The sequence below is a fragment of the Olsenella kribbiana genome (assembly GCF_036408795.1).
GTDB classification, from domain to species: domain Bacteria; phylum Actinomycetota; class Coriobacteriia; order Coriobacteriales; family Atopobiaceae; genus Olsenella_L; species Olsenella_L kribbiana.
Genome location: NZ_JAZGJP010000002.1, coordinates 1 through 56,511 on the forward strand (window position 1 = coordinate 1; position 56,511 = coordinate 56,511).

Annotated in this window: 51 protein-coding genes, 7 tRNA genes and 1 pseudogene (1 of these 59 only partly in view); 16 read left to right on the top strand and 43 right to left on the bottom strand. The window is 60.3% G+C overall.

Going from position 1 to position 56,511, the window contains the following annotated elements:
• Nucleotides 1–631: 631 nt before the first annotated feature.
• The 4 genes from tnpA to VXJ24_RS01575 form a co-directional block, all read right to left on the bottom strand.
• Complete coding sequence (gene tnpA / locus VXJ24_RS01560; RefSeq protein ID WP_330971165.1) at nt 632–1,090, bottom strand: IS200/IS605 family transposase; 459 nt, start codon at nt 1,088–1,090, stop codon at nt 632–634.
• A gap of 191 nt (nt 1,091–1,281) precedes the next feature.
• Nucleotides 1,282–1,356 (bottom strand) — tRNA-Val (locus VXJ24_RS01565).
• A 205-nt stretch (nt 1,357–1,561) separates the two neighbouring features.
• Entirely contained in the window at nt 1,562–1,840 is a 279-nt protein-coding gene (locus tag VXJ24_RS01570) for a hypothetical protein (protein ID WP_330971166.1), read from the bottom strand.
• A gap of 127 nt (nt 1,841–1,967) precedes the next feature.
• The gene (locus tag VXJ24_RS01575) at nt 1,968–3,212 is read right to left on the bottom strand and encodes an MFS transporter (RefSeq protein WP_330971167.1); all 1,245 of its coding nucleotides are present in this window, start codon (nt 3,210–3,212) and stop codon (nt 1,968–1,970) included.
• Between the two features lie 330 nt (nt 3,213–3,542).
• Between VXJ24_RS01575 and VXJ24_RS01580 the strand changes: the two are divergent.
• The 4 genes and pseudogenes from VXJ24_RS01580 (at nt 3,543) to VXJ24_RS01595 (ending at nt 8,208) form a co-directional block, all read left to right on the top strand.
• Nucleotides 3,543–4,088: pseudogene (locus VXJ24_RS01580) on the top strand (GRP family sugar transporter).
• Nucleotides 4,089–4,241: 153 nt separating this feature from the next.
• Nucleotides 4,242–4,616, top strand: coding sequence for a GRP family sugar transporter (locus tag VXJ24_RS01585; protein WP_330971414.1), 375 nt, complete (start codon nt 4,242–4,244; stop codon nt 4,614–4,616).
• Nucleotides 4,576–7,125: a ribonucleoside-diphosphate reductase subunit alpha gene (locus VXJ24_RS01590; RefSeq protein ID WP_330971168.1), complete on the top strand. Its 2,550-nt coding sequence runs from the start codon at nt 4,576–4,578 to the stop codon at nt 7,123–7,125. Before VXJ24_RS01585 ends, VXJ24_RS01590 begins: the two co-directional genes overlap by 41 nt.
• A 30-nt stretch (nt 7,126–7,155) precedes the next feature.
• Nucleotides 7,156–8,208 carry a ribonucleotide-diphosphate reductase subunit beta gene (locus VXJ24_RS01595; protein ID WP_330971169.1) on the top strand — a complete coding sequence of 351 codons (1,053 nt, stop codon included), beginning with the start codon at nt 7,156–7,158 and terminating at the stop codon, nt 8,206–8,208.
• 77 nt (nt 8,209–8,285) lie between these two features.
• Here VXJ24_RS01595 and VXJ24_RS01600 read toward each other — a convergent pair whose 3' ends face one another.
• From VXJ24_RS01600 to VXJ24_RS01610, 3 genes are all read right to left on the bottom strand, one after another.
• Nucleotides 8,286–8,564: a TIGR04076 family protein gene (locus VXJ24_RS01600; protein WP_330971170.1), complete on the bottom strand. Its 279-nt coding sequence runs from the start codon at nt 8,562–8,564 to the stop codon at nt 8,286–8,288.
• Nucleotides 8,565–8,677: 113 nt separating this feature from the next.
• Nucleotides 8,678–9,241 (bottom strand): TetR/AcrR family transcriptional regulator, encoded by a 564-nt coding sequence (locus VXJ24_RS01605; protein WP_330971171.1) that lies wholly within the window; start codon nt 9,239–9,241, stop codon nt 8,678–8,680.
• Between the two features lie 8 nt (nt 9,242–9,249).
• Nucleotides 9,250–9,954 (bottom strand): hypothetical protein, encoded by a 705-nt coding sequence (locus VXJ24_RS01610; RefSeq protein WP_330971172.1) that lies wholly within the window; start codon nt 9,952–9,954, stop codon nt 9,250–9,252.
• Between the two features lie 424 nt (nt 9,955–10,378).
• Here VXJ24_RS01610 and VXJ24_RS01615 point away from each other — a divergent pair, with 424 nt between their 5' ends.
• The 6 genes from VXJ24_RS01615 (at nt 10,379) to VXJ24_RS01640 (ending at nt 14,153) form a co-directional block, all read left to right on the top strand.
• Entirely contained in the window at nt 10,379–11,386 is a 1,008-nt protein-coding gene (locus tag VXJ24_RS01615) for a hypothetical protein (protein WP_330971173.1), read from the top strand.
• A 123-nt stretch (nt 11,387–11,509) separates the two neighbouring features.
• Nucleotides 11,510–11,701: a hypothetical protein gene (locus VXJ24_RS01620; RefSeq protein WP_330971174.1), complete on the top strand. Its 192-nt coding sequence runs from the start codon at nt 11,510–11,512 to the stop codon at nt 11,699–11,701.
• A gap of 247 nt (nt 11,702–11,948) precedes the next feature.
• The gene (locus tag VXJ24_RS01625; RefSeq protein WP_330971175.1) at nt 11,949–12,383 is read left to right on the top strand and encodes a DUF5684 domain-containing protein; all 435 of its coding nucleotides are present in this window, start codon (nt 11,949–11,951) and stop codon (nt 12,381–12,383) included.
• A gap of 14 nt (nt 12,384–12,397) precedes the next feature.
• The gene (locus tag VXJ24_RS01630; protein ID WP_330971176.1) at nt 12,398–12,604 is read left to right on the top strand and encodes a hypothetical protein; all 207 of its coding nucleotides are present in this window, start codon (nt 12,398–12,400) and stop codon (nt 12,602–12,604) included.
• 79 nt (nt 12,605–12,683) lie between these two features.
• Nucleotides 12,684–13,058 (top strand): 3-hydroxyisobutyrate dehydrogenase, encoded by a 375-nt coding sequence (locus tag VXJ24_RS01635; protein WP_330971177.1) that lies wholly within the window; start codon nt 12,684–12,686, stop codon nt 13,056–13,058.
• Nucleotides 13,059–13,571: 513 nt separating this feature from the next.
• Nucleotides 13,572–14,153, top strand: coding sequence for a DUF5714 domain-containing protein (locus tag VXJ24_RS01640; RefSeq protein WP_330971178.1), 582 nt, complete (start codon nt 13,572–13,574; stop codon nt 14,151–14,153).
• Nucleotides 14,154–14,675: 522 nt separating this feature from the next.
• Here VXJ24_RS01640 and VXJ24_RS01645 read toward each other — a convergent pair.
• The 3 genes from VXJ24_RS01645 to VXJ24_RS01655 form a co-directional block, all read right to left on the bottom strand.
• A tRNA-Val gene (locus VXJ24_RS01645) sits at nt 14,676–14,750 on the bottom strand.
• 99 nt (nt 14,751–14,849) lie between these two features.
• A complete protein-coding gene (gene mnmA, locus VXJ24_RS01650; protein ID WP_330971179.1) occupies nt 14,850–15,950 on the bottom strand; it encodes a tRNA 2-thiouridine(34) synthase MnmA in 1,101 nt (366 codons plus the stop codon).
• The gene (locus VXJ24_RS01655) at nt 15,950–17,137 is read right to left on the bottom strand and encodes a cysteine desulfurase family protein (RefSeq protein WP_330971180.1); all 1,188 of its coding nucleotides are present in this window, start codon (nt 17,135–17,137) and stop codon (nt 15,950–15,952) included. Before VXJ24_RS01655 ends, mnmA begins: the two co-directional genes overlap by 1 nt.
• Before the next feature lie 139 nt (nt 17,138–17,276).
• On the opposite strand from VXJ24_RS01655, the gene VXJ24_RS01660 reads away from it, so the two are divergent.
• The 4 genes from VXJ24_RS01660 (at nt 17,277) to VXJ24_RS01675 (ending at nt 19,676) form a co-directional block, all read left to right on the top strand.
• Nucleotides 17,277–18,800, top strand: a complete 1,524-nt coding sequence (locus VXJ24_RS01660; protein WP_330971181.1) for an FAD-binding protein — start codon at nt 17,277–17,279, stop codon at nt 18,798–18,800.
• A gap of 102 nt (nt 18,801–18,902) precedes the next feature.
• Nucleotides 18,903–18,978: transfer RNA gene (locus tag VXJ24_RS01665), tRNA-Gly, on the top strand.
• Nucleotides 18,979–19,029: 51 nt separating this feature from the next.
• Nucleotides 19,030–19,103: transfer RNA gene (locus VXJ24_RS01670), tRNA-Cys, on the top strand.
• 165 nt (nt 19,104–19,268) lie between these two features.
• Complete coding sequence (locus VXJ24_RS01675; protein ID WP_330971182.1) at nt 19,269–19,676, top strand: hypothetical protein; 408 nt, start codon at nt 19,269–19,271, stop codon at nt 19,674–19,676.
• A 52-nt stretch (nt 19,677–19,728) separates the two neighbouring features.
• Here VXJ24_RS01675 and VXJ24_RS01680 read toward each other — a convergent pair whose 3' ends face one another.
• The gene (locus VXJ24_RS01680; RefSeq protein WP_330971183.1) at nt 19,729–19,947 is read right to left on the bottom strand and encodes a hypothetical protein; all 219 of its coding nucleotides are present in this window, start codon (nt 19,945–19,947) and stop codon (nt 19,729–19,731) included.
• A 175-nt stretch (nt 19,948–20,122) separates the two neighbouring features.
• Between VXJ24_RS01680 and VXJ24_RS01685 the strand changes: the two genes are divergently transcribed.
• Together VXJ24_RS01685 and VXJ24_RS01690 are read left to right on the top strand one after the other, a co-directional pair.
• A tRNA-Gly gene (locus VXJ24_RS01685) sits at nt 20,123–20,198 on the top strand.
• 51 nt (nt 20,199–20,249) lie between these two features.
• Nucleotides 20,250–20,323, top strand: a tRNA-Cys gene (locus VXJ24_RS01690).
• A gap of 77 nt (nt 20,324–20,400) precedes the next feature.
• Here VXJ24_RS01690 and VXJ24_RS01695 read toward each other — a convergent pair.
• From VXJ24_RS01695 to hisC, 32 genes are all read right to left on the bottom strand, one after another.
• The gene (locus tag VXJ24_RS01695) at nt 20,401–21,159 is read right to left on the bottom strand and encodes an ATP-binding protein (protein WP_330971184.1); all 759 of its coding nucleotides are present in this window, start codon (nt 21,157–21,159) and stop codon (nt 20,401–20,403) included.
• A 57-nt stretch (nt 21,160–21,216) separates the two neighbouring features.
• Nucleotides 21,217–23,481, bottom strand: coding sequence for a SpoIIE family protein phosphatase (locus VXJ24_RS01700; protein ID WP_330971185.1), 2,265 nt, complete (start codon nt 23,479–23,481; stop codon nt 21,217–21,219).
• Nucleotides 23,482–23,596: 115 nt separating this feature from the next.
• Nucleotides 23,597–23,687: transfer RNA gene (locus VXJ24_RS01705), tRNA-Leu, on the bottom strand.
• 88 nt (nt 23,688–23,775) lie between these two features.
• The gene (locus VXJ24_RS01710) at nt 23,776–25,560 is read right to left on the bottom strand and encodes an ABC transporter family substrate-binding protein (protein ID WP_330971186.1); all 1,785 of its coding nucleotides are present in this window, start codon (nt 25,558–25,560) and stop codon (nt 23,776–23,778) included.
• Nucleotides 25,561–25,736: 176 nt separating this feature from the next.
• Entirely contained in the window at nt 25,737–27,518 is a 1,782-nt protein-coding gene (locus VXJ24_RS01715) for an ABC transporter family substrate-binding protein (protein ID WP_330971187.1), read from the bottom strand.
• Between the two features lie 372 nt (nt 27,519–27,890).
• Entirely contained in the window at nt 27,891–29,909 is a 2,019-nt protein-coding gene (locus tag VXJ24_RS01720; protein WP_330971188.1) for an ABC transporter ATP-binding protein, read from the bottom strand.
• A 15-nt stretch (nt 29,910–29,924) separates the two neighbouring features.
• Nucleotides 29,925–30,953 (bottom strand): ABC transporter permease, encoded by a 1,029-nt coding sequence (locus VXJ24_RS01725; protein ID WP_330971189.1) that lies wholly within the window; start codon nt 30,951–30,953, stop codon nt 29,925–29,927.
• Between the two features lie 10 nt (nt 30,954–30,963).
• Nucleotides 30,964–31,956: an ABC transporter permease gene (locus VXJ24_RS01730; RefSeq protein WP_330971190.1), complete on the bottom strand. Its 993-nt coding sequence runs from the start codon at nt 31,954–31,956 to the stop codon at nt 30,964–30,966.
• 265 nt (nt 31,957–32,221) lie between these two features.
• A complete protein-coding gene (secG, locus tag VXJ24_RS01735) occupies nt 32,222–32,470 on the bottom strand; it encodes a preprotein translocase subunit SecG (protein ID WP_330971191.1) in 249 nt (82 codons plus the stop codon).
• 127 nt (nt 32,471–32,597) lie between these two features.
• The gene (gene tpiA / locus VXJ24_RS01740; RefSeq protein WP_330971192.1) at nt 32,598–33,362 is read right to left on the bottom strand and encodes a triose-phosphate isomerase; all 765 of its coding nucleotides are present in this window, start codon (nt 33,360–33,362) and stop codon (nt 32,598–32,600) included.
• Nucleotides 33,355–34,554 (bottom strand): phosphoglycerate kinase, encoded by a 1,200-nt coding sequence (locus VXJ24_RS01745; RefSeq protein ID WP_330971193.1) that lies wholly within the window; start codon nt 34,552–34,554, stop codon nt 33,355–33,357. Before VXJ24_RS01745 ends, tpiA begins: the two co-directional genes overlap by 8 nt.
• A 97-nt stretch (nt 34,555–34,651) precedes the next feature.
• Complete coding sequence (gap, locus tag VXJ24_RS01750; RefSeq protein ID WP_330971194.1) at nt 34,652–35,677, bottom strand: type I glyceraldehyde-3-phosphate dehydrogenase; 1,026 nt, start codon at nt 35,675–35,677, stop codon at nt 34,652–34,654.
• A 287-nt stretch (nt 35,678–35,964) separates the two neighbouring features.
• Nucleotides 35,965–36,933 (bottom strand): DNA-binding protein WhiA, encoded by a 969-nt coding sequence (whiA, locus tag VXJ24_RS01755; protein ID WP_330971195.1) that lies wholly within the window; start codon nt 36,931–36,933, stop codon nt 35,965–35,967.
• A gap of 2 nt (nt 36,934–36,935) precedes the next feature.
• Complete coding sequence (gene rapZ, locus VXJ24_RS01760) at nt 36,936–37,871, bottom strand: RNase adapter RapZ (protein ID WP_330971196.1); 936 nt, start codon at nt 37,869–37,871, stop codon at nt 36,936–36,938.
• 20 nt (nt 37,872–37,891) lie between these two features.
• Entirely contained in the window at nt 37,892–38,974 is a 1,083-nt protein-coding gene (locus VXJ24_RS01765; protein ID WP_330971197.1) for a Gfo/Idh/MocA family protein, read from the bottom strand.
• A 123-nt stretch (nt 38,975–39,097) separates the two neighbouring features.
• Nucleotides 39,098–39,787: an N-acetylmannosamine-6-phosphate 2-epimerase gene (locus tag VXJ24_RS01770; protein WP_330971198.1), complete on the bottom strand. Its 690-nt coding sequence runs from the start codon at nt 39,785–39,787 to the stop codon at nt 39,098–39,100.
• A gap of 11 nt (nt 39,788–39,798) precedes the next feature.
• Complete coding sequence (locus VXJ24_RS01775) at nt 39,799–40,764, bottom strand: ROK family protein (protein WP_330971199.1); 966 nt, start codon at nt 40,762–40,764, stop codon at nt 39,799–39,801.
• Nucleotides 40,765–40,789: 25 nt separating this feature from the next.
• Nucleotides 40,790–41,713, bottom strand: a complete 924-nt coding sequence (locus VXJ24_RS01780; protein WP_330971200.1) for a dihydrodipicolinate synthase family protein — start codon at nt 41,711–41,713, stop codon at nt 40,790–40,792.
• A gap of 38 nt (nt 41,714–41,751) precedes the next feature.
• On the bottom strand, nt 41,752–42,627 hold the full coding sequence (locus VXJ24_RS01785) for an acetylxylan esterase (RefSeq protein WP_330971201.1): 876 nt from the start codon (nt 42,625–42,627) through the stop codon (nt 41,752–41,754).
• Nucleotides 42,627–43,583, bottom strand: a complete 957-nt coding sequence (locus VXJ24_RS01790) for an acetylxylan esterase (protein ID WP_330971202.1) — start codon at nt 43,581–43,583, stop codon at nt 42,627–42,629. Before VXJ24_RS01790 ends, VXJ24_RS01785 begins: the two co-directional genes overlap by 1 nt.
• A gap of 5 nt (nt 43,584–43,588) precedes the next feature.
• Entirely contained in the window at nt 43,589–44,428 is an 840-nt protein-coding gene (locus tag VXJ24_RS01795; RefSeq protein WP_330971203.1) for an ABC transporter ATP-binding protein, read from the bottom strand.
• 2 nt (nt 44,429–44,430) lie between these two features.
• On the bottom strand, nt 44,431–46,482 hold the full coding sequence (locus VXJ24_RS01800) for a dipeptide/oligopeptide/nickel ABC transporter permease/ATP-binding protein (RefSeq protein WP_330971204.1): 2,052 nt from the start codon (nt 46,480–46,482) through the stop codon (nt 44,431–44,433).
• A 1-nt stretch (nt 46,483) separates the two neighbouring features.
• The gene (locus VXJ24_RS01805; RefSeq protein ID WP_330971205.1) at nt 46,484–47,440 is read right to left on the bottom strand and encodes an ABC transporter permease; all 957 of its coding nucleotides are present in this window, start codon (nt 47,438–47,440) and stop codon (nt 46,484–46,486) included.
• Between the two features lie 119 nt (nt 47,441–47,559).
• Entirely contained in the window at nt 47,560–49,179 is a 1,620-nt protein-coding gene (locus VXJ24_RS01810; RefSeq protein ID WP_330971206.1) for an ABC transporter substrate-binding protein, read from the bottom strand.
• 316 nt (nt 49,180–49,495) lie between these two features.
• The gene (gene uvrC / locus VXJ24_RS01815; RefSeq protein ID WP_330971207.1) at nt 49,496–51,487 is read right to left on the bottom strand and encodes an excinuclease ABC subunit UvrC; all 1,992 of its coding nucleotides are present in this window, start codon (nt 51,485–51,487) and stop codon (nt 49,496–49,498) included.
• Nucleotides 51,488–51,489: 2 nt separating this feature from the next.
• A complete protein-coding gene (locus tag VXJ24_RS01820; protein ID WP_330971208.1) occupies nt 51,490–52,629 on the bottom strand; it encodes a peptidoglycan bridge formation glycyltransferase FemA/FemB family protein in 1,140 nt (379 codons plus the stop codon).
• 103 nt (nt 52,630–52,732) lie between these two features.
• A complete protein-coding gene (hisI, locus tag VXJ24_RS01825; protein ID WP_330971209.1) occupies nt 52,733–53,119 on the bottom strand; it encodes a phosphoribosyl-AMP cyclohydrolase in 387 nt (128 codons plus the stop codon).
• A gap of 9 nt (nt 53,120–53,128) precedes the next feature.
• Complete coding sequence (hisF, locus tag VXJ24_RS01830; RefSeq protein ID WP_330971210.1) at nt 53,129–53,896, bottom strand: imidazole glycerol phosphate synthase subunit HisF; 768 nt, start codon at nt 53,894–53,896, stop codon at nt 53,129–53,131.
• 2 nt (nt 53,897–53,898) lie between these two features.
• Nucleotides 53,899–54,642, bottom strand: coding sequence for a 1-(5-phosphoribosyl)-5-[(5-phosphoribosylamino)methylideneamino]imidazole-4-carboxamide isomerase (locus tag VXJ24_RS01835; protein ID WP_330971211.1), 744 nt, complete (start codon nt 54,640–54,642; stop codon nt 53,899–53,901).
• Entirely contained in the window at nt 54,639–55,307 is a 669-nt protein-coding gene (hisH, locus tag VXJ24_RS01840; protein ID WP_330971212.1) for an imidazole glycerol phosphate synthase subunit HisH, read from the bottom strand. The genes VXJ24_RS01835 and hisH overlap by 4 nt, the downstream gene beginning before the upstream one ends.
• 12 nt (nt 55,308–55,319) lie before the next feature.
• On the bottom strand, nt 55,320–55,907 hold the full coding sequence (gene hisB, locus VXJ24_RS01845; protein ID WP_330971213.1) for an imidazoleglycerol-phosphate dehydratase HisB: 588 nt from the start codon (nt 55,905–55,907) through the stop codon (nt 55,320–55,322).
• A protein-coding gene (gene hisC / locus VXJ24_RS01850; RefSeq protein WP_330971214.1) for a histidinol-phosphate transaminase crosses the window boundary here: on the bottom strand, nt 55,908–56,511 show its 3' portion. Its footprint extends 491 nt past the window's final position; the window shows 604 of its 1,095 coding nt (coding positions 492–1,095); its start codon lies beyond the right edge, outside the window — the gene reads right to left on this strand; the stop codon is at nt 55,908–55,910.

The window sequence follows — 56,511 nt, forward strand, 5'->3', positions numbered from 1 at the left end:
TCAGCTTCTTCCTGCACGTCGTCTGGCCGGCCTCTCCGGCCACCACCGCACAGGTTCCGCCATCCATCCGCACATGTACAGCTGACTTCCGGAACCGTTCGTATGAAGTCTGTAATTGAGCTTCCGCAGAGGCGTCCATGGAATTCCTCGTCGAGCTGGTTGACCGCTGGTTCTGAGTGGGTATAGTGAATACAGATCGCAAAACCCGAGAGGGTTTTATGTGGCGGGGACGCGTGAGCGCCTCCGCCTAATTTTTTGGCTCTTCGCTGTTTCTAGTGGGTAGCAGATGAGACGGCAAGCTGGGCCAAGAAGTCCAGGCGGCCGAGCCCCATCGACCTCCCGAAGAGCTGCGCCAGCATCCCGGTCTGTGCGTCCATGCACGGCTCCGATCGTCGCATCCGCCAGTCGACGGAATCATACCGCCTGCGGGGTCGGCGGTCGGGAGGAGCAACCTGTGCTACCCACCAGATGTTTCAGAGAGCCAATCATGACCACCCGCGTAGCGGGTGGTTTGCTCTAAGGGTATAACCCTATAAATGCCGGCCAGGGACTCAAGTCCCTGGCCTTCGCTTCGTTCAGGCCGCATGGCCGCTTGACTCGTGGCTAGCCCGTCAAACGGGCATTTGCCGGCCTATTTCCTGCTGAACGGGTCCTCGTACTCCTTGACGCTGAGCTTGTCGAGGGCGATGTCCGCGGCTTCCTGCTCCCTGATGTACTTCGCGATCGTGGCCTCGTTCATGCCGACGGTCGAGACATAGTAGCCCTCTGCCCAGAACTTCCTGTTCCCGAACTTGTACTTGAGGTTCGCATGCTTGTCGAACATGAGGAGCGCGCTCTTGCCCTTCAGGTACCCCATGAAGCTCGATACGCTGATCTTGGGCGGGATGCTCACCAGCATGTGCACGTGGTCCGGCATCAGATGCCCCTCTATTATCTCCACCCCCTTCCACTGGCAGAGGTTCCTGAGGATCTCCCCCAGGTCCTTTCGGTATTGGTTGTAGATGGCCTTTCTCCTATACTTTGGGCAAAACACGATGTGGTACTTGCACATCCATTTCGTGTGCGCAAGGCTGTTTGCCTTCTGTGCCATGGTGTTCTCCTTCCTCTCGCGGCCGGCGACCTGAACAATCACCATCCTAGGGAGGGAGGAGTTTCGTTGCATAGCATAGTTGCCTTCCACCCGCACAGCGGGTGGATTTTCATGCCGCGCGTTCCGCGCGGCACAGGCTAAAGCCTCTATGAAAACAGGCCAGAGGGCATAGCCTCTGGCCTGCGAGTTTATGGTGGGCGTTAGAAGATTTGAACTTCTGACCTCTTCCGTGTCAGGGAAGCGCTCTCCCCCTGAGCTAAACGCCCGAATATATAGCTGCTCGGAATGCCGTGCAGCGCATCACTGAACTATACCGGACCTGTTCCGCAATTGCAAGGACTCTTTCCTGAAGCCCACAAGAACCGGGAGGGGGAGCTCCCCGACCGTTCAGCAGCACTCTGCCCGAAGATAGCATCTCCCCCATCAGGCCGCACATGCCGAAGCCATGCGCTACGTATCCTGCCACACGCTCTACAGGCTGTGCTTCTTGAGCTTCTGATCGAAGATTGCGTTCACGATAGCGCTGAGCTGCGAGCGCGCTTCGTCAGGAAGCGGACCCTCCTTGGCAGCCACGGCATAGAGCTCGGGGTGCTCGTGCTCGATCTTCTCGAAGGTCTTGCTCAATGCATGCCTGCGGACGAAGAACGGTATGCGCTTCACCTTGGCTTCATCCACCAGCTCCAGGATCTTCCTGTTGGCAGCCTCGCTGCTCGAAGAGCCGACCGGCCCTGTCTCCTTCTCGGCCACCATATGCCTTCCTCTCAACGCTAAATATATTGTACGCAATATATTTTATGCATGCTGAATGCCGCCTGCCAGAGCTGCACGCGATATGCACAGCTTGTCCATGAAAGCGGCATGCTTGGCAGACAAGCTCTCAGAGCCGTGCCCTGAGACGCCTTTCGAGCACGAGCATCACAAGGCAAAGGAGCAGTATCGCCACGCCGCTCACGCCGAACCAGGCATTCACGCCGAGCGCTTCCGCGACAGGAGATGCTATGGCAAGCCCTGCCGGCATGGCGGCCAGCGACACGATCTGGAAGGCCGAGAAGGCACGCCCCTGCCTCGCCTGGGGGACCGTCTTCTGCAGATAGGCGACGATCGGCACATCGTAGCAGGTCGATGCCGCACCCATGCCAGCGCAGAACACGGAGAAAGCGATCCATCCGCCATAGCTTGCCGGCACGAGGCCGCATCCGATGCAGGTGGCTCCGATCAGGGCGCCTGCCACATATGAGGCGCGGATCTCGTCGTTCAGCTTCGCCTTTGCGATCGCGACGCCGGCAAGAAGCATGCCCAGAGACCAGACCATCTCGACGACGCTTCCCTCGAAGGCACCGAGGCCAAAGTAGCTGCTGGTCATAAGCGGATAGAAGGATGAGAGCGGCATGAAGAAGACCATGAGGACCAGAAAGGAGACGATGACCTGCCTGAGCAGCCTGTCTTCCCAGAATACCGCGAGGCCTTCCTCGAGCTCGCGCAGAGGATGGAGCGCAGGACGCGGGCCTGGCGCCAGATGATCGGGCACGAAGACCGCTGCCAGTGTGCCTACGGCAGCGAGGGCACCAAGAAGGTCGGTGAGGAGCACGAAAGGAAGCGGAAGCGCGGCATAGAGCGCACCGCCGATCACAGGCCCCAGGATCAGGGAGGCACTCGTCAATGCCTGCGCCATCCCTCCCGCCTCGATCAGCGCATCCTGCGGCACGATATCGGGCACCATGGCCTGCATGGCGGGAGCCTGGAACGCCGTAGCGCAGGCACGGGCAGCCAGAAGCACGATCAGGGCAGACGCGGAGACACCGACATGCCCCAGGGCGAGGGCAAAAAGGGCTGCCATGATGCCGGCGGCAAGATCTGCCGCCATGCATACCCGCTTCCTGCTGTGGCGGTCGGCCACGATGCCCGCCACGGGAGAGAGCAGGGCGCCCGGAAGATATGCCGCCAGCCCTGCCAGCCCCATGGCGGAGGGAGATCCTGTCTGCTGCGCCAGATGCCATATCAGGGCAAACTGGACCGCAGAGCTTCCCACCTGCGAGACTGCCTGTCCTGCAAGGATCGTATAGTAGCGACGCTTCCAGGAGCTTCTGCCTGTCAGTGTCTCTTGCGGCTCCCGCTCTTCCACGTGCCCGCCCTTCCTGCCCGGCTCCAATCGGACGCGAATATAGCATCTGCCACAGACCCTGTCCATGCATGCTGCCAGAACAGGCTGCATGCCATGAGCGAAGCCCTTGAGGGGTCGGCTGTGCCCCTGGCATGCCGCAAGATTGACGCGTTTCTCTGGATTCTTGGCTGATTGACGCAAAATGCCGGACTGCCCTGCTGCATATACTGATGCCAATCCCGGGATATCAGAACAGCATCTGTCTTAGCCGCATTCCATCAAGGAGGCGTTATGGGTTCCATCCTCATCGAACTCATTCCTGCGCTTGGCTGGGGCTTCCAGGGCATTGTCATGCAGAAGATCGGAGGCACCGGTGCCAGCAAGCAGATGGGCATGGTGCTCACCGCCCTTGCCATGGCCATCGTCGTTGCCCTGATAGACCCCATCGTCTGGACGCCCGCCCTGCTCTGAGCCGCGGCAGCGAACGGGATTTCCTGGGCCCTTGCCCAGATACTGCAGATCAAGAGCTTCGACTATCTGGGCGTCTCGCGCGCCATGCCGCTCACTGCCGGCATGCAGCTCCTGCTCACCTCGATGATCGGCGCATTCTGCTTCGGCGAGTGGCCCTATGCCTGGCAGATGGGCCTGGGGTTTGCCGGCATCGCCCTCATCATCGCAGGAACGGTGCTCACCACCCATACCGAGGCAGGCCAGCAGAGCACTTCTGCCTCAGATATCCGCAAGGGTCTCATCATCACGGCCATCTCCTCTGCCCTGTATATGGCCTATGCGACAGCGGCACGGTTCTTCAGCGTGGACAGCTCCAGATCCTGCTTCCGCAGGCACTGTTCATGCTTTCGCCCTGCTGGTCATCTCCGCAATCGTGAGCAGGTGTGAGTCGTCTGACGGCATCTTCGGCCGCAGCGAGGGCATCTTCGGCATCAAGTCCTGGCAGAACATGCTCACCGGCATCCTGTGGTCGGTCGCGAACATCGCTGGCTCTTCTCCAACCCGGTCAACGGCGTCGCCGTCGGCTGGACGCTCGCAGACATGAACCTGATCATCGCGACGCTCGGAGGCCTGTTCATCCTCCATGAGAAGAAGACGCCCAAAGAGCTCGGGTTCATTGTCGCGGGCATGGCGCTGATTGCCGCAGGCAGCCGGCATGACAAAGCTCGGATAGAGAAACGCTCCCCTCCAAGGGGAGCCCAGCAGCCTCTTCGGCGGCAGAAGGGACGCATCATGTCCATTGCCTACAGCATATCGATACCATTTCCTGTCTTTAATTGTCATTGTTCTGATAGCATTTATAACGGTCCGGGACATGCCCGAGACCTCGAACAGCTATGGACCGCAGCCAAGCGCTGCAGGATGGAGATAGGCCATGCAGGTCACGAAACGCGATGGGAGCACGGAAGCCTATGAGGGGCTCAAAATCGCCCGAGCGATGCAGAAGGCACTCAGGGAGGTAGGCGATCCTGCTGCTGAAAGCGCCGATGCTCTCGACAGGCTCCTTGCACGCGCAGAGGCAGCCATCGGCGCCTGTGGCAGCACTGACGTGGAGAGCATCCAGGACATCGTCGAGCGCACCCTCATGGAATCGGGCCATTTCGATGCCGCAAAGGCCTATATCCTCTACCGCCACAGGAGATCGGAGCTTCGGCATGCCCGCCTGGGCATCGTGGCACTTGCGCTCGGAAGCGATGCTGATTCCAGGATGCAGGCACGCCTCGCAGACGTGCTTGCAAAGATTTCGCGCGACTTCGAAACCGCCCTCTATCCCCTCGATGCCCTCTTCGCCAAGTTCCAGAGCTTTGCCAAGCCCGGCATGGATAGGTATATGCGCCTCGATGCACTCGTGAGAGCAGCTGTCGAGCTTACCTCCCAGGAAGCCCCCTCCTGGGAGCTCATCGCAGGAAGGCTCCTTGCCTTTGCAGCAGACACGCGACTCAAGGAAGAGGAGCACAGGCGCGGCATCGAAGGCTTCTATGGGAAGCTCCGTCATCTCACAGATCAGGGGCTCTATGGCACCTACATCCTCGAGGGCTATACGAAAGCAGAGATTGAGGAAGCAGCTTCCTTCATCGCGGACGAGCGAACCGATCTGCTCGACTATCCGGGACTCGACCTCCTGCTCAAGCGCTATGTCGTGTGCAGCCATGACCATATCGCCCTCGAATCGCCGCAGGAGATGTTTCTGGGCATCGCCCTGCACCTTGCCCTCAAGGAGCAAAAGGCGGAGCGCATGCGCTGGGTCCGGCGCTTCTACGACATGCTCTCGAAGCTCGAAGTGACCATGGCAACACCGACGCTCTCCAATGCCAGAAAGCCGCACCACCAGCTCTCGAGCTGCTTCATCGATACCGTGCCAGACAGCCTCGAGGGGATCTACCGGAGCATCGACAACTTCGCGATGGTCTCGAAGTACGGCGGCGGCATGGGCATGTATCTCGGCAAGGTCCGTGCCAAGGGCGGCTCCATCCGGGGCTTCGAGGGAGCAGCCGGAGGCGTCGTCCGCTGGATCCGTGTCATCAACGATACGGCCGTCGCGGTCGATCAGCTCGGCGTGCGCGCAGGAGCCGTTGCCGTCTATCTCGATGCCTGGCACAGAGACTTGCCAGAGTTCCTGCAGCTCCGCACGAACAATGGAGACGACCGCATGAAGGCGCATGACGTCTTCCCCGCTGTCTGCTACCCCGACCTCTTCTGGAAGATGGCGGATGAGGACCTCGACCAGCCCTGGCACCTCATGTGCCCCCACGATATCTCGACCGTCAAGGGCTATGCTCTCGAGGACTACTTCGGGGAGGAATGGGAGAGGCGCTACCGCGACTGCGTGGCAGACCCGAGGATCCCTAAGCGCACCGTCACGATCAAGGACATCGTGCGCCTGGTGCTCAGGAGCGCTGTCGAGACCGGAACGCCCTTTGCCTTCATGCGCGATACCGTGAACAAGGCCAATCCCAACTCGCATGCTGGCATCATCTACTGCTCGAACCTCTGCACGGAGATTGCCCAGAACACAAGCGAGATCGAATCCGTCTCAGAGGAGATCGTGACAAAGGACGGCGATACCGTCGTCGTGACGACGACAAGGCCAGGAGACTTCGTCGTCTGCAACCTTGCAAGCCTCTCGCTGGGCAGGATCCCGCTCGAGGACGACAGCTACCTTGCCCATACCATCGAGAGCGCTGTCCGTGCCCTCGACAATGTGATCGACCTCAACTTCTATGCCCTCCCCTATGCAAAGATCACGAACAGGCGCTACCGTTCGGTGGGACTCGGCGTCTCGGGCTACCACCATATGCTCGCAAAGCGCCACATCCGCTGGGAGAGTGAGGAGCACCTCGCCTTTGCAGACGAGCTCTTCGAGCGCATCAACAGGCATGCTATCGAAGCATCTTCTGCGCTTGCGGAGGAGCGCGGCGCCTACGAGCTCTTCGAAGGCTCCGACTGGGCAACCGGCGCCTACTTCGAGAAGCGTGGCTACGTCTCTCCTGCCTGGACAGAGCTCAGGGAGCAGGTCACAAAGCACGGCATGAGAAACGCCTATCTCCTCGCTGTCGCACCGACGAGCTCCACCTCCATCATTGCAGGCACCTCTGCCGGCACAGACCCCATCATGCGCCGCTTCTTCCTCGAGGAGAAGAAGGGTGCCATGCTTCCCCGCGTTGCTCCGGAACTCTCCTCCCAGACCTGGTGGTACTACAAGCCGGCACATCTGATCGACCAGACCTGGAGCATGAAGGCAGCAGGAGTGCGCCAGCGCCACATCGACCAGGCGCAGTCCGTGAACCTCTACATCACGAACGAATATACGATGCGCCAGGTGCTTGCCCTCTACCTCGAAGCCTGGAGAGACGGCGTCAAGACCATCTACTATGTCCGCAGCAAGTCGCTCGAAGTCGAAGAGTGCGAGAGCTGCGCAAGCTAGAAGACAACCATCCCCTTGAAAGGACATGCCATGCAGGACACGACAAAGCTGAGCCCCAAGGCGCTCTTCAATCCCGACGGCGATACCGATGTGCGCGCACGCCGCCTCATCGGCGGGAACACGACGAACCTCAATGACTTCAACAACCTCAAGTATGCCTGGACCTCCGACTGGTACCGCCAGGCCATGAACAACTTCTGGATACCGGAGGAGATCAATCTCTCCCAGGACGTGAAGGACTACCCCAAGCTCTCTCAGACCGAGCGCACGGCCTACGACAAGATCCTTTCCTTCCTGGTCTTTCTGGACTCGCTCCAGACGGCGAACCTGCCGAACATAGGCGAGTTCATCACAGCAAACGAGGTGAACCTCTGCCTTCACATCCAGACCTTCCAGGAGTGCGTCCACTCCCAGAGCTATTCCTACATGCTCGACACGATCTGCAGCCCCGAGAAGAGAAACGAGATCCTCTACCAGTGGAAGGATGATGCGCATCTGCTTGCCAGGAATACCTTCATCGGAAACCTCTACAACGAGTTCCAGGAAAAGAAGGATGCCCAGGCACTGCTACGGGTGATGATGGCAAACTTCATCTTGGAAGGGGTCTACTTCTACTCGGGCTTCATGTTCTTCTACAACCTTGCCCGCATGGGCAAGATGCCGGGAAGCGCCCAGGAGATCCGCTACATCAACAGGGACGAGAACACGCACCTGTGGCTCTTCAGGAACATGATCCTGGAGCTCCAGCGCGAAGAGCCTGAACTCTTCGGAGAGAAGGATACAGAAGACCTCAAGGCCATGCTCCAGGAAGGCGTCGAGCAGGAGATTGCCTGGGGCACCTATGTCTTGGGAGATGATATCCCCGGCCTCACCTCGAAGCAGGTCGAAGGCTACATCCGCTATCTCGGGAATCTGCGCTGGAGCTCTCTGGGCATGGGCGAGCTCTATCCAGGATACGCAGAAGAGCCAGCTGACATGGCATGGGTGAGCCAGTACAGCAACGCGAACATGGTGAAGACCGACTTCTTCGAGGCGCGCTCCACAGCCTATGCGAAGTCCACGGCACTGGTGGACGACCTGTAGAAGAGGCCTTCTTCCCCGAGGATGCAGCACGGAGCGGGCTGGCGGCGTTGCAGCTTCGCCAGCCCTGCGCCTCAGCCCTATTCGTCTTCTTCCGGCACAATCTCTGCCCTGAACACCATGATCGTATCGGCGTCCGAGCAGCAGAACTCCGCTGTGCCTTCAGGCTGTCCCGGAATGCGCCCTCCATAGCGGAGGATATCGATATAGGGGAAAGCGCAGTGCATTGCCATCGGGCAGATCTTTCCGCGGTCTTCGTCGAAATCGAAGACCTCCCCCACCTTGTGGCCTCTATGGCAGCCGTACTTGCCTCTACGGTCTATGACCTGGATCTTGATCTTCGGACGCCTTCTTGCCATGTCCCCTCCTTGCCAGCTCTTCCTGTCCAGTGTGATGCATGGGAAGAGCTTGTGGAAGAGGTGCAGGAACATGTTTTCTGGCAGAGCAGATGCCCGTCACCGAGAGCTCCATCTCAGTAGAGCACCCGCTCGATCACGGCGACAAGGACCGAGCAGTCCCTGCTGCCAAGCATCAGAAGAAGCAGAAGATGGTCCAGGACAAAGGCAACGAAGCCCTGCTCGTCCATCCCGTTGCCAAAAGCATCGGAGCGCACATGTGCATCTTTCTGCAGGGCCTGCCAAAGATGTCTTTCGACCCTTCCCAAGAAGGCATGCATGCGCGCAGCCCCCTCCTTGGCAGGACCTCCGCCAGAGGAGAGGGCGAAACCATGCAGCGCGAGGAAGCCGGGGTATGCCTGCATTCTCCGGGAGGCATGGCAGAAGAGCTCCTCTGTGGCAGCAGCGAAGCCATCGCCTTCCCGCCTCAGGCTGTCAAGATCGAAGATGTCTGACCAGATGTCTGCAGTCACAGCAAGAAGCAGGGCATCCTTGTCCGGAAAATAGTGGTAGAGCGTCCCTGCCGCAACTCCGGCTTCTGCCGCCACCGAGCGCATGCCGACACCGGCAAGGCCCTTCTGCTGCACAATCTTTCTGGCAGCGGCAAGGATCTCTTCCCTCGATGTTGCAGCTGGCTTCATGGAGACTCCTAGAGCCGGGGCAGAAGAGCGAGCCCCATGCAGATGATCCAGATATACATGACCGTCTTCGGGAGCATCAGGGCACCCACTGCAGGCTTCCTCTTCGCCAGGAACGTGACAGGCAGATAGAAGCCGAAGGACAGAGCAATAGCGATGCACATCCTCCAGAGCCCATAGCCCCCCTCATTGCCGGAGATTGCAAAGAGGACGATTACGAGAAGGCCGGTGACGGCAAAGGGGATGTTGCGGGCAAGCGACCAGCGCAGGTTCTCCTTGCCGGATGTCCATTCATTCTGCGGAAAGAGGCAGAGCACGATCCTGAGCACTGCTGTCGCGAAGATGAGAGCTGGGATGGCAGGCGAGATCTCAATATCCGGAAAGATCTCTCTCCAGATGAAGTACAGCACGACATAGAACACGGTCATCGTCACGGAGGTGATGGCAGTACCAAGGCCAAGCTTTTTCGTCGTGTCTTCCCTGACGCCGAAAAGATGCATCTGGACACGCGGAATCAGGTGGAAGGCGTCTCCTCCTCCGAGCAGCACGGTCATGAGGCCAAACAGCAGAAAGACCGTCCGCCCCTGTGCCTGCGTGAAGAAGATAATGGCAGCCACAAGATCGAACGCAAGGTAGCAGATATCGAAGATGCTCTCTGCGATGCGCATGCCTTTGGGCATGCCTTCCTGCTTTGCGTCCTTAGGACTCTGTTTCATAGCAGCCTCTTTCTTTCAGAACAGCAGGAAGCATCCCGCTTTGCATGTCAATATGAACGCTGTTCATATTGACGCCTGCAAGACACAGCGTCAACTGAAAGGAAAAGCGGCACATCTCTGACATCAGCTCCTCCACCAGCAAAGGCACCTGCCACTCACCGAACCGCCTGCCGATCAACTGTGCAGTGCAGGGCTATCCGGCTCATCGCAATCGTGCGTGGCAAGGAAAGCAGAATGGCCATTTTCGCAGGCAGAGGCCCTGCAGATCCACATCGCACAGTCTTCGGCCTGCATTTGGATATGCCTGCGAGATGCCTGACAGATAACTGTCAGAACATTTGTTCTCATTGTTTGCTACGCTCCTCCCTGCCCGAAGACATGTCCATCACTGAACGGACAAACCACGAGAAAGCAGTGACTGCCCATGGACAGCAGCAATATCTATGACTCGGTCTTCAAGACCATGGTGCACAAGACACCCAAGCTTCTGATCCCCCTCATCAATGAGGTGTTTGGACGCCGCTATGAGATAGATGTCCCTATCGTGCAGTTCAACGAGGAGCACGAAGGACCTCTGGGCACCCACATCTCCGATTCCGTCTTCCGCATCGAAGATATGGTCTACCACCTGGAATGCCAGAGCACTCACGACGCCAGCATGGTCGTAAGAATGATCGAATACGATTTCAGCATCGCCCTGCAGGAGGCTTTGGAGCAGGGTGCACCTTACCGGATGAAATTCCCGTCCTCGTGCGTGCTGCTCCTCCGACATACCTCCAAGACGCCCGACTATCTGGAAATGGAAGTGGAGATGCCCGACAGCGAATCTTTCCGCTACCATACGAAAATCTACAAGACGCAGCTTGTCAGCGAAGAGGAGATCTTTCGCAGACGCCTCCTCATCCTCCTTCCCTTCTACCTCATGCGCTATGAGAAGGAGCTCTCGAGCCTGGATGCAGAATCGGATGCTGCAGCAGCACTCATCAGAGAATGCCGCGAGATACGCATGCGCCTTGCCGACCTCACGCTCCTGCAGGGCGACGAGCTTCTCTATCGGCAGATAACAGAGCTTATAATCAGGGTGTCAGACCATCTGCTTGCAGCAAATGAGCCACTGAACAGGAAAGTGAGGCCAGCCATGGGCGGAGAGGTCCTCGAGCTTATGGACGACAAGATCGAGCGCAGCCGCAAAGAGGGCATCCAGGAGGGAATCGCGCTCGGCCGGCAGGAAGGAGTCGAGCTCGGTCGGCAGGAAGGGGTCGCGCTCGGCCGGCAGGAAGGGGTCGAGCTCGGCCGTCAGGAAGGGTTCGAGCGGGCCGAGAGCATCCTCGCCGAGCAGATGGCCGCCCTCGGCATCGACCGGGCAGTCATCGACCGGATGATGGCAGATGCCGCTGCCAAGATTTCATCTCAACAGAGGCCGGGCGACTAGCCTCAGCGCTCCAGAGCATTCCCTTCCCAGAATGCGCGTGCACGTGCATTGTCATACAGAGACGGTTCTTTGCCGTCTGGCAGGAAAGGGAGGCCAGCCATGGGCGGAGAGGTCCTCGAGCTAATGGACGACAAGATCGAGCGCAGCCGCAAAGAGGGCATCCAGGAAGGAATCGCACTCGGCCGGCAGGAAGGGTTCGAGCGGGCCGAGAGCATCCTCGCCGAGCAGATGGCCGCCCTCGGCATCGACCGGGCGCTCATCGACCGGATGATGGCAGATGCCGCCGCCTCTCTGAAGAGCATGCCACATCAGTAGCAGGAAGAAAGCTTTCCCCATGCCGGATGGCAGAACAGACTTCGTGCTACAACAGGCTCCTTCTAGATTATGTTCGCTCTGCCTGCCTGCAGGCATGCATATCCATTCTGCCTGTCGCGCGTTCCTCCGCATGCTCTGATGTCTGTCTTCCGAATGGCAGCTCAGAAGCTATCCCACGCCCCCTGCCCTGATTCTGCAAATCTCCGTAGCGTCTGGAAAAACGCAAGCTCCTCCAGAAAGGACAATCATGTCCACTTCAGCAATCGCTGCCGCACTCGGTGCCTATACCCTCTTCATCATTTTCCTGCTCATCCTGCTCGTCATTGCCTACTGGAAGATGTTCACGAAGGCAGGCATCGCTGGGTGGAAGTCCCTCATCCCCCTCTACAACGTCTATATCGCCTTCAAGATTGCCTGGAAGGACCAGACCGCATTCTGGGTCTGGCTTGCCGCAAACGTTGTCTACGGCCTGTTCAGGGACCATGAAGATGGAGTCTCCGGTGTCATCACGATCGCTGCGGGCACCCTTGCCCTTGTCTGGTGGATGCGCTTCTGCATGAAGCAGGCAAGGTCCTACGGCAGGGCCACCGGCGCAGGCATTGCCGCCTTCTTCCTGCCGAACATCATGACGCTCTACTACGGCTTCGCTTCCTCCTGCACCTATGCAGGTCCCCAGGACTAGTCGGGAGCACTGCTATGGAAGATGCGCAGGACATGGCAGAGAAGCTCGAACGCTATGAGCGCTTCGCGCAGGACCTCAGAGACGAGCTTGCCGAGACAGACCAGCAGCTCAAAGACATGAAGGCCCAAGGCAGGACAAAGACTGCCACCTACCGGCAGCTCTTTGCAAACCGCTTCATGCTCGAAGAGATGGTCTCGCGCCTCGACGAGGCAGACCTCTGAGCCTGTCTCTCCTCTCGCCATATGAGATGATGGGTATAAAGAGAGCGTCAGACAAAACGCGAGACAAGGGAGATGCCTTATGGAGAAAGAGCTGCTTGACTACACTGCGCAGAAGGTCGACGAGATGCTCGCTGCGCCTTCCGCCTCTGCCGATACGAAGAAGTCTGCCCAGGCCTGGAAGGACGCTATCGCAGCCGGCAAGGATGCCGATGCCGCAACGAACACCCTGCTCGATGCTATCAGCGCCCACCAGACCACAATCGACTCCCTCATCGGCTTCATGAGTTCCGACAAGGCGAAGGAGCTCTTCGGCGCAGACGTTGCCGCAAGAAACGTTGCCCACGCAGAGGAGCGCAAGGCCAAGGGCGCCAAGTGGTGCGATTGCGCAGCCTGCAGGCCCTGCCATGAGCTGCTGCACAGGTTTGGCCGTGAAGAGGCAGACGTCTATCTGTGACACGGGAATCAAGATGTACAGGGCAAGCAGGCCAGAGGCTGGAGTCTCTGGCCTGCTTTGCTGTATCCGTCTTTGCAGAACTTCGAAAGCCCGCCACTTCAGAAGAAGAGATCCGTCAGCAGACAATCCCGGCTACGCCGCGCAATGCTCGGCATCAGTGCACGCGCGATTTGCAATCATAGCGATGAACAGATCGAAAGCACGGCAACTCGGCGAGAGCAACACAGAAGCCAATCCCATCTATGGTGCGAGATACGTTCCCCACTATTGAGCGGCAGAAAAGCTTGCTCCATCGAAGCGCATCCAGACATGGAGCTGGTCTACCCTTTTCATATTCCCGCATGCCGCAGAAAATGCGATGTCTGGGACCAGAGCATGAAGACAAGCAAGATGCCTCCCAGAAGAGCTGCCGGGCCGAAGCCTTGCCCTGAGCTGCGGCTCTTGCTCCGCTTATGAAGGACACTCCTGGCAGATGGCGTATCATGGAAAAGAGGCGCGATATCCGGAGGCAACATGGGCGAGCTCACTCTTGAGGAACGTGGAAGGCTGATCGTGGATGCATGTCTGAAGCAGACAAGCACCAGCCCCTATCAGGTGTTCATGAACGTGGCACGGCAGGACTTTGTACGCATGCACGGGCCGGAACACCATGTGCTGGATGGGGCGGCACTGCTGAGTGCATACCGCAACGCAGGAGGAGACGTCGACCTTGCTGCTGCCCTGGCAGAGCTCATGTCGCGCGGTCTCAAGATGCCTGGCGCCATGTGCGGACGCTGGGGCGTATGCGGAGCGACAGCATCCATAGGAGCCGCGCTCAGCATTCTGGAACAGACAGGCCCGCTTTCAGACGACGACTCATGGGGCAGCCATATGCGCTACACGTCGCGTGCGCTGGACGGCCTGTCGCGCATAGGCGGGCCGCGCTGCTGCAAGCGCGATGCGTATGTATCGCTGCAGACAGCGGTTGACTATGTGCATGAGCGCTTCGGCGTCAGCCTTAAGAAGGACAGCATCGTCTGCGAGTTCCATCCGTACAATGCCCAGTGCCTGGGCAAGAAGTGTCCGTTCTTCCCAAAAACGGAGGCGGATGCCTGACTCATCCGCGCAGCTGCCTGCATCCATGATCTCCAGCAGAAGGCACTCTGCCGCAGATGGCTTCATATACCCATCTCCCAAGACTTCAGCCCCCTGCACCAGAGCCGCCTCTGCAGCACACAGTGCGGCTGACTGTATACCCTTCTTCTCCAAAGGCTCAGACGTATCAGATGGAGCCCATGCATCGGTCCACGCCCGGGGGCAGATCAAGCCACCACGCCCAATCTGCCCCGAAAGGCTTTGCAGGTACTCCTGGGGATTTCTGGATGTGTCCACCCGGCGTGTGCATCTCTTGGGCCGGCAGCCGGATGCATCGCTGGATACGTGCCAGGCACGATGCTGCCGCCGAGGACGTCCGGAGAGACCTTCATATTGCCACGGCAGAAGCTTCAGCCATGCAGAGGATTTCTGGAACAGCAGGTCGCGGGGATGCCTATTCAAGACGTTCAGAAACCTTGGTTCATGTATGCAGGACACAGATAGAAAAGCAGCCCAGAGGCAATCCTCTGGGCTGCGAATGTTTGGTGGGCGTTAGAAGATTTGAACTTCTGACCTCTTCCGTGTCAGGGAAGCGCTCTCCCCCTGAGCTAAACGCCCGATTATCTCTGCTGGGTTGGGGTGCCCTGCAGCAGAAAGATACTTTACGCGAATCGTGGCTCCTGTGCAAGAAAAACTTTCCCAAATCTGCGATTGCCCTTAAATTCGCGGTTTCATCACAGGATCGGGAGCGATGATGCCACCGCCCACGCACTCGAGACCACGATAGATGACCGCACTCTGCCCCGGCGCCACGGTGCGCACCGGCTCTGTGAACGAGACCGTAGCGCTCTTTCCGTCCTCGGAGACAGAGAGCCGAGCTTCGCGAAGAGGACCTGTGTGCCTCGTGCGGACGAGACACTCCCCTGCTTCAGGCGCCGTGCCAGCAATCCAGTGGCAATCTTCGAGCGTGTGCTCTTTCGTCCAAAGTCCCGGGCACATCTTGTCTGCCGTCACATAAACGACATTTTCCTTCGTATCGGTTGCCACCACATAGCGGGCAGGGCCGCCTCCGAGATCGAGTCCTTTCCTCTGTCCTACTGTGAAGAGGAATGCCCCCTCATGGTGTCCAAGCACCTTGCCAGTCTCCCACTCGACGATGTCGCCTGCCCTCTTCTCGAGCGTATCGAGCAGGAAGGTACGGATGCCGACAGGACCGATAAAGCAGATGCCATCGGAGTCCGGCTTGGTCTCGATGCCGAGATGGCGCTCTGCGCAGGCAGCACGAACGTCTGTCTTCGAGGAGTAGCCGCCGACCGGGAAGAGAACGCGATTGAACGTCGTGCCGGGCACGCGCCAGAGGAAGTAGGTCTGATCCTTGTGCTCATCAGCAGAGCGAAGGAGCCTGGCAGGTCCTCCATCCGTGAGTGCCGGAGCCGTCCTTGCGTAGTGCCCTGTTGCGATGAGATCGGCGCCTTCCTTGAAGGCACGCTCGGCAAACGTGCCGAACTTCACCGTCTGGTTGCACATCACATCAGGATTCGGCGTATAGCCATGGGCATAGGCATCGACAAGATAGTCTGCGACCGTCTCCTTGTACTCCTTCTCGCAGTCCCAGACTTCAAGATCCACGCCGAGTTTCACCGCTACGCGCTCCGCATCGGCCAGGTCCTCTGCCCAGGGGCACTTGAAGCCAGGAAGGTCCTTCGACCAGTTCCTCATATAGACAGCCGTGACATCGAAGCCCTGCTCTACGAGGAGCGCGCAGGACAAGGCCGAGTCCACGCCTCCGCTCATGCCGAGGAATACCTTCTTGCCCATCATGCCACCTTTCCCGTACGCGGATCGAGGCCACGCCTTCTTGCCTCTTCCTCGACGGCGTTTCCGATCCTGGCTGCCGCCTCTTCAATGTCCTCTTCTGTCACAGGAGCCCCGAGCGTGATCCTCAAGCTTCCATCTGCCACAGCAGGTGCAGCTCCTATCGCTTCGAGCACATGGCTCTCCCGCATCCGGCTTGCCGCACAGGCAGAGCCTGTGCCGACAGAGACCCCTCTGTCCTCGAGCAGGATCACGAGCCTCCTTGCTTCGAGGCCCGGGAAGGAGATGTGCAGAAGGCCGGGAAGGCGGAGCTTTGCCTTCTTCGGACCCTCGACCTCGGCCCAGGGAAAGCGCTCCAAAAGCTCTTTCTGGAGCCTGTCCCGAAGCTTCTGCTCCCGCTTTGCCTCCTGGGCCCGGTGTGCCGTGGCCTCTTCGAGCGCACAGGCAAAGCCGACAGCTCCTGCCACATTCTCTGTGCCGGAACGGACGCCGCCCTCCTGGCCACCACCTTGGAGCAGCGGCTTTATTGCGATGCCGTCCTCGGCCCAGAGAAGGCCGACCTGCTTTGGCCCGTAGATCTTCGCGGCAGAGAGCGTGAGCATGTCCACATGGAGCGATGCCACATTGATAGCAAGGGCATTGACAGCCTGCGAGGCATCCGTATGGAGCCAGAGCGGCATCTTTCCCCCTGCCGCAAGCCTTGACTGCCGCCTCTCTGCGACAAGCTTCGCAATGTCACGGATGGGCTGGATCGTCCCGATCTCGCCGTTTGCAAGAGAGATGGAGATAAGCCCCACCTCAGGGGTGAGCAGCTTCTCGAGCGTCTCCATGTCCACCCGCCCATCCCGATGCACCGGAATCAGCGCATGGTCTTTCGCCTCTGCTGCCGCAAGGACGCTCTCATGCTCTGTTGCAAGCACCAGCACCCTGCCTTCGGCAGAGTTGATGGCAAGGTTGTTCGCCTCGGTCGCGCCGGCACAGATGATGAGGTTGTCAGGCTTGGCGCCAATCTCATGGGCAAGCCGGGACCGGGCCTCTTCGTAGTCTGCCTTCGCCTTCCTTGCAAGCCGATACGGGGCAGAAGGGTTGTAGAACATATCGGACATATAGGGAAGCATCGCCCGAAGCACGGAAGGCGCTACCGGCGTTGCCGCTGCATAGTCGAGATATATCTCTTTCGTTGCATCCATAGAGGGACATCCGCTCGAAGAATCGTGACCGCAGAGGGCAGTGATGCCTGGCTCTGCGGAGTGTGCCAAGATACAAGGCAGCACAAAGGTGTGCTGCATGCGCACCCCATACTACCAAATGCGCAGGAAGGCGGCCTCTATGCCAGAGCTCCTCCATCTCGATGCAACCGATGTCCTCGTCGTAGGGACAGGCCTTGCAGGCATCTCAGCAGCGGTCTCTGCCGCAGAGGCAGGAGCGAAGATCACGCTTGCATCTGCCGGTCCTGTCTTCTCCGGCTCCTCCTTCTCCTCTGCCACCTGGGGCCTCGGCATGGTCGCACCTGAGTCGGCAGCAGACGAGGAAGACCTTGTCCAGACCATTCTCGCGGTAGGTTCAGGTGCGGCAGACCCCGCACTCGTCAGAAGCTTTGTCTCGGGCATCTATCCTGCCATGCAATGGCTCGAAGACCACGGCGTTGCGCTCAGAGCGCCCGATCACCCAGAGGAGCGCGAGTACATCCCCTGCTTCGACCACAAGGCACGCCTCTGGCGAGGGCTAGGCCGGGCCGAGTTCAGAGATGCCATGGCAGCATGTCTCCAAGACCTGGACGTCCATCTCATCGAGCATGCATCTCTTGCACGCTTGAGGAAGGCAGACGATGGCAGCATCCAGGGTGCCATCTTCTTCGACGAGACATCCTCTTCCTTCATCGACGTTCCCGCTTCATCCACAATCCTTGCCACCGGAGGCACGGCAGGCCTCTTCGGCAGGCATATAGGTGCTGACGAGGACACAGGCATTTCCCATGCCCTTGCAAAGGATGCCGGCGCTCATCTCGTGAACCTCGAGTTCATCCAGCTCATGCCGGCAATCCTCACCGAGATGGGCCCTGTCATCTTCAACGAGAAGACGTTCCGCTATCTTGCGTTCGAAGACGGAGCAGCTTCCTCGATATCCAGAAATCTCTTCGAGCTCAGGAGCACCCATGGACCTGCAACAACACGGTTGGGAGATGCTGCAATCGATCTTGCGATAGCGGAGGCAGGCGAAAAAGGTGCCCCTGCACGCTATGAGAATCTGCCTGACCCCCTGCCCGAGCTCGACCGCACCTACTTCTCCTGGCTCGAAAAGCGCCTTGGCCATCCTCTCGACCAGAGCTTCCGCATCGCGCTCTTCGCCCATGCAAGCAATGGCGGAATCAGGATCGACCGCAACGGCTGGACCGGCGTCCCCGGACTCTTTGCCGCAGGAGAGGCGACAGGCGGCATGCATGGTGCAGACCGGCTCGGCGGCCTTTCAAGCGCAAACTGCATCGTATTCGGTATCAGGACCGGAGAAGCGGCTGCAAAGACAGCAGAAGGCGTCTCAGCACCTCTTGAAGGCATGGCTGGACTTCCCAGCACATGCTCTCCTCTCGCCGCCAAAGCCCTTCCGGCAATACGCCTTGCCCTCGACAGCGCCTGTCTCGCTCCCCGATGCGAGCATGACCTCGTGGCGGCCCAGAGCTCCCTTCACCTGATCGATGAGGCGATTGCGCGCACCGCACTTCCCACGCAGGATGCCAGAGCCATCTTCCAGACGCTCGAAGCCAAAGCCGCTCTTGCCACGGCACAGGAGATGATCGAGGCCATGAGGAGAAGAAGGAAGAGCGCCGGCAGCCATATCAGATCGGATGCCGACTGAGGATAGGAGCATTTCGTTTCGCCCCGCACAGCAGGCCTAAAAAATCTTGCCGAAAAAAGTTCTTGCACGCACGGCCGCTTTCACATATAGTATTTCCCGCACGCGGGCTTAGCGCAGTTGGTAGCGCGCCACCTTGCCAAGGTGGAGGCCGCGGGTTCGAATCCCGTAGCCCGCTCCATTGATCATCCGGCCGTCCTGCGAATCCTCGTATGTCGGCCTTTTTCATAACGGCGAGATGGCCAAGTGGTAAGGCGCGGGCCTGCAAAGCCCTTACCCCCGGTTCGAATCCGGGTCTCGCCTCCAGAAAAGTTCGGGGACCGCATCTGCGGTCCCCTTTTTTGCAGCTCTTCTGATGAATTGGTGTTCCTTCGTTATCATTCCTCCCGCTCAGCCCCTCTCTCAAGGTTTCTGTCGGCTGCTTGTGCCACAATGCTCGAGTTGGCTCAAGAATATGAAGGAGGTATGCGCATGCCGCACAAGATCGGCCAGGCCCGCATCGCCGTCCTCAGAGAGGCAGAAGAGGATTCAGGCGTCGTGGCAAGAAACCTTGCCGGCACGACCGGTGTCCTCGAAGTCTGGGAGTCTGACCACAAGTTCCCCGGAAGGCAGGGCGCTGTCTTCTACTATCCCCTCACCTTCGATCATGAAGGCAACGGCTCCACGGCACGATTCTTCCGCACCGCCTACAACTACCGCTTGACCGATGACGGCAAGACCGCCATCTTCGACAAGGGCGGCAGGAGCGGCACGAATCGCTTTGTCTTTGATATCCAGGGCGGCTTCAAGAACGAGGAAGCAGAAGCCGAAAGCGCGCATGCTGCCGCGCATCCCGGCGAGACGTCTTCCTTCGATGTAGAAGGATCCAGGGACCGCTAGCACGTGCATCTGCTCCGGCGAGAAGAAAGAGCTTCTCGCCGGAGCTTTCTTTCTAGCGCCTTCTTCTCTTCGGCTTCATGAGGTCAAGGAGGGAAAAGGTCGTGCGCCGATAGATGGCGCCTCTGACAGCACGCTTCGGATCGTGCACGAACCCCATGCCGCGCTTCCCGTAGAAGGGGTCTAGTGCCCGCTTCATGCGGCGCTTGTACTTTCCCGTCGTCCTCGCGGCAAGCGACTTCTTCCATGAGGGACGCCTCATGCCAAACTTCATGGGAAACCATCTCCTCGAGCCTTCAGCTCCCTGCCCCCCTCTTCAGCTTCCGTTATACGCCTGTCCGGCGACACATCCCGGAGTTTCTTGAGCCCCCCGTATCCACGCTTTCCCCACACATTGGAGATTTCTTCTTGCGCTTCCGGCGATATTCGCGTATATTCTTAACCCGCACGCGGGCTTAGCGCAGTTGGTAGCGCGCCACCTTGCCAAGGTGGAGGCCGCGGGTTCGAATCCCGTAGCCCGCTCCATTGATCATCCGGCCGTCCTGCGAATCCTCGTATGTCGGCCTTTTTCATAACGGCGAGATGGCCAAGTGGTAAGGCGCGGGCCTGCAAAGCCCTTACCCCCGGTTCGAATCCGGGTCTCGCCTCCAGAAGAGTTCGGGGACCGCTTCTGCGGTCCCCTTTTTTCATGCCGAGATTGCTCATATGTCTGAATCTTGTACCGGAGCTACTGCTGTGCGCTCTCCGGTGCCTGATCGAGCATCTTCACGAGCCTCACCTGCGTGCCCTTGCCCGACGACTTGAGAGAGATCGTGACCTCATCTGCGAGAAGCCGCATGAGCTTGATGCCACGTCCGCGCTCGAGCGTGGAGCCAGATGTCGTCTTCGGCTCCTCCCCCGCCTTCAGCTGGTAGCCCTTGCCGGTATCGGTGATATCGAGCGTCACTCGGTCGGGATAGCAGCTCACGGTCACGAGCGTATAGCGCGAATCGGTGTGGTCGAACGCATTGCCGAGCGCCTCGCCGCATGCAAGCGTCATATCGAACGCCTCATCGGCCGTAAGCATCGTATTCTCGAGAAGATGCTCGACCCGCTGCCTTGTCTCATGCATGTGGTCCGCATCGGAGCAGAGGACCCGTCGCCAGAGCGGCTCGACACGTGGGTCGAGCTCAGGCACCTGCCGCGTCGTGTCAGCCGGAATCACGGGCGCGAAATCGACGACACGCACGCGTCTCAGCGACCGGTAGGCAGGCTTCGAGACGTTGATGAGGGAAAGGAGGCCTCCGGCGGCACGCATCTTCCGGATCTCGAGCAGTATCGTTGCCATGCCCGCAGAATCGATATAGGTCGCCTTTCCCATGTTCAGGATGATGCGCTTGCATCCCCCGTCGATGAGGGCGTCGAGGTCATGCCGAAGACGCGGTGCTGTCAGCACGGTCAGATCGGATTCCACAGGCAGAACGACTATGTCAGAGGTATGCTCCATGCCTTTTCTATTCCCGAACACGGGAATTCATACACGGAGGGTGGCAGATTGCGCTGGCTATTCTGCAGATGGCGCAGCTTCAGGCTCATCCTGCGTCCTGAGCCCGTCGTAGCGCACGGCGACCATTGCGACATCGTCGTCGAGGTTTCTGGCCGTGAAGGCATCAAGGGTCGCCAGAAGCCGGTCCAGAATCCCATCGAAGCCCTTGGGAATCTGCTGCATGATCGCATCCTTGAGCCCGTCCTCGCCGAAGAAGGCTCCCACAGGGTTCCTGGCCTCGGTCGTGCCATCCGTATAGAGCAGAAGGAAGTCACCAGGATCTGCTGTGGTCTCTCCGTCGATATAGGTCATGTCCTCGAAGGCGCCGACGACACCCGACTGCACATCGAGCGTCTCAAGCTCGCCTCTCTTTGCGCGGTAGAGGATTGCAGGCGGATGCCCTGCGCTGCAGTAGGAGATCTTGCCGCTCTCGATATCGATGAGCCCTATGAAGAGCGTCGCGAACGTCTCGATGCGTGAGAAGCCGAGGAGGAAGTCATTCAGGCTCCTCACCATGCGAGCTGGTGCGAGCCCTTCCCAGGCGTAGGCGCCGAGGGCCGTCTTCACAGCGGCTGAGACCGAGGCTGCCTCGACGCCCTTGCCCGAGACATCGCCCATGATGACAGCAGCGCGGCGCTGGGGCAGACGGATGAGGTCGTAGAAGTCGCCGCCGACGAAGGCATCGGCCGTGGCAGACGAATAGATGCCAGAGGCCGTGAGGCCTTCTACCTCCTGAAGCTCGTTTCTCATGCCGAGCTGCAGGGCCTGCGAGATCCTCTTGTCCTGCATGCGGCGGGCTGTGCCTGCCATGAGCTCGCAGAAGTCGTCTGTGCACTTGTGGATGAACGAGAGCTCGTCGGTATCGAGCGGCTCTGCATCCTGCGGGCGCAGCACCATGAAGGCGACCTTCTGGTCCATGACCTTGCCGGCATCGACGAAGGCACCGATCGAGCACTCGCCGAGGCTGAAAAGCCAGTCGGAGAGCCGAGAGCCCGCATCGATCCGTGCAAGCGCAACCTCGTTTCCGAGCTTCGAGCCGACGATATCCTCTACCTCCATCGGAAGGGCGCGCATGCCATTGTTCGGCAGATACGCGACCGCTGTCGGGCCATAGTCGTTCTCCTCGACCCGGCAGAAGATGCAGCCGATGCCTTCTGCCATCTGGCTGAAGAAGGAAAGCCCGTCTTCAGGCGAGGGCTCCCCCGCTGCATAGAGCTTCTCCCTAAGGTCTGAATGGAGAGCTTCGAGGCGTGCCGCATGCTCGGTGCGCATCTGCGTGAAGGCACCCATGAGCTGGACAGAGAGGTAGCTTGCGACTGCGTCGAGGAGGCGTCCGTCCTCCTTCGTCGTCGGATGGAGCCTCTCCCAGCCGACCTCGATGACGGCGATGACATGGCCACCGAACCAGACCGGCACGGCGATGAAGCTGGCAAACGGCGGCACGAGCTTTGCCGGCAGCTTGTGCGTCTCGTGCGTCTCCTCATCTATGACCTCACGGCGGGACGTGCGTCCGGCCCTGAGATCGGATGTCGTCGGTGCCAGGACACGGAGGCGCAGCGCATGTTCTGAGCGCAGGAGCACCCGGGACATGCCGTTTCTGTAGGAGAGGAAGGGAGGCAGCGCCGAGTCTGCAAGCGAAGCGGTATGGCCCCTCAGATGGAAGCCATCCGGCTCTGCGAGATAGACGAGCGTACCCGTCGCTTCCATCGTCTCTGCGATCTCTTCGAGCGTCCTTGAGAAGAGCTGGCTCATATCGTCGTTGTCGAGGGTGTCCAGAACGATTCTGAGCGTCCCTGAGAGCCTTCTGTTAGCACGGGTAAGGTCTTTTACCATCCGCTCCTGTTCGCGGCTCTGAGCGACGCTCTCGTCCGCGTCATGGGCACAGAGCACGTAGGTATCGGATGCTGCAGACGTCTTTTCGCACCTGACGCGGAGCTCGAGCGGCATATCGCCCTCGCGCGGCAGGCTCACAAGCACCGAGGAGCCGTCGGAAGGAAATGGCAGCTGCCAGAAGATGCTGTTCTCTCCGGCCTTGGCAAGCGCGGAGATGGCGGGGCGCTCGGTTGCGCCATAGGGCTTCGGGAAGAGCTCCTGGATCTGGTGTCCGAAGAGCATCGTCTCCTTCGCCCCGAAGAGCTGGCGTGCCTGCTCGTTTGCCATGATGATCCGGCCCATGCCATCGAAGGCGATGACCGCATCGGTCGTAAGCTCCAGGACAGAGCCCAAGGTCTGCGGAATCGTGGCTGCCCCCAGCCCGTCCAAGGAAACCTTCTTCTCTGCCATGGCGCTCCTCTCTTCTGCCTTCCCCCACTATACCCGAGAGGCCACGATGCACACGCAGCTTGTGGTTCCTGCCTTATGAAAAAAGGGAGCCCCGAAGGGCTCCCTCTGCAAGTTCTGGTGTCGGAGGCGGGACTTGAACCCGCACAACCTTTTAGTCAGTTACTAGCACCTCAAGCTAGCGCGTCTGCCAATTCCGCCACTCCGACATGGGTTAGTGCGGTAGCTATATTAGCACGCACTCATTCCCAACTGCAAGGACAATTTTAAAATTTGTTCCTGCAGCAGAAGATGCCGCTACTCCTTCTCCCAGCCGATCGCGACCGGCTTGAGCGACTCGAACAGCGACGGACCATAGTTGGCAAGGTTCTTCTTCGTAACGACTACATCGGGGCCGGAGTAGATGGGGATGAAGGCATAGGACTCCTGCGCCTTCTTCTCGGCCTCGTTCATGGCCTTGCTCTGTTCTGCAGGATCCTCGACCGTGACGATCTTGGCAAGCTCGGCGTCGAGCTCGGCGGAGCCGGCGTGCGTGAAGTTCGAAGCGGACGTGGAGCCGTAGATCTGCGGGGCATTCCACATGTAGGTGTTCGAGGACTGCCAGCCGAACAGCACGATATCCCAGTCGCCGCTAGTAAGCGTCGTCGAGAACTCGGAGGAAGGCTTCGGTTCGATCTCGATGTCCATGCCGGCATCCTTTGCCATCTTCTGGATGGCTGCAGCACGGTTCTTCGTCGTGTTGGAGTCGCCGAAGATCGTGAAGCCGAACGTGACCTTTGCACCGTCCTTCGCGTAGTAGCCGTCATCGCCCATCGCATAGCCAGCATCCTCGAGCGTCTTCTTCGCGGCTGCCGTGCGCTCGTCTGCAGAGTTCAGGCTCTTCACATCGTCCGGGCGGTTGTCCTCATAGCCATCGGCCCAGTTCGGAACAAGCAGCGATCCCGGCGTCTCCTCGGACCAGTTCACGCCCTGCCAGATGACGCTTCTGACCGTTGCCGGATCGATGCACTGGTAGAGTGCCTTGCGGACAGCGACCTCGGAGACGACCGGACGGGTCGTGTTGATCTCGATGTTGTAGACGGCCAAGGAGTTCGAGCGGCGGATCGTCGCATCATCCATGGACGAGAAGTTCGACAGCATCTCGGAGGAGCCGGACTGAGGCTCGCCCGTGGCGTCGACCTCGCCGTTCTTGAAGGCGTTGTAGAGAGCCTGTGCCTCCATCTGCTTGTACGTGATCTTGTCGAGCTTGGGCTTATCGCCCCACCAATTCGGATTCGGCACGAAGACGACAGACGTATCGTCGACAGAGTCGATCGTGAACGGGCCATAGCCCCATTCGGGGTGCGGGTTCACGTTCCAGCCATTCGTGTAGGTGTCGACATTCGTTGCATCGGGATGCATGAACTGGGAGACGATTGGCTCATACGGATAGACCGGTTCGGAGAACGTGATCACGGCCTGCTTGGCAGACGTGCCCTGCTCGACAGACTCGATCTTGTCGTAGCCATCGGTCGCAGACGGCGTATAGGAGTCGTTCTTGCCATTCATCAGGGTCCAGACGGACTGCAGCGCACGGTAGTCGATCGGCGTGCCATCGTTGAACTGTGCCTTGTCGGCGATATCGACGGTCACGACGAGCTTGCCGGAGTCCGTGGACGAAGACAGGTTCGAGATGAAGTCGGGATCGGGCGTGAACTTGGAGAGCGTCGCATCGGAGTGCACAGTCTCAGGCATATAGAGCAGCCAGTAGTTGTGCATCTCGACCGTATTGCCCTCGACCGACAGATAGTTCCAGTTCGGGCCGACCTCTGCGGCAGGAAGCACGAGCTCTCCGCCGTCCTGGACATCATCGTAGTCCTTCGGATTGTTGTAGGTCTTGCCTTCCTCCGGAAGCGGCAGCTGATCGAGCGGCGTTGTTGCCGGCGAGCCTGCCTGAGGCTCGACATCGGAAGACGCAGAAGATTCCGAAGAGCTGGACGAGCTGCTGCTATTGCCACAGCCAGCAAGGCCGAGCCCTGCTGCAACGGCTGCAGCCGAGCCAGTGAGCTCCAGGAAGGAGCGACGTGAAAGACTGCTAGACATATTCTCCCCTTTGATAGATGGCTAACAGGTGCATCTACCATAGCCCAAAAGCTGGAAAATATGTTTCCTTCGTGTAAATGGTGTCAAAATTTAAGGGCGAAGGGCGGCAGGCTGCCGCCCGCCATCACCTTCGCCCCTGCAAAAAGCCTGTCTATTCAGCTAGAAGGTCTCAGCCCTTATGCTTCCCAGCCGAGGTTCTTTGCCTGGAACGTCTCGAAGAGCGCGGGACCGAAGTTCGCAAGCGTCGCCTTCGTGACGATCACATCCGGGCCAGAGAACAGCGGCAGGAAGGCGTAGGACTGGAGTGCCTTCTTCTCTGCCTCGTTCAGAGCCTTCTTCTGCTCCGTCGGATCCTCGATGGTGATGACCTTCGCAAGCTCTGCGTCGAGCTCTGCCGTGCCGTACTGCGTGAAGTTCGAAGAGGACGTCGAGCCATAGATCTGCGGGGCATTCCAGACATAGGTCGTGGAGGAAGACCAGCCGAACAGGCAGATATCCCAGTTGCCGCTCGTCAGCGTCGTCGAGAACTCGGAAGCGGGCTTCGCGTCGATCTCGACGTCGATGCCGGCGTTCTTTGCCATCGTCTGGATGGCGGCAGCACGGTTCTTGACAGTATTGGAGTCGCCGAATGTCGTGAAGGAGAAGGAGACCTTCGTGCCGTCCTTGGCATAGAAGCCGTCGTCGCCCATCGTGTAGCCGGCATCCTCGAGGGTCTTCTTTGCCGCAGACGTGCGCTCGTCGGACTTGAGCGAGTAGACATCGTCCGGCATGTTGTTCTCATAGCCATCAGCCCAGCTCGGAACGAGAAGGGATCCCGGCGTCTCCTCATCCCAGTTCACGCCCTGCCACACGACCGCACGGATCGTGGACGGATCGCACGACTGGCAGAAGGCCTTGCGGACGGCGATGTCGGAAAGGACACCGCGTGCCGTGTTGATCTCGATGCAGGCGACAGAGAGGGAGTCGGCGCGACGCACCGTGGCGTCGTCCATCGACGTGAAGTTCGAGAGCATCTCGGCAGAGCCAGAAGCGGCAGTGCCCGTGCAGTCCACCTCGCCGTTCTTGAAGGCGTTGAAGAGCGCCTGGGAGTCCATCTGCTTGTACTGGACGGAGTCGAGCATCGGCGCCTCGCCCCACCAGTTGGGGTTCGGTACGAACGTGACCTGCGTCTCGTCGACGGAATCGACCGTGAACGGGCCATAGCCCCACTCGGCATGCGGGTTGTTGTTCCAGGACAGATACTTCTCCGGATCCGTTCCGTCAGGATGCAGGATCTGGGAGACGATCGGCTCGTACGGATAGACCGGCTCGGAGAACGTGATTACAGCCTGCTTGTCGGAGCTGCCGCGCTCGACGGACTCGACCTTGTCGTAGCCATCGGTGGCAGCCGGCATATACTTGTCGGACTTGCCGTTCATGACAGTCCAGACAGCAGCAAGGGCACGGTAGTCGATCGGCGTGCCATCGTTGAACTGCGCCTTCTCGTTGAAGTCGACAGTCACGACGAGCTTGCCGGAATCCGTGGACGACGAGATGTTCGTGATGAAGTTCGGGTCGGGCGTGAACTTCGTGAGCGTTGCATCGGCAAGCACGATGTCAGGCATGTAGTACATCCAGTACGTATGCATCTCGACCGTGTTGCCTTCGGTGGAGTAGTAGTTCCAGTTCGGTCCGACCTCGCCTGCGGGGATGACGACAGTGCCGCCCTGCTTCATCTCGGAGCGGTCCTTCGGGTTGGTGTAGACCTGGCCCTTCTCAGGAAGCGGCAGCTGGTCGGGCGACGTGGTGGCCGGAGAGCCGTTCTGGGGCTCGGTGCCGGTGTCGGTGGCCGTGGTGCCATCCTTCGTGGAGCCCGTGCTGCCAGAATTGCCGCAAGCGGCAAGGCCGAGGCCTGCCACAGCAGCTGTGGCGCCCGAAAGCTTCAGGAATGAGCGGCGGGATACGTTGTCGTAAAGCATGTTTCTCCCCTGTTCGCTGGAAGACTGCATTACTGAGCAGTCTTTGATGAATCCCAACTTTTCTTAGGATACTGTATCCATGCTCTATAGCCAACGAATTTTTATTTCCGAAACATTGCAGATTATGAGCGCTGATTTTACAGACCCGTATTCGCTTAATTTCTCTTCATACATTTCATCCTGCTCTTTCATTTTCTGCATATATTTCTCCAAGGCTCATTTCAGTCTTCAGAAATCGGTCCGTTTGGACTCTTCTCTGGCATTTTGCATATATCAACCTATTAACTGCATATTGCATGCATACATGCAGATAGAGAAAGAGGCGGCCTGCCCGATGGGAAGGCCGCCTCTGTAAGGACATTTCCGGATGATCTAGAGCTTCGTCGGAAGCAGGGACTCTGCCGGAACGAGCTTGCCGTCCTGATAGACAAGACGCTTACGCGTGCGCTCGATCTGCGGGTCCGGGATGGGGATGGCGGAGAGCAGCGCCTGCGTATAGGGATCTTTCGGATGCGTATAGACATCCTCGGTCTCGCCGTATTCCACGATCTTGCCGAGGTGCATGACAGCGACCGTATCGGAGATGTGGCGGATGACCGCGAGGTCATGGGCAACGAAGAGATAGGAGATCTTGAGCTCTGCCTGCAGGTCCTCGAGCAGGTTGATGATGCCGGCCTGAATCGAGACGTCGAGCGAGGCAATCGGCTCGTCGAGGAGCAGGATCTTCGGATTCGTGGCAAGAGCGCGGGCGATTGCGATACGCTGGCGCTGGCCGCCCGAGAACTGGGATGGGAAACGGTCGACGTAGTCGGGATTGATGCCGACAAGGTACATGAGCTCGCCGATGCGCTTGTTGATCTTCGCATCATCCCAGTGCTGGGCCTTGAGCGGCTCTGCCAGGACGTCGTAGATCGGCATCCTCGGGTCGAGGGAGCTCATCGGGTCCTGGAAGATGACCTGGAGGTTCTTCCTGAGCTCGCGCCTCTCGCGGTTGTTCTTGATGTCGGCAATGTTCTTGCCGAGAACCGTGATCGAGCCGCCCTCGGGCTTCATGAGCTCCATGATCTGCGTCAGCGTCGTCGACTTGCCGGAGCCGGACTCTCCGACGAGCGCCATGGTCTCGCCCTCATGGATCTTGAACGACACATGGTCCACTGCCGTCATGGTTCCCTTGTTCCTGCGGATGAGACCTTTGCTCTGGATCGGGAAGGTCTTCACGAGGTCCTTGACCTCAAGCACGATCGGCCTCTGGTCGCGCGGCACGTCTGCCCACTTGGCAGGCAGCGGCTCGAGCTCCGGGTACACATCCTGGTAGGTCATGTGCTTGTCGCGAATCTCAGCAAGCCTATGGCAGGAGACGAGGTGTCCCTCCTCTGCCGCAAACGGCTCGAGCTTCGGCTCTATTCTGTGGCACTTCTCCTGTGCCATCGGGCACCTCGGAGAGAACGGGCAGCCGGAAGGGATGGCAGCAAGCGAAGGCGGATTGCCCTTGATCGGGACAAGCCTGTGCTCTGCGGCCACATGAGGCTGCGGCACGGCACCGAGAAGGCCCATCGTATACGGCTGTGCCGGGCTCGCGAAGAGCGTATCGACCGAGGCGCGCTCGACAGCAGCGCCTGCATACATGACCATGATGTCGTCGGCAATGCCGGCAACGACGCCGAGGTCGTGGGTGATGATAACGACAGCGGCGCCCGTCTCCTTCTGTGCGACCTTGAGGACATCCAGGATCTGTGCCTGAATCGTCACATCGAGAGCCGTCGTCGGCTCGTCGGCGATGATGATCTCGGGGTTGTTCGCGATTGCGATAGCAATGACGACACGCTGGCGCATGCCACCGGAGAACTCGTGCGGATACGCATCGAGACGGTCCTCAGGATCGGTGATGCCGACAAGCGTGAGGAGCTCGACGCAGCGCTTGTGCACGTCCTCCTTGCTCATCTTCGGGTTGTGGATGAGAAGGGCCTCTGCGAGCTGGTCACCGATGGAGAACATCGGCGTGAGAGCGCTCAGAGGGTCCTGGAACACCATGGAGATCCTGGAGCCACGGAGCTTCGACATCTCCTCGTCGGTCTTGCCGAGCAGCTCCTCTCCCTTGAGCTTGACCGAGCCCTCGACATGCGCATTGTCGTCGAGAAGGCCGATCAGTGAAAGTGCCGTGACAGACTTGCCGGAGCCGGACTCGCCGACGATGCCGAGTGTGCGACCGCCCCAGAGATCGAAGTTCACGCCGCGGACGGCGTCGACACGGCCTGCCTCGGTCGCGAACGACACGCGCAGGTCTCTGACCGAGAGCACCGGGTCTCCTGTGGGCGCACCCTTCGGGCCCTTGCTCTCGAGCATCTCATAGGCAAGGACCTCGTCCTTGACCTGGTTCTTGTTATCAGTCATAAGACAGCTCCTGCTCTAGTGCAGCTCGATGGTCTGGGCTTCGGCGTCGGCGTTCTCCTGCTCGTCCTTCTTCTCGTCTTCCTGGTCGCCGACAGAGCCAGCGGCGCGGGAGTAGGGGTCGAAGGCATCGCGGAGGCCATCGCCAATGAGCTGCATGCTCACGCACAGGACAATCAGCACGGCCGACGGAATCAGGACGATCCAGGGAGCCGACAGCATGGCAGAGGAGCCCTGGGAGAGAAGGTAGCCCAGAGAGGTATCCGGAGCCTTGATGCCGAGGCCGAGGAACGAGTAGGCCGTCTCGGAGTTGATGCCGGAGATGACGCCGAGGACGGTGTCGATGATGAGGATGGAGCCGAGGTTCGGGATCAGGTGGCGCACGATGATCTTGAAGGACGGCACACCCATGTATTTCGCAGCACGGACATAGTCACGCTCGCGCAGGGACAGTGCCATGGTTCTGAGCGTACGTGCATAGCCGATCCAGCCGAAGGCCGTGAGGCCGACGATGAGCATGATCCAGCCCTGCGTGCCGGAAGAGGCACGCACGATCATTGCAACAAGAAGGAAAGACGGGATGACAAGGAGCATGTCGAGAAGCCACATGCCAACCTTCTCGCCCCAGCCGCGCATATAGGCGATAGCGGTACCGACCGTAGCAGCGATGACCGTCGTCAGAAGCGAATAGGTGATGCCGATGACAAGGGAGCGGCCAAGGCCATGCACGACGCAGGCGAAGAGATCGAAGCCACCGCCATCCGTGCCGAACCAATGGCGTGCATTCGGCGCGACGTTCAAGGCCGTGAAGTCAGGCTCCGTGTAGTCGAAGGCACAGATGAAGGGGCCGAAGATGGCAATCAGGATCATGATGATGAGGATGATGAGGCCAATCACAGCCGAGCGCTGGCGGAAGAAGCGCCTTGCGATCAGGCGCGAATACGTGATGCGCTTGACCTCGGTCGGACCCTGGGAATCTGCCTGGAGTTCGAGCTGGGCATTGGTGAGCCTGCCCTCTTCCTGAGGAGTGTTGTTCTGCTCTTCCATTGCCATCTCCTTAGCTCATCTTGATGCGCGGATCGAGGGCAGCCGCAAAGAGGTCTGCCATCAGAGCGCCCACGAGGGTGCAGGCACCCGAGAAGGCGGCAACGGCAACCGCGCCATTGATATTGTTGTTGTTGATGCAGTTGATGAAGTATTCACCTAGGCCATGGATGGCGAAGATCTTTTCCGTCATGACGGCGCCGGTGAAGATGGAGGCAATGGAGAAAGCGACCTGGACGGAGGTCGGGATCAGAGAAGCGCGCAGGGCATGCTTCCTGATGGCCTGCTTCTTCGTGAGGCCCTTGGCACGTGCCGTGCGCACATAGTCGGCGTGCATCTCATCCAAGAGGTACGTACGCTGGCTCAGGTGGTAGCCGACCGCCGAGATGATCGTGAGGACGATCGTCGGCAGAAGAATGTGCTGCAGGAAATCGATGAATGCCAGGAACATGTTGTCGCCGGCATAGCTCGAAAGACCCGTGACATAGAAGACGCGGGCTCCCGTCTGCTGGTTGATCTCGATTGCGAAGAAGACGACAAGAATGGCCAGAACGACCGTAGGTATGACCATGAAGACGGAGGCAAGCCCGCTCCAGAATCTATCCTGCCACAGGTATTGCCGCTGTGCCGTGTAGACGCCGAGCGAGACGCCGATAGCGATGGAGAGCACCGTCGCGAGCGTCATGAGCTCGACCGAAGCACTGATTCTGCCTGCAATCTGGGAGTTGACGGAATCGCCGTCAGGAGACATGCCCCAATCCCACTGGGTGAGGATGCCGCCGAGCCAGCGCTGATAGCGCTCGAGCACCGGCGTCTTGTCGTTCAGGTTCGTGCGGTCGAGCGACGCCTCGATGGAGTCCTGCGGAGGACGCGGCGTCTTCGACTCGAAGTTCGAGCGCGGACTCATGAACGCGCAGGCGAGGAAATACGTCAGCGAAGTCGCGACAAAGATCATCACGATGTAGCTGAGGATCCTCTTGGTGATGTACCAGATGAATCGTGCCATGGACCTTCTCCTTAGCCACCTGTCCTGAGACAGGCTACGGTATGGCAAGCCTACAAGATGTGCCTCTGCCGGACGCATAGTCACGTTCCAGCATCATGCAAGCTTACACTGTATCACGGTGCAGCACATTTCTTGCATGTTTCATGCAATTGTCCATGGACGGCGCATAAATTCTGATGCAGTTGCCGAAGCATCCGTACATGCCGGAGCAAAAAAATGCCCGGCACCGAAGTGCCAGGCATGAGGAAGGGCTTGCTATGAGAGCTTAGATCGTGCCGAGCGGGAACGTCAGTGCCATGATCAGCACGCAGGCAATGAAGACAAGAGACGTGATGACCGTGAGCCTGTCGAGGTTCTTCTCCCAGATGCCGGAACCGGCAGAGGCATTGTACATGGAAGAAGCGATGAGCTCGGAGACACCCGTTCCCTTGCCGGAATGCATGAGGATGAGGATGCAGGTCGCAATGCCAGACAGGAACAGAAGCACCACGAGGATGATGTTGAGGACGCTCACGGATATCGCCTTTCCCACGTGCCGCCATGCAGCACATCAATATTCAACGATTGATAAGTGTAACACAGAAGCGCTCCCCCACCACTGGAAGGCAAGGGAGCGCCAGAAATGCTACATGCAGCAGATGCTACATCGCAGCCTTCACCATAGCGGCGAAGGAGTCGGCCTTGAGCGATGCGCCGCCGACAAGTGCGCCGTCGACATCCTCCTTCTCGAGGAAGCCAGCCACGTTGTTCGGCTTTGCAGAACCGCCGTAGAGGACGCGGATGCCGTCTGCCGTCTCCTGGCCGAAGATCTCGGCGAGGGTCTTGCGGATAGCGCCGCAGACTTCTTGGGCGTCGTCAGCCGTAGCGGTCTTTCCGGTGCCGATCGCCCAGATCGGCTCGTACGCGACAACGTACTTCGAAGGATCGGTGATCTCGAGACCCTCGGTGTCCTTCTTGATCTGGTCGACGACGAACTCGACGTGCTTGCCGGCCTCGCGGACCTCAAGCGGCTCGCCGCAGCAGCTGATGGGGACGATGCCGTGGGCCATCAGGGCCTTGGCCTTCTTGTTGATCTCCTCATCGGTCTCGTGGAAGTAGCCACGGCGCTCGGAATGGCCGATGATGCAGTACGTCGCGCCGACGTTCGTCAGCATATCGGGAGCGGTCTCTCCGGTGTAGGCGCCGGACTCCTCCCAGTAGACGTTCTGTGCGCCGAGTGCAAACGGTGCCTTCTTCTGCTCGATGACCTCAGAGACACCCTTGAGATCGACTGCCGGCGGGCAGACGACGACGTCGACAGAGCCCGTGCCATCCTTGAGCTCGGAAGCGAGACCCTCGGCGAGCTCGACGCCCTCCGTATAGGTCTTGTTCATCTTCCAGTTGCCCGCAATCATCCTGTTACGCATCGAGAAGAGCCTCCACTCCCGGAAGAGCCTTGCCCTCGACGAGCTCCATAGAGGCGCCGCCGCCCGTGGAGATCCAGCTCATCTTGTCGGCCAGGTTGAACTTGTTGATAGCAGCAACGGAGTCGCCGCCGCCGATGATGGACGTGCCGCCAAGTGCCTTGACCTCAGCAACGGCACGGGCGACTGCCTCGGTGCCATGTGCGAACTGGTCGAACTCGAAGACGCCCATCGGGCCATTCCAGAACACCGTCTTGGCGCCCTTGATGGCATCGGCGAAGAGCTTCTCGGTCTTCGGGCCGATGTCCATGCCCATGCGGTCGTCGGGGATGTTGTCGGATTCGACAACCTCGCCCTTTGCATCCTCGCCGAAGTGATCGGCAACGACGTTGTCGACAGGAAGCAGGACCTTGACGCCCTTCTTCTCTGCCTTCTCGAGCATCTCCTTGGCGCGGTCGACCCAATCCTCTTCCTTGAGGGAGGTGCCGACGGAATGGCCCTGAGCCAGGAAGAACGTGTAGGCCATGCCGCCACCGATGATGAGGGTGTCAGCAGAGTCGATCAGGTGATCGAGGACGCCGATCTTGGAGGAAACCTTGGAGCCGCCGACGATTGCGACGAACGGACGCTCAGGCTCAGCGAAGATCGAGGTCAGGGTGTCGACCTCCTTCTCGAGCAGGAAGCCTGCGACTGCCGGGATGTAGGCAGCCGGGCCCACGACGGAGCCCTGTGCACGGTGAGCCGTGCCGAAGGCGTCGAGCACGAAGATATCGCCGTAGGAAGCGAGCTTCTTTGCAATCTCCGGATCGTTCTTCTTCTCGCGCTTGTCGAAGCGGACATTCTCGAGGACGAGGATGTCGCCCGGCTTGACCTCGGAGACGGCCTTCTCAGCCTTCTCGCCGTAGGTGTCGTCGACGAACTTCACGTCGTAGCCAGTAAGCTCAGCAAGCTTCTCGGCTGCAGGCTTGAGGGAGAGCTCGGGCTCGGGGCCATCGCCCTTGGGGCGGCCGAGATGGCTCATGAGCACGATGCCGGCACCGTGCTCCTTCAGATACTTGATCGTCGGGATAGCGGCCTTGATGCGGGTGTCATCCGTGACAACGCCGTCCTTCAGGGGCACATTGAAGTCGACGCGCATGAGGACGCGCTTGCCCTCGACGTCGACGTCGCGAACTGTCTTCTTGGTGAAAGCCATGTTCACTCCTCCTAATGGAAAACGTACCTAAAAAAAGAGGCGCGGCCGCGGCCCGAAAGCTGCAACCGCGCCTCCAAACTTCTGTGCGAAACGCGACTTAGGCGACGAACTTCTCGAAGTACTTGATGGTGCGGACCATCTGGGACGTGAAGGAGTTCTCGTTGTCGTACCAAGAGGTGACCTGGACGAGGCTCTGGCCGTTGCCGAGCGGGTTGACCATGGTCTGCGTTGCGTCGAAGAGGGAGCCGTAGGTCATGCCGACGATATCGCGGGACACGATCTGGTCCTCGTTGTAGCCGAAGGTCTCCGGAATCTGCTCAGAGTAAGCCTTCATTGCAGCGTTGACGCCCTCGACCGTGACCTCCTTGTTGACGACAGCATAGAGGTTGGTAAGGGAGCCGGTCGGCGTCGGAACGCGCTGAGCAGCGCCGATGAGCTTGCCGTTGAGCTCAGGAAGAACAAGGCCGATTGCCTTTGCAGCACCGGTGGTGTTCGGGACGATGTTCTCTGCACCAGCGCGGGAACGACGGAAGTTGCCCTTGCGCTGCGGGCCGTCGAGGATCATCTGGTCGCCGGTGTAAGCGTGGATCGTCGTCATGATGCCGGAGACGATCGGAGCGTAGTCGTTGAGGCCCTTTGCCATAGGAGCAAGGCAGTTGGTCGTGCAGGAAGCGGCGGAGATGATATCGTCGTCAGCGGTCAGCGTCTCGTGGTTGACGTTGTAGACAATCGTCTTGAGGTCGTTGCCTGCAGGAGCGGAGATGACGACCTTCTTGGCGCCAGCGTTCAGGTGAGCCTGAGCCTTTGCCTTGGAGGTGTAGAAGCCGGTGCACTCGAGGACGACGTCGACGCCGAGCTCGCCCCAAGGCAGGTTGTTGGCGTCAGCCTCCTTGTAGATCTTGATGGTCTTGCCGTCAACCGTGATGGAGTCCTCGCCAGCGGTCACCTCATGGTTGCGGGAGTAGTTGCCCTGCGTGGAGTCATACTTCAGCAGGTATGCAAGCATCTCCGGGGAGGTCAGATCGTTGATTGCGACGATCTCAGAGCCCTCGTGACCGAACATCTGGCGGAATGCCAGACGACCGATACGACCAAAGCCGTTGATAGCAACCTTAACTGCCATGCTTTCTCCTTTCGCGAGGTCGTGCCGGAGCTTCTCTCCGCCACTGACCTTCTTCCAATTGGAATGTTACCGCTAAATGTCTGACTCTATTCGGATTATCTTGAGACCGTTCGAAAATCGGATTCGAGACGACTCAAATGTCTACGGATGCGTAGACATACAAGACCTCCTTTCCGTCTCGCTCAAGACAAAACCGCAGGTCAGAAGAATTGTGTCCATTCTTTGAAGACGCAATGCATCAAGCAGCCAAAAATCTACCCCGCAATCGGCGGGCGGCAGCTCAGCCGCTATAAGCGGCTCTTCTCATCCGTCTCATCAGGCGCGTCCCCGCGGGCTTCCTTTACAAGCGCCTCGAGGCGCAGAAGCCTGTGATAGAGGGCCGATTTCGAAGCCGGAGGCGTGCACTGCTGCCCTAAGGCCGAAAGCGGGAGCTCGGGGTAGGCACGCCGCACACGGCAGAACTCGCGGATAGCCGGAGGCAGGTGCCGAAGTCCTATGAGCTCTTCTGCCTCTTCGATGAGTGCAAGCTGCTGCACAGCGGCATCGGACGATCTGTTCGAGTTGGCGATCTCCGCATTCACGCGGCGGTTCACATCATTCTTGACCGATTTCATGCGCCGAACGGCCTCGACCGCATGGGCCGAGCGCTGAGCCCCCATGGCCTCGAGCAGGCGCACGATGTCCTCGAAGCTCTTGAGATAGATTGCAAAGGCGCCGCGGCGGCGGTTGAGCCTCGCTGCCACGCCGACGGTCTCCATGAGGGAGACGATGCCTTGGGCAAGGTCCTCTCCTGTGACGGCAATCTCGAGATGGAAGTCGCCTCTCGGATCTGCAATGAAGCCTCCCGCCATGAATGCCCCTCTGAGGAATGCATTCCGGCAGCACTGCCGCGTCAGGAGATGGTCGGGCAAGCCCTGCGCAAGCCCCTGCCCCGGCACAAGGATGCCCAAGGTCACGAGATCGTCTGCAAGCTCTGGCTGGTCCGGTATCTCGATCAGGTAGTTCCTCGTCTTGTGGAGCACGGAGTGACGGACCGTAAGCGACGTATCGAGGTCGAGGAGCTTGTGCGTGTACTTCACGACCGTGCGAGCGACGGCACCGGTCTCGGTCGAGATGCGGATCGCATATCTCCCCTGCCCGGAGAAGGAGAGGCTCCCCGAGACGCGGATCAAGGCTGCAAGCTCGGCAAAGGGGCACATGTCGCACGTGCCCTCCTGGCGCGAAAGCTCGTCTTTGACCTCAGCCGTGAATGACATGGCTACATTCCCTTGTTCTGGGCGACATCTGCGCGCGGCAGGTCACGGTGCGCGATCGTCACCTTGTAGCCGATGCTCTTGAGGTAGTTCGCCGTCGCCTCTGCAAGAGCGACCGAGCGGTGCTGGCCGCCCGTGCAGCCGACCGCGATCGAGAGCTGAGGCTTGCCTTCAGCCACATATCCCGGCATCACAACATCCAGAAGGCGGCACCATGCCTTCAGGAACTCCTTCGTCTTCGGATTGTCGAGGACGTAGTCCCTGACCTTGGGGTCAAGGCCCGTGAGATGGCGCATCTCGGGGTCGTAAAACGGGTTCGGCAGGAAGCGCACGTCGATCATGAGGTCTGCCTCTGCCGGCATCCCGTACTTGAAGCCGAACGAGAAGACCGTGACGTCCATGAGCTGCTGGTCGGAAAGGTCGGAGAACGCATGCTGGAGCTGCGAGCGCAGCACCGATGTCCTCATGTGCGATGTGTCGATCACAAGATCGGCCACATCCTTCGCCTTCGCGAGCTGCTTGCGCTCGCGCTCGATAGCATGCTCGAGGCTCTCCCCCTCGAAGGCCAGAGGATGCCTTCTTCTGTTCTCCTTGTAGCGGCGGATCAGCACCTCGTCCGATGCTTCGAGAAAGACCACCTTGTACGTGAGCTCATGGGCAGAAAGCTGCGTCAGCGCATCCGAGAGCTCCTCGAAGAGACCCTGGCTCCGAAGGTCGCTCGTGACCGCAAGATGCCTTCCGACGCCGGAGTTGATGCCGACAAGCTGGGCAAGCTGGAGGATGAGGCGCGGCGGCAGGTTGTCGAGGCAGTAGTAGCCCATATCCTCGAAGGCATGGAGGGCCTGTGTGCGCCCAGATCCGCTCATGCCCGTGATGATCACGATGTCAGGCACGCGTGCTGCCGCTTCGGCCGCACGCATCTGCTGCCCTGCCTTGTCCATGCCCTTGTCCTTCCTTCTGGCTAGTCCTTCTTTTCCTCTTCAGGGTAGACGACACCCCATGCCCTTCTTGTTTCCGTCATGATCTTCATCACATCGGACGCATAGCCAATGAGGCTCTGAGCCTCTTCGTCCCCTGCCACGGCGCGCTCGAGGTCTGCTGCCTCGTAGTCCAAGGCATAGCCTTCAACACCTGCTGCGACCTCCTCGCGCCTGCCATCCTCGGTCCAGACGATCTCTGCCTTGTCAGCGCGAGGATAGTCCATGATCTCGATGTAGCAGCGGTCGAACGAGAGCACGGCACGCTTCGGCTGCTTCGAGTGGAGCGTGAGCGAGATGACGCCGAGCTGGCCCTCCTGGTTCCTGCAGACGATGCCTCCCGCCTCATCGACGCCCGTCTCTGCAAGATTTCCGAGCGAGACGACTTCTCGAGGTGCGCTCTCCATGAAGAGGCGCATGATCGTGAGCGCATAGACGCCGATATCGAGCATCGCGCCGCCCGCAAGGTTCCTGTTCCAGAAGCGGTTCTTGAGGTCGCCGTATTCCTTGTAGCTGCCGAAGGCCACTTGCGCGATATTCATGCGGCCGAACTCGCCGGCACGGGCACGCTGAAGCAGCTCTCGATAGAGCGGCATATGGAGAATCGTCGTCGCATCCATGAGCTGGACCTGGTGCTCCTTGGCCAGCGCGCGGGCCTCTTCGAGCTCCTCCGTGTTGAGCGTGATCGACTTCTCGCAGAGCACATGCTTGCCGGCAGCAAGGGCGCCTCTGAGATAGCGGATGTGCGTGTTGTGCGGCGTCGTGATATAGATTGCCTGGATGGCAGGGTCTGCACAGAGCTCCTCGAACGTGGGGTAGACCTTCTCGACGCCGTACTTCTCGGCGAAGGCCTCGGCCTTGCTCTCGGTCCTGTTCCAGACGCCAGCAAGCTTTCTTCCGGCCAGCGCAAACGACTCTGCCATCTGGTGCGCAATCACGCCGCAGCCGACGACAGCCCATCTGAGCTCGGGAGCCGTGAATATATCATCCGGGAATGGCTGGTTCCTGACTTCCTCGAAGGCTGCATCTGCCGCCTGCGCCGCATCGAGCGCCTTGTCTCTCTTCACTTCAGGCCGCCTTTCCGATAGCTTTTCCTGCCTTCAGTCTAGCGGATACCTGTCCCAGCATAGGGACAGCCCCGCAACTCACACGAGCTGCAGGGCTGCCAAGGGGAGATATGCCGGATGGAATCAGGCCTCCATCGCGACACGGAACCACTTCGTGAGGCTCGTCGGGTGCGTGATGCCAGTGCCGACGACTACGGCCCAGGCGCCTGCATCCTTTGCAGCCTTTGCATCGGCCGGTGTATGGACATGGCCTTCGCAGACGATGGGCAGGCCCGGGAACTCATGGGTCGCCTCCTGGAGCAGGGCGATATCCGGTCCTTCATCCATCGTCGTCTGGATGGCCGGCTTGTTGTGCGAAAGCGTCGTCGAGACGATGTCGCAGCCGACCTCGACGGCATTCCTGATGTCCTCGATGGTCATGCAGTCTGCCATGACAAGGGTCTCGCACTGGGCACGCAGGTCGCGGACCGTCTCTGCGAAGGTCCTTCCGTCCGGGCGGGGACGGTCGGTCGCATCGAGTGCGACGATGTCGGCGCCCGCGTTCACGCAGGCAATGGCATGGCGCAGCGTCGGCGTGATGTAGACCCCCTCATGTCCTTCCTTCCAGAGGCCGATGACGGGGATCTCGACCCTGCCCTTGATGGCAGCGATGTCGGAGAGTCCCTGGCAGCGGATGGCAGCGCATCCTCCCTGCTCGCAGGCCTCTGCCATCTGTGCCATGGTCTCGGGATGGCGAAGAGGCTCTCCAGGATAGGCCTGGACCGAGACAATGAGCTTGCCTTTGAGCGACTGAACCAAAGGCGCGATTTCCATTTGAGCCCTCCTTAGGCAATCTCGACGTAGGCAGACTGGAGCACGTTCTGCGCAGCACCGATCAAGGGTGCATCGTCTCCGAGCGCACCGTCGACGACAGGAGTCTTCGAGACCGGCGGCATGACAGTCTCGGACCAGCCCTTCTGCATGGCCTTGTGCCAGACAGGGCCAGACTTTGCGACGGAGCCAGAGAGGATCACGCAGTCCGGATCGAACATGTTGACCATCGAGGCCAGGACCTCGCCGATAGCATGTCCCGAGCGCTCCTCGGCAGCGATGGCAGCCTCGTCTCCCGACTCTGCCGCCTCCGAGATATAGGCACCATCGACCGGCGTTCCGTCGTCGAGCGTGCGGCGTCCGCCGAGCTCGAGGTAGCGCTCGATGATGCCAGGACCTGCGGCGATGGGCTCGAGGTGTCCCGTCGCTCCGCAGGAGCAGGGGATGCCTGCAGCATCCGTGCAGGCGACATGTCCGATGTGTCCTGCCTCGGAGTGTGCGCCGAGCATGATGTGGCCACGCTCGACATAGGCGCCGCCGATGCCGGTGCCGACCGCACAGACAAGCGTACTCGTCTTGCCGAAGCCCGCGCCCCAGAATGCCTCGCCGAAGGCGTGGGCATGGACATCGTTCATGACCTTGACGGGGATGCCGAAGATGGCATGGAGCTCGGCTCCGAGGTGCGTGCCGCCCCAGCCCGGCATCATATCGTTTGCATAGGTGACATTGCCGGTCGCAGGATCGATGACGCCGCCGGACGAGACGCCAATGCCGAAGACCCTGCCATCAGCTGCGTCGATGACACGGCGGGCAGACTCGATGGCATGCTGCAGCACGACCTTGCCGCCACGCTTCGCCTCGGTCGGCACCTTCCCGTAAAGCGATACTTCAGGACGCTCGCCCTCCTTGAAGGTCACGAGAGCCGATGCAATCTTCGTGCCGCCGATATCGAGCGCGACTACCTGCCTGGTTTCTCCCATGGTGCATCCTTTCGAAAAAGCTAGCCTACAGAAGCCCGTTCTCCTCGAGCACCTTCTTGATGGCCTCGCGATTCTCGCCCTTGAGCGTACGAACCGGGCGCGGCATCGTGTCGTGGTCGAAGATGCCCATGAGGTTCAGCGCCGTCTTGAAGGCGCCGACACCGCCAGCATAGCCTACGACGCCGGTCGTGACATCGAAGATATGCGAGACCTCGTTGATCTGGTTCTGGATCTCGCGGACACGCTCCCAGTCGCCTGCCTGGTAGGCATCCCACTGCTTCACATAGGGCTCAGGAATCACGTTGGCAAGGCCCGGCACCGAACCGTCGGCACCGGAGAGATAAGCGCCGTCGACGACGATCTCGTGTCCCGTGAGGAGGCTCAAAGGATGTCCTGCCTTCTCGTTCTCCTGGACAAGGTAGCGGAAGTTCACGTCGTCGCCCGAGGAGTCCTTGACGCCGGCAATGACGCCGTCACGGCCGAGCTTGAGCGCCAGCTTCCAGGGAATCTTCGCATGGACGCAGACCGGGATATCATAGGCGAAGATCGGAAGCTTGACCTCGTCGTGGATGATGCGGAAGTGGTCCTCGATCTCCGTGAGGCCGCCCAGGGCATAGAACGGAGCCGTGACGACGATGCCGTCAGCGCCGAGCGCCTCAGCATGCTTCGCATGCTCGATCACGCGGTCAGTCTCCGTATCGATGCAGCCGACAAGCACCGGCACGCGGCCGTCGACGATGCGGATGCCCTCGCGCACAATCTGCTCGCGGTGCTCGTCAGACGAGAAGGCGACCTCGCCCGTGGAGCCGAGGAAGAAGAGGCCATGGACGCCGGCATCGAGCATGCGGTTGATGAGGCGCTCATAGGACGGCACGTCGACCGTATGGTCAGGAAGATCGGGCGTCACGACAGGAGGCACGACACCGCGCAGAGCAAACTTTTCAGACATTGCGAGACCTTTCTCTTGCATTGCTGCAGAACTGCTTATCAGGACATGAGCCAGCTGGAGACGAACGAGAATGTGGCATCCTCGAACGCATTCACCCGCTCATGCGCCCATCTAGGATAGACATTGCGTGTGACAGGACCTGAGAGCGCAGAGGCAAGGACATCCTGCGCCTCAGGAGGGGTGACGGAATCGAGCCCCGAGGCCCCGAAGAGCACCGGAGCCCCGATGGCAGGAGCGCATGCTTCTGCCTGGGCATACGAGAGCGTACGGAAGAGATCGTCTGACGTCTTTGCCAGAGGATCCTTCTCCCGGAAGTAGCGTGTGAGGCCGGAGGCGATGCCTTCGGGCATCCCCTTCTCCCAGACACGCCTCAAGGCGCAGGGCAGAGGGTTGAGGATGCAGAAGAGATCTGCTCCCCTGCCCTCAAGCGCTCCTGCTGCGGCAACGCTCAGACCGGCACCCAATCCTTCGCCGTAGACAATCAGCGGCACGCTCGGAAAGAGCCTGCGTGCGAGCAGCATCGCCTCTGCCGCATCCTTCTCCTGGCGGATGAGAGCAAGGCTCGCTGGCGCTCCTGCCACATAGCCTTCGCAGACATCCTCGGACCAGAACCTGCGCTCCGGCGAGAGCACGGCGCATCCGAGCGCGAGCCAGCGCCCCAGATGGTGCCAGCCACGCACGGGACGCCCTGCATCGTGGAAGGCACAGACGACGGCAAGCGGCGAGATGCGTGCAGGCTCGAGCATGCGTGCCTTGAGCACCTGCCCGTCCTCTGCCTTCCAGAAAACTGTCTGGGCCCTTCCGGAAGCAGTCGAGTAGGCAGGCTCTGGCTCTGTCGACACGAGCTCAGGCACAGCCCCTGAGAGCTGTCCCTTCCAGAAGGAAGCGATCTCTTCGAAGCTGGCGTCTGCCATCAGAGGCCCTCCTTCCCGAAGAAGGCGATGAGCACATCGTCGAAGGCCTGTATCTCCTCATGTCCGAAGGCAGGATAGAAGAGACGCCGCTTCGGACACTGGAGGCGCTCGTAGACTGCATCCTGCGTCGCAGGCGGGCAGATCTCATCTGCGAGCCCGGTGCCGAAGAGCACCGGACACTGCACATACGGAGCAAACGAGGCCGTATCGATATAGGCAAGCTTCGAGAAGGCCTCCTCTGCCTTGGCGCCGTCCGCATCGAACCAGCGGGCCCAGTAGCGCAGGCCTTCATAGGCAACAGCATCGGCACCGAGCTCCATCACTTTCCGGAAATCCGAGAGGAAGGGATAGAGGATGCCTGCCGCTGCCACTTCAGGGTTCAGGGCCGCCGCAGCAAGACCCACTCCCCCTCCCTGCGAATCGCCGTAGACGAAGGTCTGGGCGTGGGCAAGCCGAGGCTCTGCCGCAAGCACCCGGAAGAGGATCCGGATGTCCTGCTGCAGGCGCACATAGTAGAGGTCCTTCGGCTCGCCTTCGAGCCCCAGCACGACATGTCCTGCGACCGTCGTGCCCGGAAAGCCCCCTACATCTTCCGAGCGTCCTCCCTGACCAGGGTTGTCCATCGAGACAAGAATCATGCCTTCTGCTGCCCAGGAGGCATTCTCGAGCCAGGAACGGGTGCGTCCCGGATACCCATGGAAGCGCATGAGCAGCGGAAGGGGGCCGCTCCCTGCAAAGGCCTCGGTCGGCACCAGGACCTTTGCATAGAGCTGGGCGCCACGCATGCCACGGAACCAGAGGTCATAGGGCACCGCGCAGGGAGCCGGTGTCACCTCGGAAGCTGGCACGAGCTCCCAGGAAAGAGGCACGGCATCTGCTTCAGCCATGCGCTCTTTCCAGAAGGAGGAGAAATCCTCGGGCTCCCGAAAGCTTTCTATGGGATAGCCGGCATCCATCGCATCTATTGCCCGAGCTTCGGATGGAGAAGCGACGGCGCAGCACCGAGGAGCGTCTTCGTATAGGGATCCTGCGGGTGCTCGAAGACCTGCTTAGCTGGACCTTCCTCCATGATCTGTCCGTGGTTCATGACAATGATGCGGTCAGAGATGTAGCGCACGGTCTGGATATCGTGGCTGATGAACATCATCGACAGCCCCAGATCGTGCTTGAGGTCGGTGAGCAGGTTCAGGATCTGGGCACGCACGGAGACATCGAGGGCGCTTGTCGGCTCGTCTGCAATGATGGCAGACGGGTTCAGGGACATGGCACGGGCGATTGCGACACGCTGGCGCTGGCCGCCGGAGAGCTGGCCCGGAAGGGCGCGCAGGGCGCTCTTGGGAAGGCCGACAAGCCCGATGAGCTCGCTGATGCGCTTCTCCTGCTCTGCTTCCGTGCCGACATGATGCACGAGCAGCGGGTCGAGCAGCTGGTCATGCACGATCATGCGCGGATTCAGAGCCGTGGCCGGATCCTGGAAGACGACGGAGACGACGCGTCCGATCTCCTTCCTGAGCTCGGGCGTCCTCTTCGTGACATCGCGTCCCTTGAAGTAGACATGTCCCTGCGTAGGTGCCTGGAGGCCGCACATGACATTGGCAGTCGTCGACTTGCCGCAGCCCGACTCGCCGACGATGCCGATGGTCTCGCCGGGCATGAGCTTGATGCTCACGTTCTGCACGGCGTGCACGAGATTCGGATGGAGCAGCGTGCCGGTACGGGTCTTGAACGTGACCGATATGTCATCGAGGAAGATGATCGGCGTGTCCTTGTCCTGGGACACGGTCTTGGTATCTTCTGCCATCGCTACTTCGCCTCCTTGGCGCCTGCGAGGGTTGCGAGGTACGGGGTGAGCCCGTTCTCCTCGAGATAGCTGTCGGGAAGCTCGGAGAACTTGTGGTGCTTCGAGGCATCAGGCAGCTGCTTGATGACGGGATGGACATCGAGGCCGAGCGTCGGGTGGCTCGAGCGCGGAGCGAAGCGGTCGCCCTTCGGGAAGTCCTCTGGAGACGGGACCGAGCCCGGCACCTGGTGGAGCCTCGTGCCGTCCTTGGCGCCTTCCTCGATCGAGAGGACCGATCCCAGAAGGCCACGGGTGTACTCGTGGATCGGGTTCGTCAGGAGCTCGCGCGTCGGCGCCTGCTCGACGACCTGGCCTGCATACATGACCGTGATCTCGGAGGCAACTTCTGCCACGAGTGCCAGGTCGTGGCTCACGAAGATCATTGCGAAGCCGAGTTTGGCCTGAAGATCGTTCAGGAGCTTGATGACCTGCTTCTGGACCGTGACGTCGAGAGCCGTGGTCGGCTCGTCGCAGATGACAAGGGACGGGTCGCGCGTCAGAGCCATAGCGATGAGGACGCGCTGACGCTGGCCGCCGGAGAGCTCATGCGGATAGGACTCGAGCGTGCGCTTCGGGTCGAGGCCGACGAGCTCGAGAAGCTCTTCTGCAGACCTCGTGCCGCCGCGCTCCGTGAGCTGCTTCATCTGCGTCGAGATGAGCATGGAGGGGTTCAAGGACGAAAGGGCGTCCTGGTAGACCATGGCAAGCTCGGTGCCGAGGAGCTGGCGGTGCTCTTCGCGCGAGAGCTTCAAGAGGTCCTGGCCCTTGTAGAGCACCTCGCCCGTGATGGTCTCCTTCGGGTCCGTGAGGCCCATGATGACCTTCGTCGTGATCGACTTGCCGCAGCCAGACTCGCCCACGAGCGCCATGCACTGGCCGGGGCGCACATCGAAGGACACATTGTCCACGACGTGCACAGAGCCATGCGACTCGAAGCTGATCGAGAGGTTCTTGACCTGGAGGAGCGGCTCGACCGAGAAGTCGGGAACGTGGCGGTCGGTACGCTTGAGCTCGACTTCCTTGAGCGCTGCAAGACGGCGACGGAGTGCCGGCTCCTGCTCCTTGTAGGCACGCACAGGATCGGAGGCGAGGATGTCGTCCTTGCGCCTGGACTCTGCGTTGTCTGCATCGATCGGAGCGCCAGGCGCTGCTGCCATAGCGTCAGTCAGGCCCTCGGAGAGGATGTTCAAGGCAAGGCAGGTGATCATGATGGCAAGGCCCGGGAATACTGCCTGCCACCAGCGTCCTGCAAGGACGCCCTGGCGGGCATTGGAGAGGATGTTGCCCCAGGTCGGCGTCGGCTCGGTGATGCCGGCTCCGATGAAGGTGAGCGATGCCTCGAAGATGATTGCGTCAGCGACGAGCGTGACCGTGAAGACCATGATCGGAGCGATGCAGTTCCTGAGCACGTGGCGCCAGAGGATCCAGGGCGCACGGGCACCGGAGACAATGACAGCACGGACATAGTCCTCGCCGTACTCGGAGACGACGTTCGCACGCACGATGCGGGCAATCTGCGGCGTATACATGAAGCCGATCGAGAAGATGATAGCCGGCACGGAGTTGCCGAGGATCGTCACGAAGACAGCGGCAAGCGCGATGCCCGGAATCGACATGATGATGTCGAGGATGCGCATGATGACTTCAGATACCGCCTTGCGCGACACAGCAGCAAGCGCGCCGATGATGGAGCCGCACACAAGTGCCATGCCGGTGGCACCGAAGCCGATGATCAGCGAGTAGCGGCCACCGTAGAGCATGCGGGAGAGGATGTCTCTGCCCTTGTCGTCGGTACCGAAGAGGAACCCATCTCCTGGTGCCATGCGGGCATTGAAGATTTCGGTCGGGTTGTGCGGGGCAAGGATGGGCGCCAGGATCGAAGCTGCCGCCACGAGGATGAGGAGTACGAGCGAGATCTTCGAAGAGGTGCGCATCTTCTTCCAGCCGCCGAACTTCTTGTTCTGGGCCGCAGCCTCTTCGAGCTTCTTTGTCTGCTCTTCGCGAATCTTCTGCATGCTACACCGTCCTTATGCGCGGGTTGATGAGGAGGTAGAGCATGTCGACCACGATGTTGATGATGATGAAGGAGAGGGCGACGACAATGACGACACCTTGGACGAGCATCGTCTCATTGCCCTGGATTCCTTCGAGGATGGCCGTGCCCATGCCCGGCAGGTTGAAGATGACCTCGATGACGACAGCGCCGCCCATGAGGTAGCCGATCTTGAGGCCGAGGGTCGTGACCGGCGTGATGAGGGCATTGCGCAGGACATTGCGTCCGACGACGACACGCTCAGGCAGACCGGCACCGCGAGCCGTCTTGACATAGTCCTTGTCAAGCTCCTCGACCATGGCGGTACGCACGATACGCGTCATCTGGCCGGTGAGCGGGAAGGCAAGGGCGATGGCCGGCATCAGCATGCGGGCAAGGTAGCCGCCCGGATTTGCCGAGAACGCCGGCAGCTGGCCCGATGCCGGAAGGACATGCAGATACGACGAGAAGAGAAGGATGAGAAGCACGGCGAGCCAGAAGGACGGCGTCGCGATGCCTGCAATCGAAATGACGCGGATCAGCTGGTCAGGCCACTTGTCCCTATAGAGTGCCGCAAGGACACCCAGCAGAAACGACACAATAGCGCCGATGATGAGGCCGATGAACGTGAGCTGCATCGTGACCGGCAGGGCCTGGGAGATGCGCTCGCCGACGGAGTAGTTTGCAGCACCATAGGTACCGAGGTCTCCATGCAGGAGATCTCCCATATAGCGGACATAGCGGACTGGCCATGGATCGTCGAGGCCGTGCTCCTCATGGTACTGGGCTACGGCTTCAGGCGTGGCAGACTCGCCCAATGCATTGTAGGCAGGGTCGACCTTCGAGAACGACATCAGGAAGAATACGAGTATCGTGACGCCGAAGGCCATGATCGGCAATGCGATGAGCCGCCGGCCGATAAGGCGCAGAAGGTTGTTCACGCGCTCCCCTTTCTCTTGCTGCGTACATGAAGTGGGGCCCGGAGAACTGGGGTCCTCCGGGCCTCCCGGCGGAGGCATCTATCGAGGCCTCCGAAATTCGCTGGACAAGCCCAGGCGGACTAGGCAGAGACGGTGACAGCGTCGATGAACGACAGGCCGGTCGTGCCGATGCCCTTGAAGTTCTTGATGGCAACGCCGTTGGGTGCCTTCGAGGTGTCCTGCCAGGAGCCGGTGCAGGTCTGGACCTGGAGCACCGGATAGAGGACGCAGTTGTCGGCAATGAGGTCGAAGCACTTGTTCCAGGTCTCCTGCTGCTCGGAGCCGCTCTGTGTGAGAGCGGTGCTCATGAGCGACTGGAGCTGCTTCCACTCGTCGGAGGTGTTCCACGGGCAGCGCGTCTTCATCCAGGTGTTGTCGCCGTACCACCAGTTCATGAGGAGGTCAGGATCGGCGCCGAAGCAGGACGGATCGCCCGGGGCGAGCAGGAGGTCATAGGAGTTGTCGCCGGTGTCGATGGCGGCATAGGTGGCCGCAGACGTATCGGTCGCGATCGTGACATTGAAGCCGAGGGCGTCGAGGTCTTCCTTGACCTGCGTTGCCATTGCCACGACCTGCTCGTTGTCCGTCGTGCGGAGCTGCACGGCACCCGGCGTGATGCCAGCTTCGGCGAGCAGGCTCTTGGCCTTGTCCGGATCGTGCGTGAAGACCGTCGAGGCCTTGTGGTAGTTCGTGAAGTTCTCGGGCAGGTAGCACGTCGGTGCTGCGGCAAGGCCCGCGAAGGCATTGTTGATCATCTTGTCGTAGTCAAGCGCATACATGACAGCCTGACGGACACGCTTGTCGTTCCACGGCGCCTTCGCGACATCGAACATCATGAACCTGGTGCCAAAGCCCTGGACCTTGTCGATGTTGCAGCCGAGGTTCGTGAGCGTATCGACCGCGTCGGCCGTGACCATCTCCATGACGAGGGTGGAGCCTTCCTGCTCTGCCGTCAGGCGTGCCGTCGCATCCTTCAGGACGTCGTAGTGGATCTTCTCGTCCTTGGCAGGATGGTCGCCGTTGTAGTTCGGGTTCGGGACGAGCTCGAGCGAGCTATCGGAGATCGTGTCATACATCCAGGGACCCGAGCCGATCGGCTTCTTTGTCATTTCGTCCTTCGTCGAGCTTGCCGGCACGACGCGGATGATGGCGAGGCGCTCCTTGATGAGCGAGAAGTTCGGGACGTTCGTCTTGATTGTGAGTGTCTTGTCATCCTTCTTCTGGATGTCGGCGATGGGGGCAAGCATCGAGGTATAGATGTTGCCGCTCCAGTCGGCCGCCTTGCCGGACGAGCGCTGGAAGGACTCGATGACGTCCTCAGGCGTCACGGCGTTGCCGTCGGAGAACTTTGCTCCGTCGCGCAGGGTGACCTCGAACGTCGTGTCGTCGACCTTCTTGGGGTCGTCGGCAGCAAGCTCGTTGAACGTGCTGTAGTCATGGAAATCGATGCCATAGAGGCCTTCGACGACCTGCCAGTTCGTGCCGCAGGCAAGAGCGGAGGACGTGCTCGACGGATCGTAGTTCTGCGTGCTGTAGGCGGTGCCGGCCGTGATCGTGCCGCCACCCTCGGTGCCAGCCTGGGAGCTGGAAGAAGACGAGCTGGAGCTGCTCGAGCCCGAGCCTCCGCATGCAGCAAGGCCCAGAACGGCTGCAGAGGCACCCGTCAATCCGATGAAGTTCCTACGTGTGAGATTGTTCATGGTTCTCCCCTTTCGCAGTGCATGGTGCTTGGAACTGCCGCTCCAGACGCTTCCCGTCAAGCGTCTGAGGCCGGCCCTGATGGCACCTATATTGCACTCTTGCAGAAGCTGGAACCGTTACCAATTAGGAAATTGGTAGTAACCATCGCCCAATGGAAAACTGCATAATCCCAGTGGTGCAATGCTCCAATCAGACGGTTTGCACGTTCTTTCCACAAACAGGAGAACAGCAGCCCAGCCTTCCTGCATCGCTGAGCTGCCGTTTATCTAAATCGCTGATATAAAAGCTTTTCCGTTACAGACAATTGATGAATTGTTACTTGAGTTTTTCAGGCTTTTGCCCTTCATCCTCGGCGAGCTCCTGCTTTCTGGCTGCATTGTCCTCGTCGAAGGCCCGGAGCGTCTCGTATACCGCCTCTGCGACCGCCTTCGGGATGCCCGGCGTCTCGGCAAGCTCCTCGACGGAGGCGGCCTTGATCTTCTTGAGCGACCCAAAGCGACGCATGAGGGCACGCTTCCTCGTCGGCCCCACCCCTTCGATATCATCGAGCACGGATTTTGTCATAGCCTTGTCGCGGAGCTCCCTGTGGAACGTGATTGCGAAGCGGTGCGACTCGTCGCGGACGCGCTTGATGAGGTAGAGCGAAGGCGAGCCTGAAGGAAGGACGATCGGCGTCTCGTCCCAGGGGACGAAGACTTCCTCGTCGGACTTGGCAAGGCCGCAGCACGGGATATCGAGGCCCAAAATCTTGAGCTGTTCTATGGCAGCCGTGAGCTGGGGCTTGCCACCGTCGAGCACGAGCAGGTCCGGGCGAGATCCGAACTTCTTGTCTGCCATCGTCTTTGGCCCATAGCGGCGCGCAAGCACCTCGCTCATGGACACGAAGTCATTTGCCTCGGTGAGCGGCGTCTGGATCTTGAAGCGGCGGTACTGCGACTTGTCGGGGCGTCCGTTCGTGAAGACGACCATCGAGGCTACCGTGAAGTGGCCATGGATCGTCGAAATATCGAAGCACTCGATGCGCATGGGCGGCGCCTCGAGCGCAAGCGCGCTTTCGAGCTCGAGCAGTGCCTGGTTTGTGCGGTCATCCGCGTATCCGGTCCTTACCATGTAGCGGTTGAGCGCATGATGGGCATTCTGCTCTGCCATCTTGAGGAGATTGCTCTTCTCGCCTCTCTGCGGCCGATGAAGGCGGCAGATGTGCCCCCGCTTCTCCGTGAGCCACTGCGAGATGTTCTCCCCGTCAGGCAGCTCTATCGCGACATCGACCTCGGAGGGGATATCTGCAGTCTCGTCGTAGTAGCGCTTGATGAAGGACTCGGCAAGCTCGGTCTCGGAGACATCGAGGCCCTTGTCGAGGATGAATTCGACGGAACGGATCGTCCTGCCTTCGCGCACGACGAAGACGCAGGCGCATGAGATCGTCTCCTCGCGGTAGAACCCGACGAGGTCGAGGTTCACATCGGAGGCGAACATGACCTGCTGGCGTACATTGAGTGCTGAGAGCGACTCGAGCCGGTGCTTGAGCCTGCCTGCCCGCTCGAAGTCGAGGTCTGCCGCGGCTTCCTTCATCTGGCTCTTGAGCTCGTCGGTGATGCCGCTCCTCTTGCCCTGCAGGAACCTTTCCACCTGGTCCACGTTCTTCGCGTAGTCCACCGTGTCAACGGCGCCGATGCAGACGCCCGGACCCTTGCCGACGTGGTAGTCGAAGCAGGGCCTGCCTTCGCGGGCCAGAAGCAGGTTCGCGACGTCTATATCGTCAGGATGCGCTTCAAGGATGCGCTTCGCGCGCTTCCACTCGACGCAGTTCGCAGAGCAGATCGGCACGACCTTGCGCAGCGTATCGACCGTTTCCCGTGCCGCATGGGCATCCGTATAGGGGCCGAAGTAGCGTGTCCCCTTGCGGTGGCGCTCGCGCGTGTATTTGATGGCCGGAAACGCATCCGATTCCGTGATGGCGATATAGGGGTAGGACTTGTCGTCCTTGAAGTCGACGTTGTAGTAGGGGTGGTACTGGGCGATGAGGTTGCGCTCGAGCACGAGCGCCTCGTGCTCGTTCTCGACGACGATGTAGTCGAACGAGCGCACCTCCTGCATCATGAGCGGAATCTTTGCGCGGTCATCCGTCAGGTTGATGTACTGCCGCATGCGGTTGCGGAGGTTCTTTGCCTTGCCGACATAGATGACCGTGCCCTGGGCATTCTTCCAGAGATAGCAGCCAGGATCGGTGGGGACCTGGTCCACCTGGTCTCTCAGAGACGGCTCCCCATTGCGAGAGATGTCCCAGGGCAGAGGTGCGCGCGCCATGGCTATTTCCCGGACTCTTCCGACTTCTTCTCAGCGTTCTCGGCATCCGCCTCAGCGAGCTTCTCCGACTCATGCTTCGCCTTTTCGGCGTGAGCCTTCTCGAGCTCTGCCCTGTGCTTGCGCTCCGCCTCGTCCTCGGCACGCTTGCGGCGGGCGACAACGACGTCGCGTGCCTTCACGAGCAGCGCATAGAAGCCACGGCGGACCGGGATATCGCGGGAGGGGGCGACCTCTGCCGTCTCCTTCGTGAACTTGCACTTGAACTCGTTGAGGCCAAGAAGCGACGGCGCGAAATCGGAGCCGATGCCCATCATGTCATACGACTCGATGCCCTTGTTCTTCGCGAGGTCGCAGCACTCGAAGTAGACAAGCTTGTCCGTCACATGCTGGCGCATGTACTCATTCAAGGATGCTCCGTAGTAGCGCACGGCACGCTTGCCGGAAATCGTGACGATGGACCAGGTAGCGACCTTGCCTGAGACCCTGCCCGCATAGACGCGGCAGTGCTCGGGCCCGAGGAGACGGATCATGTCCTCGTAGTCGGAGATCGGTGCCGGCACAAAGCCATCGCGCTTGCCGGTCTCGACCATCACATCGTAGTAGTCCTGGAAGGACTTGGTCGCTGCCTCGGTCTCATCGGCGCAGACCGCCGGGCTCTCGCGCAGAGCCTTCCTCACATCGCGACGGCCACGCGGCTTCATGCGGGAGAGGATCGCGTCATCTCCGCCCGTGACATCGATGATCACGGTATGGTCATACGGCACGGTCGAAAGGGCAGGATGCGATTCTGCGATGTCGTGCACGAGGGCCATGCGGATGAAGACCTGCCTGCGGTCATGCTTGTGGAGATAGTCGGCAAGGGCCTCAGCAAGCTCCTCTTCCTCATCCTCTGTCGGCTCATGGAACCAGATGGGCCCATGAACGGCATTGAGGTAGTGATAGCCATGCGTCTGGAAATCGAGGAACGAGCACACCGCTACGTCGGATCCGTCCACACTCGCCGCAAGCGCGCCCCAGGGCGTGCGTCCGGAAATCGTTGCCTGATACTTCGCCCAGATAGCGGACTGCTCGATTGGGAGCAGGACGTTCTGGCTCTTGACTTCCTCTTCGAGGCTGCCGAGCGAGATCTCGCGGATATCCATCGTGTAGGGGGCCTCCCTGTATCTGCTTTCTTCCTGAGCACACCATTCTAGCAGCGGAAAGCAGAAGATAGCTGCCCTGCATCAGATAAGCACGTGAAGGTCCTTACGCGATATCGCTCCTGAGCTCGCGGAAGAAGCAGCTTCTGTGGCCGGTATGGCAGGCAGGGCCCGGGGAATCCACCTCGTAGATGAGCGTGTCGGCATCGCAGTCGCAGAGCACGCGCTTGACCTCCTGCATGTTGCCGCTCGTGGCGCCCTTGTTCCAGAGCTCTGTGCGCGAGCGGGACCAGAACCAGGAGGTGCCAGTCTCGAACGTCTTCAGGAGCGCCTCCCTGTTCGCCCAGGCAACCATGAGGACCTCGCCCGTGTCCCACTGCTGCACGACGACGGGGATGAGCCCATGGGAGTCGTATTTCAGCGCATCGAGATCGAGCTTTGTCTCCTGAACAGGCTCTCCTGCATAGCTTCTTGCGGCATAGCCTTCTGCCATCGTGTCCTCCTAGAAGTCCAGACGCACCGGGATGCCCTGGGTCGCGAGATACTCCTTCACCTGGCGCACGGTATAGGTGCCGAAGTGGAAGACGCTCGCGGCGAGCACGGCATCCGCCTCGCCGTCGATGATGCCCTCGGCAAAGTGCTCGAGCGTGCCGACACCGCCCGAAGCGATGACCGGAATGGGGACAGCCCGTGCCACCGCGCGCGTGAGCGGGATATCGAAGCCATCCTTCGTGCCATCGCGGTCCATGCTCGTAAGCAGGATCTCGCCGGCACCACGCCTCGCCGCCTCTTCTGCCCAGGCGACGGCGTCGATGCCTGTCGGCACGCGTCCGCCGTTCAGGTAGACCTCCCACCTGTCGCCCTTGCCGACCTGCTTTGCGTCGATTGCGACGATGACGGCCTGAGAGCCGAATGCCTCTGCCGCAGCCGTGATGAGGCCGGGCTCGCGCACGGCAGCGGAATTGATCGAGACCTTGTCGGCACCTGCGGCGATCATCGTGCGGCAGCCTGCGATGTCGCGGAAACCGCCGCCGACCGTATAGGGTATGCGGAGCTCTGAGGCTGCACGCGAAGCCAGGTCGATTGTCGTCTTCCTGTTGTCGGACGTCGCCGTGATATCGAGGAAGACGACCTCGTCTGCACCCTCGCGGTCATACTTTCTTGCCAGCTCGACCGGATCTCCTGCGTCGACGAGGTCGACGAAGTTCACGCCCTTTACGACACGGCCGTCCTTCACATCCATGCAGGGAATGACTCGTTTGCACAGCATGGCTACTCCTCACCTCGGGAAGCTGCAAGAGCCTCTTCCAGCGTGAATGCGCCTTCGTAGAGGGCCCTGCCGCAGATGGCTCCCTCGATTTTGTCCGGCCCGAGCGCAGCCAGCGCCCTGATATCGTCGATGCGGGCGATGCCGCCCGAAGCCACGACCGGAAATCCTGCGACCTCGGCGATATGCGCATAGGCGGCCGCATCGATGCCGGTCTGCATGCCGTCACGGGCGATATCGGTAAAGACGAGATGACGGAATCCGAGACCAGAGAGATGGCGCGCGAGCTCGTCAGCAGAGAGCTTCGCATCATCCCGCCAGCCCGAGACCTTGACCTCGCCGTCCTTTGCCGCTATATCGGCCACGACCGCGTCTCCATACTCCTTGGCAGCTGCCTCGGCGAAGGCCGGATCGCGCACAAGCGCCGTGCCGATCGCGACACGCCTGACGCCGAGCGCAAGAAGCTCCTCGATGTCCTGGACGGACCGGATGCCGCCTCCCGCATCGACCGAGATGCCGGGCGTCTTGCAGATGGCAGCAAGGGCACGCCTGTTGGCAGAAAGCGCCTCCTCGTCCTCGCCAAAGGCACGGGAGAGGTCGACGACGTGGATCCAGGAGGTCCCTGCCTCCCTGAACTCCTCGGCGACGCCGGCAGGGTTCTCGCTGTAGACGTCCATATGGGCACGGTCGCCCTTCTGGAGCCGCACGACCTTGCCACCGACCAGATCTATCGCAGGAAAGAGGATCACCGGACTCCCCCTTCTTCGACGATTCTGATGTAGTTCTCGAGCATGCGGAGACCTACCCTCGAAGACTTCTCCGGGTGGAACTGGACACCGAAGATGTTGCCCTTCCAGATCGCAGAGGCAAAGGCACGCGCATAGAACGTCTTGCCTGCGATGACAGAAGGATCGGTATCCTCGTCGAGCGCATAGGAGTGCGTGAAGTAGACATTGGCACCTTCAGGCACACCTTCGAAAAGCGGGCAGGCAGCACCGTGCTCTGTGAGATGCAGCTGGTCCCAGCCGACATGCGGCACCTTGAGGCGGCTCGACTCGAGACGGGTCGCAGAGCCCTTGATGAGAGCAAGGCCGGAAACCCAGCGTCCGCTATCCGCAGGCTCTGCCACGCGCTCGTCACCGCGCTCTGAGAGGAGCTGAAGCCCCAGGCAGATGCCCAGAAGCGGCACGCCACGCTCGACCGCATCCAGCACGGCATCCTTCTCGCCGCTCTCCTCGAGGTAGATCATCGCGTCCTCGAAGGAGCCGACACCGGGGATGATGAGGCCAGAGGCGGAGGCAATCTTCTTCGGTTCGTCCGTTATCTCGGCGTCGCCGCCTGCCTCGGTGGCAGAGCGGACGACGGAGAGCAGGTTTCCTTTGTGATAGTCGACGACGGCAATGCGTCTGGGCATAGCATGCCTCCTCTAGAGCGTGCCTTTGGTCGAAGGGATGCCGGTCACACGCGGGTCGGACTCGACGGCAGACCTGAGTGCCCTCGCGCAGGACTTGAATGTGGCCTCGATGATGTGATGGGCATTCGAGCCGCAGAGCTCACGAAGGTGCAGCGTGATCCCTGCCTGACGGGCAAAGCCGCAGAAGAACTCCTGGGCAAGCTCCGTATCGAAGGTCCCCACCTTGCCAGGGCCGATCGGCACATCCCAGAAGAGCTCTCCTCTGCCAGAGATATCGAGGGCGCACTGGATGAGCGCCTCGTCAAGCGGCACAGCGCAGTCCGCAAAGCGGCGGATGCCGCACTTGTCGCCGAGCGCCTGGGCGATTGCCTGTCCCAAGGCGATGCCCGTATCCTCGACCGTGTGGTGGTCATCCACCCACGTATCGCCCTTGACCGCGATATCCATATCGATCAGGGAGTGGCGGGAGAGCGCCGTCAGCATATGGTCGAAGAAGCCCACGCCTGTATCGATCGTGGATGCTCCTGTCCCATCGAGATCGATCTTGATCTGGATATCGGTCTCGCCGGTCTTGCGTGCCGCTTCGGCAGTGCGTCCCATCTAGGCCTCCCTTGAGAGCAGCGCCTCGAGCGCTGCGACAACTGCTTCGTTCTCCGTATGCGTGCCCACCGTAATCCTGAGACAGTCCTCGAGGCCCGGCATCGCCGAGAAGTTCCTCACGAGGATCGAGAACTCGTCCCGAAGCGCTGCCCACTTCTCAGCTGCCTTGGGCACCCGCACGCAGAGGAAGTTCGCAGAGCTCGGCCACACATGCACGCCCGGAAGCTCCGAGAGCGCCTCTGTGAGCCATCCACGTTCTTTCACGATATCGTCGATGGCCGCATCGAAGGCACCAAGCTCATGAAGGCATGCAAGCGCCGCTGCCTGGCTGAACGAGTTCACGGAGTAGGGCTGGCGCACGGCGACCAGGGCATCGAGCACGTCAGGGGCGCCCAGGAGATAGCCGATCCTGCCGCCTGCAAGGCAGAGCGCCTTCGAGAAGGTGTGGAGCACGATCAGGTTGTCGCACTCGTCGAGCAAGGGGGCAGCGCTCATGCCGGCGGGCGCGAACTCGCCGTATGCCTCATCGGCGAGGACGATGCCCGGGCAGGCTTCGCAGATGCGCTTCACATCAGCGGGAGCCATGCAGTCTCCTGTCGGGTTG

Bases quoted from the DNA above. Each gene is read 5' to 3' on its own strand.
- tpiA (WP_330971192.1), bottom strand. From the start codon at position 33,362: ATGCGTAACAGGATGATTGCGGGCAACTGGAAGATGAACAAGACCTAT.
- VXJ24_RS01600 (WP_330971170.1), bottom strand. From the start codon at position 8,564: ATGGCAAGAAGGCGTCCGAAGATCAAGATCCAGGTCATAGACCGTAGA.
- rapZ (WP_330971196.1), bottom strand. From the start codon at position 37,871: ATGGACAAGGCAGGGCAGCAGATGCGTGCGGCCGAAGCGGCAGCACGC.
- VXJ24_RS01810 (WP_330971206.1), bottom strand. From the start codon at position 49,179: ATGAACAATCTCACACGTAGGAACTTCATCGGATTGACGGGTGCCTCT.
- VXJ24_RS01745 (WP_330971193.1), bottom strand. From the start codon at position 34,554: ATGGCTTTCACCAAGAAGACAGTTCGCGACGTCGACGTCGAGGGCAAG.
- VXJ24_RS01630 (WP_330971176.1), top strand. From the start codon at position 12,398: ATGGAAGATGCGCAGGACATGGCAGAGAAGCTCGAACGCTATGAGCGC.
- uvrC (WP_330971207.1), bottom strand. From the start codon at position 51,487: ATGGCGCGCGCACCTCTGCCCTGGGACATCTCTCGCAATGGGGAGCCG.
- VXJ24_RS01610 (WP_330971172.1), bottom strand. From the start codon at position 9,954: ATGAAACAGAGTCCTAAGGACGCAAAGCAGGAAGGCATGCCCAAAGGC.
- tnpA (WP_330971165.1), bottom strand. From the start codon at position 1,090: ATGGCACAGAAGGCAAACAGCCTTGCGCACACGAAATGGATGTGCAAG.
- VXJ24_RS01780 (WP_330971200.1), bottom strand. From the start codon at position 41,713: ATGTCTGAAAAGTTTGCTCTGCGCGGTGTCGTGCCTCCTGTCGTGACG.
- hisH (WP_330971212.1), bottom strand. From the start codon at position 55,307: ATGCCCAGACGCATTGCCGTCGTCGACTATCACAAAGGAAACCTGCTC.
- hisF (WP_330971210.1), bottom strand. From the start codon at position 53,896: ATGCTGTGCAAACGAGTCATTCCCTGCATGGATGTGAAGGACGGCCGT.
- VXJ24_RS01620 (WP_330971174.1), top strand. From the start codon at position 11,510: ATGGACGACAAGATCGAGCGCAGCCGCAAAGAGGGCATCCAGGAAGGA.
- VXJ24_RS01700 (WP_330971185.1), bottom strand. From the start codon at position 23,481: ATGGCAGAGAAGAAGGTTTCCTTGGACGGGCTGGGGGCAGCCACGATT.
- VXJ24_RS01635 (WP_330971177.1), top strand. From the start codon at position 12,684: ATGGAGAAAGAGCTGCTTGACTACACTGCGCAGAAGGTCGACGAGATG.
- VXJ24_RS01695 (WP_330971184.1), bottom strand. From the start codon at position 21,159: ATGGAGCATACCTCTGACATAGTCGTTCTGCCTGTGGAATCCGATCTG.
- VXJ24_RS01615 (WP_330971173.1), top strand. From the start codon at position 10,379: ATGGACAGCAGCAATATCTATGACTCGGTCTTCAAGACCATGGTGCAC.
- VXJ24_RS01800 (WP_330971204.1), bottom strand. From the start codon at position 46,482: ATGCAGAAGATTCGCGAAGAGCAGACAAAGAAGCTCGAAGAGGCTGCG.
- VXJ24_RS01680 (WP_330971183.1), bottom strand. From the start codon at position 19,947: ATGAAGTTTGGCATGAGGCGTCCCTCATGGAAGAAGTCGCTTGCCGCG.
- VXJ24_RS01595 (WP_330971169.1), top strand. From the start codon at position 7,156: ATGCAGGACACGACAAAGCTGAGCCCCAAGGCGCTCTTCAATCCCGAC.
- VXJ24_RS01570 (WP_330971166.1), bottom strand. From the start codon at position 1,840: ATGGTGGCCGAGAAGGAGACAGGGCCGGTCGGCTCTTCGAGCAGCGAG.
- VXJ24_RS01785 (WP_330971201.1), bottom strand. From the start codon at position 42,627: ATGGCAGACGCCAGCTTCGAAGAGATCGCTTCCTTCTGGAAGGGACAG.
- VXJ24_RS01725 (WP_330971189.1), bottom strand. From the start codon at position 30,953: ATGGAAGAGCAGAACAACACTCCTCAGGAAGAGGGCAGGCTCACCAAT.
- VXJ24_RS01790 (WP_330971202.1), bottom strand. From the start codon at position 43,583: ATGGATGCCGGCTATCCCATAGAAAGCTTTCGGGAGCCCGAGGATTTC.
- VXJ24_RS01720 (WP_330971188.1), bottom strand. From the start codon at position 29,909: ATGACTGATAACAAGAACCAGGTCAAGGACGAGGTCCTTGCCTATGAG.
- VXJ24_RS01605 (WP_330971171.1), bottom strand. From the start codon at position 9,241: ATGAAGCCAGCTGCAACATCGAGGGAAGAGATCCTTGCCGCTGCCAGA.
- whiA (WP_330971195.1), bottom strand. From the start codon at position 36,933: ATGTCATTCACGGCTGAGGTCAAAGACGAGCTTTCGCGCCAGGAGGGC.
- hisI (WP_330971209.1), bottom strand. From the start codon at position 53,119: ATGGCAGAAGGCTATGCCGCAAGAAGCTATGCAGGAGAGCCTGTTCAG.
- gap (WP_330971194.1), bottom strand. From the start codon at position 35,677: ATGGCAGTTAAGGTTGCTATCAACGGCTTTGGTCGTATCGGTCGTCTG.
- VXJ24_RS01795 (WP_330971203.1), bottom strand. From the start codon at position 44,428: ATGGCAGAAGATACCAAGACCGTGTCCCAGGACAAGGACACGCCGATC.
- VXJ24_RS01625 (WP_330971175.1), top strand. From the start codon at position 11,949: ATGTCCACTTCAGCAATCGCTGCCGCACTCGGTGCCTATACCCTCTTC.
- VXJ24_RS01715 (WP_330971187.1), bottom strand. From the start codon at position 27,518: ATGCTTTACGACAACGTATCCCGCCGCTCATTCCTGAAGCTTTCGGGC.
- mnmA (WP_330971179.1), bottom strand. From the start codon at position 15,950: ATGGGCAAGAAGGTATTCCTCGGCATGAGCGGAGGCGTGGACTCGGCC.
- VXJ24_RS01590 (WP_330971168.1), top strand. From the start codon at position 4,576: ATGCAGGTCACGAAACGCGATGGGAGCACGGAAGCCTATGAGGGGCTC.
- VXJ24_RS01585 (WP_330971414.1), top strand. From the start codon at position 4,242: ATGAACCTGATCATCGCGACGCTCGGAGGCCTGTTCATCCTCCATGAG.
- VXJ24_RS01770 (WP_330971198.1), bottom strand. From the start codon at position 39,787: ATGGAAATCGCGCCTTTGGTTCAGTCGCTCAAAGGCAAGCTCATTGTC.
- VXJ24_RS01660 (WP_330971181.1), top strand. From the start codon at position 17,277: ATGCCAGAGCTCCTCCATCTCGATGCAACCGATGTCCTCGTCGTAGGG.
- VXJ24_RS01730 (WP_330971190.1), bottom strand. From the start codon at position 31,956: ATGGCACGATTCATCTGGTACATCACCAAGAGGATCCTCAGCTACATC.
- VXJ24_RS01640 (WP_330971178.1), top strand. From the start codon at position 13,572: ATGGGCGAGCTCACTCTTGAGGAACGTGGAAGGCTGATCGTGGATGCA.
- VXJ24_RS01710 (WP_330971186.1), bottom strand. From the start codon at position 25,560: ATGTCTAGCAGTCTTTCACGTCGCTCCTTCCTGGAGCTCACTGGCTCG.
- VXJ24_RS01775 (WP_330971199.1), bottom strand. From the start codon at position 40,764: ATGGGAGAAACCAGGCAGGTAGTCGCGCTCGATATCGGCGGCACGAAG.
- VXJ24_RS01675 (WP_330971182.1), top strand. From the start codon at position 19,269: ATGCCGCACAAGATCGGCCAGGCCCGCATCGCCGTCCTCAGAGAGGCA.
- VXJ24_RS01820 (WP_330971208.1), bottom strand. From the start codon at position 52,629: ATGGATATCCGCGAGATCTCGCTCGGCAGCCTCGAAGAGGAAGTCAAG.
- hisB (WP_330971213.1), bottom strand. From the start codon at position 55,907: ATGGGACGCACTGCCGAAGCGGCACGCAAGACCGGCGAGACCGATATC.
- VXJ24_RS01655 (WP_330971180.1), bottom strand. From the start codon at position 17,137: ATGGATGCAACGAAAGAGATATATCTCGACTATGCAGCGGCAACGCCG.